Annotated in this window: 66 protein-coding genes (2 of these 66 cut by a window edge); 38 read left to right on the top strand and 28 right to left on the bottom strand. The window is 54.4% G+C overall.

Annotated elements, in window-relative coordinates; genetic code table 11:
• Window positions 1-225, bottom strand: the start of a protein-coding gene (locus GAH_RS10130) for a thiolase family protein (RefSeq protein ID WP_048096901.1). The gene continues 957 nt to the left of window position 1, outside the view; only the first 225 of its 1182 coding nucleotides appear in the window; its start codon is at window positions 223-225; its stop codon lies beyond the left edge, outside the window.
• Between the two features lie 134 nt (window positions 226-359).
• Here GAH_RS10130 and GAH_RS10125 point away from each other — a divergent pair, with 134 nt between their 5' ends.
• The 4 genes from GAH_RS10125 to cobQ all read left to right on the top strand — a co-directional run bounded on the left by GAH_RS10125 (window position 360) and on the right by cobQ (window position 4172).
• Window positions 360-1343 carry a CaiB/BaiF CoA transferase family protein gene (locus tag GAH_RS10125; RefSeq protein ID WP_048096553.1) on the top strand — a complete coding sequence of 328 codons (984 nt, stop codon included), beginning with the start codon at window positions 360-362 and terminating at the stop codon, window positions 1341-1343.
• A gap of 32 nt (window positions 1344-1375) precedes the next feature.
• Window positions 1376-1918, top strand: a complete 543-nt coding sequence (locus tag GAH_RS10120; RefSeq protein ID WP_048096900.1) for a tRNA (cytidine(56)-2'-O)-methyltransferase — start codon at window positions 1376-1378, stop codon at window positions 1916-1918.
• 89 nt (window positions 1919-2007) lie between these two features.
• Window positions 2008-2685 (top strand): hypothetical protein, encoded by a 678-nt coding sequence (locus tag GAH_RS10115; RefSeq protein WP_048096551.1) that lies wholly within the window; start codon window positions 2008-2010, stop codon window positions 2683-2685.
• A 71-nt stretch (window positions 2686-2756) separates the two neighbouring features.
• Window positions 2757-4172, top strand: a complete 1416-nt coding sequence (gene cobQ / locus GAH_RS10110; protein WP_048096549.1) for a cobyric acid synthase CobQ — start codon at window positions 2757-2759, stop codon at window positions 4170-4172.
• On the opposite strand, the gene GAH_RS10105 is transcribed toward cobQ, so the two are convergent.
• From GAH_RS10105 to GAH_RS10050, 12 genes are all read right to left on the bottom strand, one after another.
• On the bottom strand, window positions 4138-4584 hold the full coding sequence (locus tag GAH_RS10105) for a hydrogenase maturation protease (RefSeq protein WP_048096547.1): 447 nt from the start codon (window positions 4582-4584) through the stop codon (window positions 4138-4140). The two genes, cobQ and GAH_RS10105, sit on opposite strands and share 35 nt — an antisense overlap.
• 20 nt (window positions 4585-4604) lie before the next feature.
• The gene (locus tag GAH_RS10100; protein WP_245604118.1) at window positions 4605-5234 is read right to left on the bottom strand and encodes a cytochrome b/b6 domain-containing protein; all 630 of its coding nucleotides are present in this window, start codon (window positions 5232-5234) and stop codon (window positions 4605-4607) included.
• 2 nt (window positions 5235-5236) lie between these two features.
• Window positions 5237-6841 (bottom strand): nickel-dependent hydrogenase large subunit, encoded by a 1605-nt coding sequence (locus GAH_RS10095; RefSeq protein WP_048096544.1) that lies wholly within the window; start codon window positions 6839-6841, stop codon window positions 5237-5239.
• Window positions 6842-6854: 13 nt separating this feature from the next.
• Window positions 6855-7952, bottom strand: coding sequence for a hydrogenase small subunit (locus GAH_RS10090; RefSeq protein ID WP_052747853.1), 1098 nt, complete (start codon window positions 7950-7952; stop codon window positions 6855-6857).
• A 126-nt stretch (window positions 7953-8078) separates the two neighbouring features.
• The gene (locus tag GAH_RS10085) at window positions 8079-8369 is read right to left on the bottom strand and encodes a helix-turn-helix domain-containing protein (protein WP_048096542.1); all 291 of its coding nucleotides are present in this window, start codon (window positions 8367-8369) and stop codon (window positions 8079-8081) included.
• A gap of 6 nt (window positions 8370-8375) precedes the next feature.
• Window positions 8376-8795: a hydrogenase maturation protease gene (locus tag GAH_RS10080; RefSeq protein WP_048096541.1), complete on the bottom strand. Its 420-nt coding sequence runs from the start codon at window positions 8793-8795 to the stop codon at window positions 8376-8378.
• On the bottom strand, window positions 8792-10126 hold the full coding sequence (locus GAH_RS10075) for a Ni/Fe hydrogenase subunit alpha (protein ID WP_048096538.1): 1335 nt from the start codon (window positions 10124-10126) through the stop codon (window positions 8792-8794). Before GAH_RS10075 ends, GAH_RS10080 begins: the two co-directional genes overlap by 4 nt.
• A gap of 4 nt (window positions 10127-10130) precedes the next feature.
• The gene (locus GAH_RS10070; RefSeq protein ID WP_156967460.1) at window positions 10131-11036 is read right to left on the bottom strand and encodes an NADH-quinone oxidoreductase subunit B family protein; all 906 of its coding nucleotides are present in this window, start codon (window positions 11034-11036) and stop codon (window positions 10131-10133) included.
• Window positions 11033-11422 (bottom strand): hydrogenase iron-sulfur subunit, encoded by a 390-nt coding sequence (locus GAH_RS10065; protein WP_048096536.1) that lies wholly within the window; start codon window positions 11420-11422, stop codon window positions 11033-11035. Before GAH_RS10065 ends, GAH_RS10070 begins: the two co-directional genes overlap by 4 nt.
• Window positions 11419-12210: a CoB--CoM heterodisulfide reductase iron-sulfur subunit B family protein gene (locus GAH_RS10060; RefSeq protein WP_048096535.1), complete on the bottom strand. Its 792-nt coding sequence runs from the start codon at window positions 12208-12210 to the stop codon at window positions 11419-11421. Before GAH_RS10060 ends, GAH_RS10065 begins: the two co-directional genes overlap by 4 nt.
• Window positions 12207-12788: a 4Fe-4S dicluster domain-containing protein gene (locus GAH_RS10055; RefSeq protein WP_169745358.1), complete on the bottom strand. Its 582-nt coding sequence runs from the start codon at window positions 12786-12788 to the stop codon at window positions 12207-12209. The genes GAH_RS10060 and GAH_RS10055 overlap by 4 nt, the downstream gene beginning before the upstream one ends.
• A complete protein-coding gene (locus tag GAH_RS10050; protein ID WP_048096533.1) occupies window positions 12701-14662 on the bottom strand; it encodes a CoB--CoM heterodisulfide reductase iron-sulfur subunit A family protein in 1962 nt (653 codons plus the stop codon). The genes GAH_RS10055 and GAH_RS10050 overlap by 88 nt, the downstream gene beginning before the upstream one ends.
• 91 nt (window positions 14663-14753) lie before the next feature.
• Here GAH_RS10050 and GAH_RS10495 point away from each other — a divergent pair, with 91 nt between their 5' ends.
• Window positions 14754-15428 carry a hypothetical protein gene (locus GAH_RS10495; RefSeq protein WP_052747850.1) on the top strand — a complete coding sequence of 225 codons (675 nt, stop codon included), beginning with the start codon at window positions 14754-14756 and terminating at the stop codon, window positions 15426-15428.
• Here GAH_RS10495 and GAH_RS10040 read toward each other — a convergent pair.
• From GAH_RS10040 to GAH_RS10020, 5 genes are read right to left on the bottom strand one after another with little or no spacing between them, the layout of a single operon-like run.
• Window positions 15425-16084: a DUF5612 domain-containing protein gene (locus tag GAH_RS10040; RefSeq protein WP_048096531.1), complete on the bottom strand. Its 660-nt coding sequence runs from the start codon at window positions 16082-16084 to the stop codon at window positions 15425-15427. The genes GAH_RS10495 and GAH_RS10040 overlap by 4 nt on opposite strands.
• A gap of 1 nt (window position 16085) precedes the next feature.
• Entirely contained in the window at window positions 16086-16319 is a 234-nt protein-coding gene (locus GAH_RS10035) for an Lrp/AsnC ligand binding domain-containing protein (protein ID WP_048096529.1), read from the bottom strand.
• 25 nt (window positions 16320-16344) lie between these two features.
• Entirely contained in the window at window positions 16345-16980 is a 636-nt protein-coding gene (locus tag GAH_RS10030; RefSeq protein WP_048096527.1) for a PrsW family intramembrane metalloprotease, read from the bottom strand.
• Window positions 16981-17018: 38 nt separating this feature from the next.
• Window positions 17019-18905: a DUF460 domain-containing protein gene (locus GAH_RS10025; RefSeq protein WP_048096525.1), complete on the bottom strand. Its 1887-nt coding sequence runs from the start codon at window positions 18903-18905 to the stop codon at window positions 17019-17021.
• Complete coding sequence (locus tag GAH_RS10020) at window positions 18902-19759, bottom strand: serine/threonine-protein kinase RIO2 (protein ID WP_084632390.1); 858 nt, start codon at window positions 19757-19759, stop codon at window positions 18902-18904. The genes GAH_RS10025 and GAH_RS10020 overlap by 4 nt, the downstream gene beginning before the upstream one ends.
• A gap of 36 nt (window positions 19760-19795) precedes the next feature.
• Here GAH_RS10020 and GAH_RS10015 point away from each other — a divergent pair, with 36 nt between their 5' ends.
• Window positions 19796-20743 carry a TIGR00269 family protein gene (locus tag GAH_RS10015; RefSeq protein WP_048096523.1) on the top strand — a complete coding sequence of 316 codons (948 nt, stop codon included), beginning with the start codon at window positions 19796-19798 and terminating at the stop codon, window positions 20741-20743.
• Here the strand turns inward: GAH_RS10015 and GAH_RS10010 are convergent.
• Entirely contained in the window at window positions 20690-21769 is a 1080-nt protein-coding gene (locus tag GAH_RS10010; protein ID WP_048096522.1) for a DUF373 family protein, read from the bottom strand. The genes GAH_RS10015 and GAH_RS10010 overlap by 54 nt on opposite strands.
• Window positions 21770-21887: 118 nt before the next feature.
• Between GAH_RS10010 and GAH_RS10005 the strand changes: the two genes are divergently transcribed.
• The 9 genes from GAH_RS10005 to GAH_RS09965 all read left to right on the top strand — a co-directional run bounded on the left by GAH_RS10005 (window position 21888) and on the right by GAH_RS09965 (window position 28633).
• Window positions 21888-22382: a 2-oxoacid:acceptor oxidoreductase family protein gene (locus tag GAH_RS10005; RefSeq protein ID WP_048096520.1), complete on the top strand. Its 495-nt coding sequence runs from the start codon at window positions 21888-21890 to the stop codon at window positions 22380-22382.
• Window positions 22379-22627 carry a 4Fe-4S binding protein gene (locus tag GAH_RS10000; protein WP_048096518.1) on the top strand — a complete coding sequence of 83 codons (249 nt, stop codon included), beginning with the start codon at window positions 22379-22381 and terminating at the stop codon, window positions 22625-22627. Before GAH_RS10005 ends, GAH_RS10000 begins: the two co-directional genes overlap by 4 nt.
• Window positions 22576-23700 (top strand): pyruvate ferredoxin oxidoreductase, encoded by a 1125-nt coding sequence (locus GAH_RS09995; protein ID WP_048096516.1) that lies wholly within the window; start codon window positions 22576-22578, stop codon window positions 23698-23700. The genes GAH_RS10000 and GAH_RS09995 overlap by 52 nt, the downstream gene beginning before the upstream one ends.
• A complete protein-coding gene (locus GAH_RS09990; RefSeq protein WP_048096514.1) occupies window positions 23697-24542 on the top strand; it encodes a thiamine pyrophosphate-dependent enzyme in 846 nt (281 codons plus the stop codon). The genes GAH_RS09995 and GAH_RS09990 overlap by 4 nt, the downstream gene beginning before the upstream one ends.
• Window positions 24543-24584: 42 nt before the next feature.
• The gene (locus GAH_RS09985; protein WP_084632388.1) at window positions 24585-24893 is read left to right on the top strand and encodes a twin-arginine translocase TatA/TatE family subunit; all 309 of its coding nucleotides are present in this window, start codon (window positions 24585-24587) and stop codon (window positions 24891-24893) included.
• Window positions 24890-25216, top strand: a complete 327-nt coding sequence (locus GAH_RS11070; protein ID WP_048096512.1) for a twin-arginine translocase TatA/TatE family subunit — start codon at window positions 24890-24892, stop codon at window positions 25214-25216. Before GAH_RS09985 ends, GAH_RS11070 begins: the two co-directional genes overlap by 4 nt.
• Before the next feature lie 140 nt (window positions 25217-25356).
• Window positions 25357-26799 carry an RtcB family protein gene (locus GAH_RS09975; protein ID WP_048096510.1) on the top strand — a complete coding sequence of 481 codons (1443 nt, stop codon included), beginning with the start codon at window positions 25357-25359 and terminating at the stop codon, window positions 26797-26799.
• Window positions 26796-27689 (top strand): deoxyhypusine synthase, encoded by an 894-nt coding sequence (locus GAH_RS09970; RefSeq protein ID WP_048096509.1) that lies wholly within the window; start codon window positions 26796-26798, stop codon window positions 27687-27689. Before GAH_RS09975 ends, GAH_RS09970 begins: the two co-directional genes overlap by 4 nt.
• Before the next feature lie 14 nt (window positions 27690-27703).
• Window positions 27704-28633: a polyprenyl synthetase family protein gene (locus GAH_RS09965; RefSeq protein ID WP_245604026.1), complete on the top strand. Its 930-nt coding sequence runs from the start codon at window positions 27704-27706 to the stop codon at window positions 28631-28633.
• Here the strand turns inward: GAH_RS09965 and GAH_RS09960 are convergent.
• On the bottom strand, window positions 28607-29245 hold the full coding sequence (locus GAH_RS09960) for a histidinol phosphate phosphatase domain-containing protein (RefSeq protein ID WP_048096507.1): 639 nt from the start codon (window positions 29243-29245) through the stop codon (window positions 28607-28609). The genes GAH_RS09965 and GAH_RS09960 overlap by 27 nt on opposite strands.
• Window positions 29246-29282: 37 nt before the next feature.
• Here GAH_RS09960 and GAH_RS09955 point away from each other — a divergent pair, with 37 nt between their 5' ends.
• The 3 genes from GAH_RS09955 to GAH_RS09945 all read left to right on the top strand — a co-directional run bounded on the left by GAH_RS09955 (window position 29283) and on the right by GAH_RS09945 (window position 31985).
• Window positions 29283-29573, top strand: coding sequence for a DUF211 domain-containing protein (locus GAH_RS09955; protein ID WP_048096505.1), 291 nt, complete (start codon window positions 29283-29285; stop codon window positions 29571-29573).
• A 64-nt stretch (window positions 29574-29637) separates the two neighbouring features.
• Window positions 29638-31227: a 2-oxoacid:acceptor oxidoreductase subunit alpha gene (locus GAH_RS09950; protein WP_048096504.1), complete on the top strand. Its 1590-nt coding sequence runs from the start codon at window positions 29638-29640 to the stop codon at window positions 31225-31227.
• A complete protein-coding gene (locus tag GAH_RS09945; protein ID WP_048096503.1) occupies window positions 31224-31985 on the top strand; it encodes a thiamine pyrophosphate-dependent enzyme in 762 nt (253 codons plus the stop codon). Before GAH_RS09950 ends, GAH_RS09945 begins: the two co-directional genes overlap by 4 nt.
• A gap of 14 nt (window positions 31986-31999) precedes the next feature.
• Here the strand turns inward: GAH_RS09945 and GAH_RS10750 are convergent, their stop codons facing one another.
• Window positions 32000-32146 carry a hypothetical protein gene (locus GAH_RS10750; RefSeq protein ID WP_156967459.1) on the bottom strand — a complete coding sequence of 49 codons (147 nt, stop codon included), beginning with the start codon at window positions 32144-32146 and terminating at the stop codon, window positions 32000-32002.
• A gap of 226 nt (window positions 32147-32372) precedes the next feature.
• On the opposite strand from GAH_RS10750, the gene GAH_RS09940 reads away from it, so the two are divergent.
• On the top strand, window positions 32373-33545 hold the full coding sequence (locus GAH_RS09940; protein ID WP_048096892.1) for a tubulin/FtsZ family protein: 1173 nt from the start codon (window positions 32373-32375) through the stop codon (window positions 33543-33545).
• Here the strand turns inward: GAH_RS09940 and GAH_RS09935 are convergent.
• A complete protein-coding gene (locus GAH_RS09935) occupies window positions 33537-34940 on the bottom strand; it encodes a bifunctional ADP-dependent NAD(P)H-hydrate dehydratase/NAD(P)H-hydrate epimerase (protein WP_048096502.1) in 1404 nt (467 codons plus the stop codon). The genes GAH_RS09940 and GAH_RS09935 overlap by 9 nt on opposite strands.
• A gap of 98 nt (window positions 34941-35038) precedes the next feature.
• Here GAH_RS09935 and GAH_RS09930 point away from each other — a divergent pair, with 98 nt between their 5' ends.
• Window positions 35039-35467: a ferritin-like domain-containing protein gene (locus GAH_RS09930; RefSeq protein WP_048096501.1), complete on the top strand. Its 429-nt coding sequence runs from the start codon at window positions 35039-35041 to the stop codon at window positions 35465-35467.
• 29 nt (window positions 35468-35496) lie between these two features.
• Window positions 35497-36552 (top strand): DUF763 domain-containing protein, encoded by a 1056-nt coding sequence (locus tag GAH_RS09925; RefSeq protein ID WP_048096500.1) that lies wholly within the window; start codon window positions 35497-35499, stop codon window positions 36550-36552.
• Here the strand turns inward: GAH_RS09925 and GAH_RS10490 are convergent.
• Both GAH_RS10490 and GAH_RS09915 read right to left on the bottom strand, forming a co-directional pair.
• Entirely contained in the window at window positions 36518-37129 is a 612-nt protein-coding gene (locus GAH_RS10490) for a metallophosphoesterase (RefSeq protein ID WP_052747849.1), read from the bottom strand. The genes GAH_RS09925 and GAH_RS10490 overlap by 35 nt on opposite strands.
• Window positions 37126-37584, bottom strand: a complete 459-nt coding sequence (locus tag GAH_RS09915; protein WP_048096498.1) for a DUF2240 family protein — start codon at window positions 37582-37584, stop codon at window positions 37126-37128. The genes GAH_RS10490 and GAH_RS09915 overlap by 4 nt, the downstream gene beginning before the upstream one ends.
• 71 nt (window positions 37585-37655) lie before the next feature.
• On the opposite strand from GAH_RS09915, the gene GAH_RS09910 reads away from it, so the two are divergent.
• On the top strand, window positions 37656-38354 hold the full coding sequence (locus GAH_RS09910) for a dihydroorotate dehydrogenase electron transfer subunit (RefSeq protein WP_048096497.1): 699 nt from the start codon (window positions 37656-37658) through the stop codon (window positions 38352-38354).
• Between the two features lie 3 nt (window positions 38355-38357).
• On the opposite strand, the gene GAH_RS09905 is transcribed toward GAH_RS09910, so the two are convergent.
• Window positions 38358-39170: a menaquinone biosynthesis family protein gene (locus GAH_RS09905; protein WP_048096495.1), complete on the bottom strand. Its 813-nt coding sequence runs from the start codon at window positions 39168-39170 to the stop codon at window positions 38358-38360.
• 31 nt (window positions 39171-39201) lie between these two features.
• Complete coding sequence (locus GAH_RS09900) at window positions 39202-39843, bottom strand: hypothetical protein (RefSeq protein WP_048096493.1); 642 nt, start codon at window positions 39841-39843, stop codon at window positions 39202-39204.
• A gap of 410 nt (window positions 39844-40253) precedes the next feature.
• On the opposite strand from GAH_RS09900, the gene GAH_RS09895 reads away from it, so the two are divergent.
• The 14 genes from GAH_RS09895 (at window position 40254) to GAH_RS09830 (ending at window position 51459) form a co-directional block, all read left to right on the top strand.
• Complete coding sequence (locus GAH_RS09895) at window positions 40254-40931, top strand: flagellin (protein ID WP_245604025.1); 678 nt, start codon at window positions 40254-40256, stop codon at window positions 40929-40931.
• Between the two features lie 88 nt (window positions 40932-41019).
• Window positions 41020-41472, top strand: coding sequence for a flagella accessory protein C (locus GAH_RS09890; RefSeq protein WP_169745357.1), 453 nt, complete (start codon window positions 41020-41022; stop codon window positions 41470-41472).
• Window positions 41465-42436, top strand: a complete 972-nt coding sequence (locus GAH_RS09885) for a FlaD/FlaE family flagellar protein (protein WP_048096488.1) — start codon at window positions 41465-41467, stop codon at window positions 42434-42436. Before GAH_RS09890 ends, GAH_RS09885 begins: the two co-directional genes overlap by 8 nt.
• Window positions 42426-42863 (top strand): hypothetical protein, encoded by a 438-nt coding sequence (locus GAH_RS09880; RefSeq protein ID WP_048096485.1) that lies wholly within the window; start codon window positions 42426-42428, stop codon window positions 42861-42863. The genes GAH_RS09885 and GAH_RS09880 overlap by 11 nt, the downstream gene beginning before the upstream one ends.
• 1 nt (window position 42864) lies before the next feature.
• Complete coding sequence (locus tag GAH_RS09875) at window positions 42865-43302, top strand: hypothetical protein (RefSeq protein ID WP_048096484.1); 438 nt, start codon at window positions 42865-42867, stop codon at window positions 43300-43302.
• A gap of 6 nt (window positions 43303-43308) precedes the next feature.
• Window positions 43309-44004 carry an ATPase domain-containing protein gene (locus GAH_RS09870; RefSeq protein WP_048096481.1) on the top strand — a complete coding sequence of 232 codons (696 nt, stop codon included), beginning with the start codon at window positions 43309-43311 and terminating at the stop codon, window positions 44002-44004.
• 1 nt (window position 44005) lies between these two features.
• Window positions 44006-45649 (top strand): type II/IV secretion system ATPase subunit, encoded by a 1644-nt coding sequence (locus GAH_RS09865; protein WP_048096479.1) that lies wholly within the window; start codon window positions 44006-44008, stop codon window positions 45647-45649.
• Window positions 45650-45654: 5 nt separating this feature from the next.
• Complete coding sequence (gene flaJ / locus GAH_RS09860) at window positions 45655-47328, top strand: archaellar assembly protein FlaJ (RefSeq protein ID WP_169745356.1); 1674 nt, start codon at window positions 45655-45657, stop codon at window positions 47326-47328.
• Between the two features lie 124 nt (window positions 47329-47452).
• Entirely contained in the window at window positions 47453-47782 is a 330-nt protein-coding gene (locus tag GAH_RS09855; RefSeq protein ID WP_048096475.1) for a helix-turn-helix domain-containing protein, read from the top strand.
• Window positions 47783-48670, top strand: coding sequence for a methyltransferase domain-containing protein (locus tag GAH_RS10485; RefSeq protein WP_052747847.1), 888 nt, complete (start codon window positions 47783-47785; stop codon window positions 48668-48670).
• Between the two features lie 57 nt (window positions 48671-48727).
• Window positions 48728-49003: a DNA-binding protein Alba gene (albA, locus tag GAH_RS09845; protein WP_048096889.1), complete on the top strand. Its 276-nt coding sequence runs from the start codon at window positions 48728-48730 to the stop codon at window positions 49001-49003.
• Between the two features lie 167 nt (window positions 49004-49170).
• On the top strand, window positions 49171-50052 hold the full coding sequence (locus GAH_RS09840) for an energy-coupling factor ABC transporter permease (protein ID WP_048096473.1): 882 nt from the start codon (window positions 49171-49173) through the stop codon (window positions 50050-50052).
• Window positions 50036-50767, top strand: coding sequence for a cobalt ECF transporter T component CbiQ (cbiQ, locus tag GAH_RS09835; protein WP_048096470.1), 732 nt, complete (start codon window positions 50036-50038; stop codon window positions 50765-50767). Before GAH_RS09840 ends, cbiQ begins: the two co-directional genes overlap by 17 nt.
• Window positions 50749-51459 carry an energy-coupling factor ABC transporter ATP-binding protein gene (locus GAH_RS09830; RefSeq protein WP_048096467.1) on the top strand — a complete coding sequence of 237 codons (711 nt, stop codon included), beginning with the start codon at window positions 50749-50751 and terminating at the stop codon, window positions 51457-51459. The genes cbiQ and GAH_RS09830 overlap by 19 nt, the downstream gene beginning before the upstream one ends.
• On the opposite strand, the gene truD is transcribed toward GAH_RS09830, so the two are convergent.
• On the bottom strand, window positions 51430-52722 hold the full coding sequence (gene truD, locus GAH_RS09825) for a tRNA pseudouridine(13) synthase TruD (RefSeq protein WP_245604024.1): 1293 nt from the start codon (window positions 52720-52722) through the stop codon (window positions 51430-51432). The genes GAH_RS09830 and truD overlap by 30 nt on opposite strands.
• Window positions 52709-54187 carry a replication factor C large subunit gene (locus tag GAH_RS09820; RefSeq protein WP_048096462.1) on the bottom strand — a complete coding sequence of 493 codons (1479 nt, stop codon included), beginning with the start codon at window positions 54185-54187 and terminating at the stop codon, window positions 52709-52711. Before GAH_RS09820 ends, truD begins: the two co-directional genes overlap by 14 nt.
• An 82-nt stretch (window positions 54188-54269) precedes the next feature.
• On the opposite strand from GAH_RS09820, the gene GAH_RS09815 reads away from it, so the two are divergent.
• Together GAH_RS09815 and GAH_RS09810 are read left to right on the top strand one after the other, a co-directional pair.
• Complete coding sequence (locus tag GAH_RS09815; RefSeq protein WP_048096460.1) at window positions 54270-54632, top strand: ArsR/SmtB family transcription factor; 363 nt, start codon at window positions 54270-54272, stop codon at window positions 54630-54632.
• Window positions 54629-54796: the beginning of a heavy metal translocating P-type ATPase gene (locus tag GAH_RS09810; protein ID WP_048096457.1), read on the top strand. The gene runs 1884 nt beyond the window's last position; 168 of the gene's 2052 nt are visible here — the first part of the coding sequence; its start codon is at window positions 54629-54631; its stop codon lies off the right edge, out of view. Before GAH_RS09815 ends, GAH_RS09810 begins: the two co-directional genes overlap by 4 nt.

The raw sequence follows: 54796 nt of genomic DNA, 5'->3' as shown, positions 1-54796 counted from the left end.
CAGGCCCGCCTTGAGTGCCGCGTGCCTTGCCGTGTTCTGTCCGCATCCTGCCGTGACCACGTGCCCCATTATAACTTCATCAACATCTTCGGGCTTTATTCCGGCCCTGTTGATCGCCTCCTTTATCACGATGCTTCCAAGCTCGACCGCAGAAACGTCTTTTAGGCCACCACCAAACCTTCCTATCGGGGTCCTAACTCCGCTGACGATAACGGTTTTCGTCATGACAATCACCTGAAAATTAACGCATTCGGTAACTTAATAACCTTTTCTGTTTTCGGGCAGAATTTTTCATTACGGATCTCCATTTGACAGAAAAAATCATGAGGTTTTTATACTCGAAAATCAAAGACTCCTGCATGCTCGAAGGAATGCTTGTTGTCGAACTGGCCTACTACTACCCCGGCCCGTACTGCTGCAGAATTCTCAGGGATCTTGGGGCAGACGTTGTTAAGGTTGAGCCGCCTGCAGGAGACCCCATGAGGTACAGGCCCGAGATTTTCGCAGCCCTCAACAGAGGGAAGAGAATCGTGAAGCTGAACCTGAAGGAGGATGGAGACAGGGAGGAGTTCTACAGGCTTGCGGAGAAGGCTGACGTGATCGTCGAGGGCTTCAGGCCGGGAGTGGCCAGAAGGCTCGGAGTGGACTACGAGAGAATCTCGAAGATCAATGAGGGCATAATCTACTGCTCCATAACCGGGTTCGGGCAGAACTCGAGGTTCACGAGACCTGTTCACGACATAAACGTGCTCGCAATGGCCGGTGTGTGTGAGGTTGCCGGAATGGCTGGTGGAGAACCCTCAGACCCGAACGTTCAGCTTTCAGATTTCTCGTCTGCTGTTTTTGCAGCTATAACCATTCTGTCAGCTTACGTCAGAAAGCTCAGGACCGGGAAGGGCGCGTACATAGACCTGAGTATGTTCGACTCTGCTCTCGCGTCCATGCCCCTCCACACGTCAGCTATCCTGAACTCCGGAGAATACATGCGGGACTTCAGCGAGAACCCGGGATACAGGATTTACCGGGCGAAGGACTGCTACGTTTCTCTCGGAATACTGGACGAGCCCCAGTTCTGGGACGAGATGTGCAGAGCTCTCGGATTGGACTTCACTGGCATGAGCTTCGAGGAAAGGCTGAAAAGGAGCGGCGAGATTGAAGCTGCGATAGCAGCGAAGCTTGCTGAGATGGACAGGGAGGACATAGAGAGGGCGTTTGGCGAGAGGATACCATACGGAATAGTCGAGAGTCTCGGAGATGTGGCAGAAAAATCGTGGATGCTCGAGGAGTTCGAGTTTGAAGGGAAGAGGTTCAGGGGGCTCAGATTTCCCGCGAGGATGAGGTAAACATTTATCATCTCCAAGCCGAAGTGCAGATCGTGGAGGTCTACGTTCTGAGGCTCGGACACAGGCCGGAGAGGGACAAGCGAATCTCAACCCACGTTGCCCTGACCGCGAGGGCGTTCGGGGCGAGAGGAATCTACTTCGACGTTCTTGACGAGAAGGTCTTTGAGAGCGTCAGGGACGTCGTGGAGAGGTGGGGTGGAGATTTCTTCATCGAGCACGTGAAGTCGTGGAAGAGGCTTGTGAAGGAGTTCGACGGCGTGGTCGTCCACCTGACGATGTACGGCATTCCGCTGCTGGAGAGGGTTGGTGATATAAAAAGTGCCGAGAGGGTTCTCGTCATCGTAGGTGCCGAGAAGGTCCCGCCTGAGGTGTACGAGCTTTCCGACTACAACATCTCCATAGGCAACCAGCCCCACAGCGAGGTGGCTGCTCTCGCGGTTTTCCTCGACAGGGTGCTTGAGGGCAGGGTGTTCAGCCTCGAGTTCGAAAACGCCAAGGTGAGGGTGATCCCGTCCGAGAGGGGCAAGCGTGTCACCGATACAGGTTATTCCGATTTTGGGAAAAATCGAAATTAACGCGGTCGATGGACTGAAAGGAGAATGATCCTACTTTTCTGGCCCGGAATCAAAAACTATTTATTTTTTACCGCTGGTAGAGAGTAGGGATGAACGAAATGGGTTACCTCGTTCAGGGTACATCCCTTGTCGCCCTCTCCCTTATCAGTCTGGGTTATGTTCTCTCTGAGGATGCCAAGAGCGTCCTCAACTCGAGCGTCTTTCAGGCTCACGTCCTCTCAATTGCTCTCGTCCTCTCCCTCGTGTTCACGTGGGTTTCGGGCTTTTACTACTTTGTGACGCTCTCAGCCACCGGTAAAACGCTCATGGAGGTATCCTCAGTCCTGTTCTGGATGTTCATGGTCGCGTCCAACCTTCTGATCCTGAAGACCCTCGTTCTCAACGGGGGAGTGAAGTTCGGAGTGTCCAAGAACTACTTCGACGTGATCCTCTACTTCGGCGTTCTCTGGCTCTTCTCCTACCATCTCCCCTACATCTCGTACCACGTCCTTGCCCTCCTCTCCACGCTTGCCTGCGTGCTCGGAATATACTTTGCCTACCTTCTCGGCAAGTACTACAGGTACAGGGAGTTCTTCATAGTCCCGCTCGAGATCTCCAACTTCTATCTCTCCATAGTCCTGACGTCCTTTGCTCTCGGAGCGCTGTTCTTCGCGAGGGTCTACAGCTACAAGTCCTACCTCCTCTTTGCGATCCTGATCTACCTGATACTGATCTACGGCATCACCACCCTCGCAAGGGAGATGAAGATGCTCGTCTCCAAGCTTTAGATTTTCAAGTTACCCTGACTCCGTGTTAAGTTTCGTGAAATTTTTTAAAGAGCGGGACACTCCTGTCACAGATGCCCTCCATCATGATCGCCGGAACAACGAGCAGCGCCGGAAAGTCGGTTGTTGTGGCTGCGCTGTGCAGGATACTCTCGAAAATGGGTTATGAAGTAGCTCCTTTCAAGGCCCAGAACATGAGCCTGAACTCCTACATCACCCGGGACGGTCATGAAATTGCCTATGCTCAGGCGTTTCAGGCCCTCGCTGCCGGAAAGGAGCCGGATGTGAGGATGAACCCCGTGCTTCTGAAGCCGAAGGGCAACCTCAGGTCTCAGCTGGTGGTGATGGGGAGACCGGTGAAGGATGTCAGCACCCTTGAGTACTACCGGGAAGTTCCCGGGCTGCTGAGGGTTGTTGAGGAAGCATACAGAACCCTTGAGGAGGAGAACGACTTCGTGGTGATAGAGGGTGCCGGAGGAATGGCCGAGATAAACCTATATGACAGAGATATGGCCAACATAGGGATCGCGAGGATAGCAAGGCCGGACGTGTACATCGTGACGGACATAGACCGCGGAGGAAGCTTCGCCTCGTTGTACGGCACCTACTCTCTGCTACCGGAAGACGTCAGGAGCCTCGTCTCTGGCTTCATAGTGAACAGGTTCAGGGGTTACGAGCCCCTGCTATACCCGGGCTTCGAGAAGCTTGAGAAGCTCACGGGTGTCAGGGTTGTGGGGGTCATACCCTACTTCGAGGGTGATCTCCCGTCTGAGGACTCGCTGAGCATCGAGGACTGGGAGAGGGGTGGGGAGGTGGGCGTTATAAGGCTCCCGAGGATCTCGAACTTCACCGACTTCGAGCCGATCAGAGGGCTTGTCGAGTTCGTTGACCTGAAGGGCAGCGTCGATGACTACGAGCTGCTCATACTCCCCGGAACGAAGGAGACGGTCAGGGATCTCGCCGAGCTGAAGAGGTGGGGAATGGACGAGAAGATCAGGAGGTTCGCGAGGGACAGGCCGGTTGTGGGCATATGCGGCGGGTTCCAGATGCTTGGAAAGGCAATAGTGGATCACGGGGTTGAAGCGGGAAACGTCAGGGTGAAAGGCATCGGCCTCATCGATGCCGATACTGAGTTCAGGAGGTACGAGAAGGTGACCAGACAGGTGACCAAGCGCGTCACGGAAGAGGTGTCTGTGATCGAGCGCCTGAGAGGTGAGGAAGTTTCGGGTTACGAGATACACATGGGCCTCACGAGGGCGAGGTGGCCGGTGTTCGAGGATGATGGCGGGAAAAGCGAGGACGGGCTGGTTTGGGGCACGTACCTTCACGGTCTCCTCTTCAACGAAAACGTTGCGAGGGAGTTTTACAGGTACGTGGGCAGGAGGTTTGAGGGGCTCGATGATCTGGTGGATAGGTTCGCGAGGGTTGTGGAGGAGAAGCTTGACGTGGAGCACATCATAGACCGAGCTCTCTCTTCACGATCTCTATGACCTCGTCCACATGTCTCTCGCACTCCTCGCTGAGCTCCATGCTCAGCTCAACCCTCCTCGGCCTCACACCCACGATCACTATCTCCTCCGGCAGCCTGTAAACCCCTCTCGCCATCGCAATGACGTCCTTGAAGTGCAGGTCGTGCATGCTGAGCATAACATCAGAGGGAAAGTCCTCAACGTTTGGATTGAACCTGAAGACCCCAACTCCCTCCTGACCGATGTCCATTGCATCGACTATGATGGCCTTGTCCTCTCCATCCATCGCCTCGAGCAGGAAAGCGGAGTTGGTCATCGCGTCTACGATCTTGATCCCCCTGAACTCGTCCATCTCTTTCATTTTCTCAATTACGTGAATGCCAAAACCGTCATCCCCGAGAATCAGGTTGCCGACGCCAATGACAACTACCATAGAGGAACAAAAAATAGGAATTATTCAACGATTACGGTGTCCTCTCCCTCGTCCCATCCGGTGATCATCGACTTGAGCACGCCCCTATTGACCGGCTGGAGCGCGAGGTATCCGTGTGGTATCATGACCAGAACGAAGTAGATGAACGCTATGAAGTGCAGCAGCCTGATCGTGCCCATGTCGAGGTAGTTCAGAAGGAACGCCAGCGGGTGTCCGGCCGGGTAGTACATTGCAAATCCTGTGAAGGCTATGACCAGAACGAAGAACAGGTCGCCCCAGATCATGAACTTGAGCACCGGGTGCCACTTGGTGATGTACTCACCCCTGCTCTTGCTGTAGACGTGGTAAGCCGGGTACTTGTCTGTCAGGCCCATGAAGTTGAGGGCGATTATTATCCACCTCTTTATGTCCTTGGGCGTCGGGATCGACAGGAGAACCTCCCTCGGATGGAGGATCCAATTGAGCACCTCCATGACCAGTGCTGCGAGCAGTATCCAGCCGAGGAGCACGTGGAATGGAACTGTGAACGAGTCCATGAATCCGAGCCCGGTGAATATCTGTAGGCCCGTGATTATCAGCAATATCATGGCAAAGGTGTGACTCCAGTGCGAGGCCCTTGTCACCGCATCGTACCTGTAGATCTTTCCCATCCTCACCACCTCAAAAAATTGATGGAGCAGGCGTCGAGGGTTATGCTCGTCTTCTTGCCCTCCTTTGTGAACACGTGCACCGTGCATGCGAGGCAGAGGTCGAAGCTGTGGATGACCCTCACAACCTCCCACGGGTTGCTCGGGTCGCTGACGGGTGTGCCGATCAGTGCGCTCTCGAGCGGACCGTGCTGACCCTTACTATCCTTCGGCGAGACGTTCCATGTCGTGGGGACGACGGCCTGATACCTCTTTATCTTGCCCCTCTCGGCTACAACCCAGTGGCCGAGGGCACCACGTGGGGCCTCTCTAAGGCCAACCCCCTCTCCGGTAACGTCCTTCGGGAACTCTATCGCGGTCTTCTTTCCTGCGTAGTCCTTGAGCTGGAGCAGGAGGTTCTCGAGGTAGTCTATCATTATGAGCTCCTCCTGTATCCTCGCGATCATTCTGCTCAGAGCGGTTGAGGCAGTTGGACTTCCACAGAACGTCTTCCTCAGACCAAGCGGGTCTCCGAGCTCCTTGCTCTTCTTGAAGTACATCGCGACAAGCCTTGGGAGCGGGCCAACCTCAGCGGGCCACCCGTCGTACCTCGGCGCCTTGCCCCATGTGTAGGCGTTGGGCTTGCCGTAGTAGGGCTCCGGTGGGAGGTCTGTTCCAACGTAGCCCGTCTGGGTCTCGTCCTTGTACCATGCGTACGTGGTGTCCTCGGAGATCCTCCTGTAGTCGAACCTCTCGAGCTCCCTTCCGTTGAAGAACCCCGGCGGGAAGTAGAGCTCGCCCGTGTCTGGGTCGGGGAGGAACCCGTAGGCGAGCATCTTGGAGTCTTCCCAGACTCCCTGCTCGTTGAGCCCCATGTCGTGGGCGACCGCAATCATCGCGACCATGTCGAAGAGTGCGTTGCCCATTCCCTCCTTTGGCTCGAACTCCTTCCTCTTTCCTGCCTTTATCTCTTCGAGCTGCCTGAGCACCTCGTCGAGAACGTACTCCGCGTTAGTTGCTGAGGGCTGGCCTATGCCGACACCAACGGCCCACTTCTTGACGTCTGAGATTATTCCAACGAGCTGGGCGATTATCTTCTCGTCAATCTCGAGCGTCATTCCTCCCGGAGCGGGAGTCATCATGTGGGGCACCTTTCCACCGATGAGCGCCATGGCCTTGTGGAGCTCCCTCTGGGCCCAGACAGCCTCCCTGACACCCTTGCCGAGAATCGGGTTGAGCCTCGTCAGCCCTGTGCCGTGCGGAGAGTCGCTGAAGTCCGGGCCGGCGAGAACGTAAACCCAGACCGGGTGGTCGTACACGTACTGCAGGGCAGCGACCAGATTTCTGAAGGCTATTGCTGCGGGCGGAAGGCCAACGTTCCACTCGTCGGCAATTCCTGCCGCGTTCTCAATGGCCATGAGGCTTGCGAGCCTGTGGTCGTTGTGACAGACTCCGCAGATCCTCTGGGTTATTATCGGGGCATCCCTTATGTCCCTGCCAACGAGAAGCCTCTCAAAACCCCTGAACATCAGGGCAAGGGCCTTCGCATCGGTAATAACGCCACCATCGACGTTAATCTTCACACCGTGGTGACCCTCGAGCCTTGTAACTGGATCAATCGTGATTTCCACTCAAACCACCTCCTCACTCCTTCTTCTCAATCTCATCATCCTTAATCTCCGGGTGCTTCGTGCCTCTCCTTATCGCGTGGGCAGCAACTCCGAGAACGGCCGCACCGACAGCAATCTCTCCGAGAGTCGTCGGGTTGAGGCCGAGCATTATCTCTGTGCTCTCCTTCGCCTCGTAGAACGGAGACATCTTGTCCGGGAACCCGGGATCCATGCAGCCTATGCACGGCGCTCCGGCGTTCATGCACACGTTCACGCCACCGTTCCACCTCGTCTCAGCGCAGGCAGCGTACGTGAACGGAGCCTTGCACCCGACCTTGTAAAGGCACGTCTCGTACTTCGAGTCAGTCTCCTCCAGCGAGTACGCGAACTGTCCCTTTCCGTAGTAGCCTCTCCTCGGGCAGTGGTCGTGGATGATTCTTGAGAACATCGCCTTGGGCCTGTAGTACTCGTCAACCTCCGGAACCACGCCAAGCAGTATGCTCGCAAGCGTGATCATCAGCCAGTCCGGATGGCCAGGACAGCCCGGCAGGAGGATCAGCTTAGCCGACGGCATGCCGTGCATCTTGACGAAGTCGTAGAGGCCCACTGCTCCGGTAACGCTGCCGTTGTCGTATGCTGAACCAACTCCGTCCTTTCCGGCTGGAATTCCGCCGTAAGTGGAGCAGCTTCCGAACCCAACCACCGCAACCTTTGTTTTGGCCATGAGCTCCTTGACCCACTCCTCGAAAACCACCGGCTTGCCGTTCCTCTCACCGAGAAGGCATGCCTCCTTCAGTCCAACGGGTATTGCTCCCTCAACCACAAGCACATCAGGCTCGATTTCCTCCAGAATCTCGATCGCCTGCTCTCCGAATGGCTGCATTATTGTCTGGTGGAACGCTATGTTGACCTTCAGCTCCTCTATTGCATCGTAGAGCTCTGGATCACTTGCCTGAAGGAGCGAAACGGTGCACGCTGAGCAGCTCTGGCCCTGAAGCCAGACGAGTTTCACCCCGTTCATCTTTGCCTGCTCGAAAGCGCTGACGATCTCTGCCTTGTTGGCAGCGATAAAAGCGCTTACACCTGTAAGTGCTGCAGCCTTCAAAAAGTCTCTTCTGCTAACCCCGCTCACAATTATCGCCTTCTACGTTTGTCTGGGCAATTAACGATCACCTTTATTAAAAGATTTTTCATAATTTTTTGTGTATAATTTTCTATGCAATTTTAAAAATGTATGAAATTAAATATATGTTACTTACTACCTTAAAAGCTCAAGAATGTGCTGTATCGCGTCGCACAGCTCGTGGCCCTTGTCGGTGAGGTGGATGAGCCTCGTTCTTCCGGCGCTCGAGGTCTCGACTATCCCCATCTGCTCGAGCTTTTTCACCACAAGCCAGACGTAGCTGTGGGGGCTGTTAATCTTCCCGGCAATGTACTGGATGTACACTTCCTCGCCGCTTCTCTCGCCTTCGTAAATCGTCATCAGAATCTGCACGACTCTTTCCTTGAAAATAAGCTTCCCCCGTTCTACTGCATCATTTGCCAGCATCTGTCATCACCGCTCACGGTAACCTTCAACAATCGCTATTATTTTTTTTGCGATTTTATTTACATCTAATGTCATCTGATGCCCTCTGACCCCGACGCCCACCACCACGACATCCGGGAACTCCTCACCGTACACTGCTTTTCCCACCTTGAGCGACTCGAGAAGCCCGAGTGAGTGGGAGAACCTCTGGGCTTTGGCAGCTGGCTCAGACACAATCACAACCTCACCCATCTCGAGCCCGATTACCGTGTCGATGACAACAGCCCTGTCGAAGGGGAGGAGGATGTCAACGACCTCGAGACCCGTGGTGTTGGACAGGACGAGCTCCCAGCCCGTCACCTCTGCAACCCTTTCTGCCACGGCTATTCCCACAGAGTCCCTCTCGCTCAGGGGGTTTCCCACACCGAGAACAGCCGTTCTGCTCATCTCTTCCGCACGATCTCGAATTCCACCATCGTCTTTCCGTCAAGCGAGTGGGTTGAGCAGGCCATGCACGGGTCGAAGGTTCTTATCAGGTTCTCAGCATAGCTCATTGCCTCTGCATTCGCCCCCCTCCCCTTAAGTCCTTCGTTCAGAAGCGCGTTCATCGCTGGGATGTTGAACTGCGTCGGGGTGATTATCCTCGCCTTGACCACATTCCCTGAGCCATCGGTTCTGTAGTGGTGTATCAGCGTGCCCCTCGGAGCCTCAACTATGCCGATACCCTCCCTCGTTATTCGGTAGTCTTTGTTGACTAACGGTCCGGTAAAGTCGGTGTTCTCTGCAATGTCCACCATCGCCTCGGCGCAGTAAACAACCTCGAGTGCTCTGAGCAGGTAGTTCCTCACGGGGCTGATTACCTGCGGTTTTATTATCTCGGACAGTCCTCTGTAGAGCTCGGAGCTCAGATCGTACCTCTCGAAGCCCGCATGAAACCTCGCGGCAACCCCGGTGATCACTTCAAAATCCTGCCCGCCAGCGTTCACAACTGCGTTTTTGGCATAGGAGTGCTCCTCAACCCTCTCCCTGACGAAGGCGTCGTAGTCCCTCTCCGAGAAGGAGAGCACCTCCTCACCATCCCCGTTCATGACCTTCTGAACACCGTCGTAGAACTCTGCACCTTTTCCGGAGGTGGCGAGGTAGTGGAGCGATTTAACGTCAAACTCCTGCACCTCCCCTATCAGGGAGTGCACGAGGTCGAACAGCTCCATGCCGAGCTGAACGAGCTCCTTGGAGTACTTCCTTATCAGCTCAACCTCCTTTCTCTCCGGCCTCTTGCTCCACCCTCCCGGGACAGCAGAGACCGGATGGAGGAACCTGCCAGCGAGCATCTCGATTGTCTTGACAGCGTAGCTCCTCTTCTTCAGCAAATTCTTCGCAACATCCACCCCGATTCTGTTGAAGGAGGAGAAAACGTCCCTCTCCCCAACAAGGTCCGGAAGGGCGAGAATAAGCAGGCTTGCCGCGTGATCCTCTATGACGTTCGCATAGAGGACGAGCCTCCTTATTTTCTCCGCATCCTCTGGAGGGGTAACTCCAAAGACGCTGTCGAGCGCCTTCAGGGCGGCGGTGAAGTGTACTGCTCTACATATTCCGCATATCGTCGAGACGACCCTCGGAACCTCCTCAGCAGGGAGCCCGAGAACGAGCTTCTCGTAACCCCTCAGCTCGGTCGTCTGGAAGAAGACTCTCTCCACCCTGTCCCTCTCGTCGGCGAATATCGTAACCCTCGCGTGCCCCTCAATCCTCGAAACCGGGTTGATCTCGATTCTCCTCATGGAATCACTCCCTAAGAGCTGATGGCCTGTAAAGGTACAGGAGCTTGGAAAGCTCCGGGTACTCGGAGATAAGCTGCTCCGTGCTCTCGTCGTTCAGAAGGGGTGTCAGGGCGTCTATCACCTTCCCGCCCACGTCTTCAACGTTCGGCAGCGGGCCGTAGCACCCCCTGCACGGAACCGACGCCTTTGGGCAGTCTGCATCGCAGTCTCCTGCTGTAACGAAGCCGAAGCACAGGTAGCCGTGCTCGAGGAAGCACCCCTCAGCATCCACCGCATCTCCGGAGAACCTCCTAACGCTCTCGATCTTCCTGAACCCCCTCCCCTCTCTGGCCGGGGATCTCGGGCAGCGGGTGCAAACGGAATCGCCAGAGATCAGCCACTCGTCCTTAAGGCTGTCGAGGCTGGATATCAGCCTCTCTATTGCTTCAACCTTCGGCGGGCACCCCGGCAGGTAGTGATCCACCTTCACAGCCGAGGAAACAGCCCTTTGTGGTGTAATCTCCGGAAGCGTGAGGCTGTACTTCCCCTCGACAACAACCTGCCTTGAGGGGTGCCTCTCTCCATAGACCTCGTCGAAGATTTCTGCAACGCTGTGGAACGAGGAGAGGGATGGGATACCTCCGTGTACAGCACAAGTCCCGAGGGCGATGATCTTCTTGCTCTTCTTCCTCAGAAGCCTCACGACCCTCTCGTTTTCCTCGCTGTTGATCCCCCCCTCAACAATCGCCACGTCTATGTATTTGTCAGGCAGGGACTCGAGGTCAGAGTACTTTGATGTTGTGAACAGGGGTGCGCTCCACACGATCTCGTGCTGGCTAAGCTCGACGTAAACCTCCGCAAGCCCGTCCACGATGGCCATCTCGCACCCCATGCACCCGGAGGATAGGTAGAACGCCAGCCTGATGGTCACCACCTCTTCCCGAGCTTTTCTATCCTTTCGTGAAACATTCTCGCGAACCTCACAAATCCGGGGGCGTCGGAGGAGGAGATTCCCACGAACTCGAGCCTTGTGGGCTCTATATTCATGCTGTGGAGCATGGACTTCAGGATTTTGACCCTCCTCTCCGCGTACACGTTCCCACACCTGTAGTGGCACTCGTTTTCGGGACATCCAGCGACGAAGACCCCGTCAAATCCTTCTTTGAATGCTGAGAGTATGAGCTCCGCGTCAACCCTCCCGGAGCACGGCACCCTGACGATTCTTATCGAGTCGGGGTAGGTCAGCTTTAGCTGGCCCGCGAGGTCTATGGCCTTGTAGGCACACCACTGGCACGCGAAGCCGAGAATCCTCGTCATTCTCCACCCTCCAGCGACATCATTACCACCTGCGAGATGTGGTAAACAGGGATTATTTTTTCGATCCTGTCCTCCTCGAAGAGCCTTTTCTGCCCGCTTTCGAGTCTCTCCCTGCACCCCGGACACGGGGTGACGATGAACTCTGCCTCAGTCTCAGCGGCAACGCTCCTGACTATCACCTCCACGAACTCCAGCGACGTCTTCGGGTCGAGCAGCCTGAGAGAGCCTTTCCCGCAGAAGTAGTCCATCCTGCTGTATTCCTGCACCTCCACGCCCAGCCTCTTCAGAATGCCTTCGAGCATCTCCTGGTAGCCCTCGCTCACGAACCTTCCCGGCCACGTGAGGTGGCACCCGGTGTGGATTGCCGCCTTCGAGCCAAGCTTCCTGAGCCTGCTCCTCTTCAGCACCCTGTCGTAGACGTCGAGGACGTGGAAGACCTTGGCCCTCCTTCTGTATACCTTTCCGAACCTCACGAGGGTTCTGTTCACCTCTCCGAGGAGCTCGTCGTCTTCAAGCTTCCACATCGCGTACCTGAACACCGAGTAGCACTCGCAGCATGGGGTCAGGAGGTCGAGCCCCTTCTCTTCAGCTATCGCGAGATTTCTTGCGGTAATTGTCAGGGAGGTGAGCAGGTCGAAGGACATCACCGTGTCGTAGGCGGGGCAGCAGGAAAAGCTGCTGAAGTCCACGAGCTCAACTCCAAGGGACTCCAGACTGCCCCTCACCGCAACCTCAACTTCCGGGTACTCGAACGCCACCCTGCAGCCGGGGAAGAACGCGAACCTCATCTCACAACACCCAGATCCCTCAGCTTCCCGGAGGTCAGTATCTCCCTCACCTCCTCGAGCGACTCCTCGTCCATCTTCAGCTCATTCAGACCGAGAGTCCTTCTCCTCTCGCTGTCAGTGGACTCAACGCAGAACCCGTGGGCGTGGATCCTCCTGACCAGATCCTCGAAGACCTTGGGGTGCCTGAAGTACTTCGACTGCAGCCGTCTCAGGGCGAAGTAGATCGAGTGGGGGTTGACATCCCTCGGACACACATCCACGCACCTGTGGCAGGAGACGCATATCCACGGAGACTTGTGCTCCAGAACTTCTTCACCCATCTCGAGGATTATGAGCTTGAACAGGCGCTTGTTGGGGAACTCAAAGCCTGAAATCGCAACCGGACATATGCTCATGCAGGCTCCACACTGTATGCACCTCTTTATGTCACCTCCCTCCTTTCCGAGCTCGTCAATCAGCTCGACGTCCTTGTTTCCGAGGTTCAGAACCCTCAGGATACCAGACCCCCAACCTCCCTTGCAAGCGCCCTGCCGTGTATCGCCATCTCTATCGCACCTGCGGGGCAGGACGCGTAGCATATTCCGCAGTTCCTGCATGAGAGGGGGGAGATTCTGACCTCCCCACCCTCTATGGTTATGGCCTCATATGGACATGATGTAACACACACACCGCAGAGGGTGCACCTCTCCTCCCTAATCTCAACCTCGATCTCCATCTGAATCCTGCCCTTGCCGAGGAAGTTCGCTATCGCCATCGCAGCGGATTTGGCCTGCAGGACAGTTTCCGTCACATCCTTTGGCCCCTGAACGCAGCCAGCGAGGTATATCCCGTCGTGTTCAGTCTCTACAGTCCTGAGCTTGGGGTGATCCTCCTTTATGAAGCCCGACGAGTCTATGTCGAGCCCCATCCTCCTCGCCATCTTCCTCACGCCCTCGTCAATCTCTATAGCTGTTGCGAGCACGACGAGGTCTGCCTCGTACTCAACAGGGTCTCCGGTGTCAGAGTCGAAGCCGATGATCCTCAGCCTCCCGTCTCTTAGAGACTCTATGGCCCCAACCCTCCCCCTCACTATCTTTATTCCGTGTTCCCTCGATATCGTGTAGTACTCCTCAAGATCCTTTCCGGGAGCCCTTATGTCTATGTAGTGGATGTAAACGTCTATTTCCGGGTTCCTCTCCTTGATGAGCCTCGCCTGCTTGAGCATGTACATGCAGCAAACCTTCGAGCAGTGGGTGTAGTACCTCTCGTCCCTGCTTCCAACGCAGGAGATGAAGGCGATGGTTGAGGGCTTCTCCCAGCTTGATGGAACCACAATCCTGCCCCCGCTTGGTCCGGTGGGCGAGAGTATCCTCTCCATCTGGAGGGCAGTTATGACGTTAGCAGCTTTTGGCTGAAATTCCGGAAAGCTGTGCTTGTCCATCACCCTGTAGCCTGTGGCGAGCAGTATCGCCCCAACCTCGAGCTCAAACACCTCCCCCTCCGGGTTCCACTTTTTGCTCCTGTCTATCGCGCCTGTTGGACATGCCCTCTCACAGGGAGTCAGGTACTCCTTCCCGTTCCTGAGCAGCCTCCTCGTCCCGATCTTCTTCTTCCCGCAGTTAACGCAGATCTCCGGGTCGTGCACGGCCTTTTTCGGGTACGCGAATGGGGAGGCGATGTACATCGCGCTCCTCATGGTCAGCCCCTCGTTGAACTCGTCGGGCCTTCTTGCTCTTTCAGGGCAGGCCTCGGTGCACTTCCCGCACCCTATGCATTTCTCCCAGTCAACGTACGTCTGCTTTCTTCTGACTTTCAGCCTGTACCTCCCGGGGCCACCGGAAACGCCCTCCACCTCTGAGTACACGTGCACGTCAATCATCTCGTTCGACGACACCTCTGAGATGAGGGAGGAGATTATGCAGGACGCGCAGTCGTTGAGGGGGAAGATCTTGTCGAACTTCAGGAGCTTCCCTCCGATTGAGGGTGTCTTCTCGACTATGTGCACCCTGTATCCGGCCTTCGCGAGCTCGAGGGCTGCGGTGATGCCTGCGATCCCACCGCCGATTATCGCAACGCTCCTCTCGACCTCGTAGTCCACAGTTTTTGGGGGACTTATTCCCTCCACCTTCTCGATTCCGGCGAGTATGAGGGACTCGGCCTTTTTTGTTGCCCTCTCAACATCATCATGAACCCACGAGCACTGCTCCCTCAGGTTGACTATGACGAAGGGCTTCGAAATGAATCCGGAGAAGTAGGCCTCGTGATTCTCGGGAGAGCATGAAGCGAGAACGAGCATGTCTGCTTTGTTTTCCATCTCCCTTATCAGCTCCTTGGCGTCCTGAGAGCAGAGGAACAGGTGGTCGAGGACGAAATCAACATCATCGAGCTCGGCGATTTTCTCCTTCAGGTAGTTTATGTCCACGTTCTCAGCTATGTTGTTCCCGCAGTGGCAGATGAAGACACCCTTACCCATTGAGTGTAATTCTGGCTGGATTCTATATTAAAATTGTTGAAATGGCCGGCAAGTGCAGATAGTGATATATACTTCACGAACTACGATTTTTGTGGGTCTGCTGGATCTCATCGGGAAGCTTGTGAAGGTGACCGTGTTTCTCATAGCCATTGTCCTTGCCGGCCTGTTCGGCTACTACTACGCAAGCGGAGTGGCGTACCTGCCACAGGACTACTATCTGGCTGCAAAAAACATATCGCCGAACGTAAGCGTCCACGACATCAGCACTCTCGCGGCCGTTCTGAGCAACGTCAGCGTTAGCTGCGGGGAGGACGGGTTGAATGGCGGTGAGGTTGCTGCATATCTCGAGTGGTACCTTGAGGGAGCAGGGTTCGACACATACATCGCGAGGTCTGAGGTTCTGAACCGGATGTGGCTGATTGTCGAGCTCGACAGCGGAGACAGGGTTGCGGTAGAGCCGGAGATGCTGTGCAAGGGTAGCTACATCCCGCCCGGCATAATAGACCGGCCGGACGGTGCTTACAGGAACTACTCGTCAACGCTGAGGATATACGCTGAGGAGAATCCGGAGATCAGCTACGAGAAGTTCATCGCGAACTACTCCTACTACTACAGGCCTCCGAGACTCTACGAGAACCCCGGGCAGATGATAAGCTTCGTCAACTACCTGAAGTACCCCGGATGGAAAAAAGTTGGAATTGATGAGGTGGACTGGTGGAACTCGAAACCATTCAGCGAGATCGAGCCGTTCAGCAGGTGGAGTTAAATCCTCCTCCCCTTCACCTTCTCTATCTCGAACTTCGCCTTTTCCGAGGCGTGCATCACTGCGAGGGTTCCGGCCATAACGGGGTCGCTGACGACAAGGTCGCTGACCTTGGGCACGGAGCCAAACATGTTCAGGCTTATCACCGGGATCCCGGCTCTCCTCAGCTTCTTCACCTCCTCCGTCACCTTGCCTCCCATCAGCCCGCCTGCCAGTATCAGCACCTCCGCCCTGTGCAGCCTCGCAACTGCCCTGACAGCGTCTGCCAGCTCGTCCTCTCCGACGAGGGGCATTGTGTCCACGCTTATCCGCTCACCTCTCAGGTTGTGCCTGTCGGCCTCGGTTATTGCACCGAGCGCAACCTGTGAGACCAGTGCCCCTCCTCCAAAAATCAGGATCCGCTTGCCAAAGACCCTTTCGAACGGCTTCTCCTCGCACACCTCGAGGACTGTGGGGAACTCCCTTATTTCCTCCAGCATTTTCTCGAAGTCTCCGCCCTCGATCTCCATGTAGATCAGCGCGTTTCCCTTGTTCTCCCCATGCTCTATGATGAAGCTCTGGGCGTACGTGATATTTCCGCCATGCTCCGCTATCTTGGAGGTTATGTCCCTCAGAACTCCGACCTGATTCCTCGCGATTATCTGCAGGCCCCTTATCATCTCAGAACTTCGCCCCGGTCAGGGTTTTCGTCTCTATAACTCCATCTATCGACCTTATCTTCTTCACAACGACCTCGCTCAGCTCTTCGAAGTCCTTAACACTTATCTTGGCTATCAGGTCGTACTCACCGAAAAGCGGGTAGAGTTCCTCCACCTCGTCAAGCTTGAGAAGCTTCTCGTACACTTCCCTCTCCTTGCGTGGCATCACCTTTATGAGGACGAATCCGAGCGCCATCGTTCACAGATAGCCTCCAAACGTATTAAATCTTTCGTCTCATTATGTAGTACTCTATTTTCTGCACGTCCTCCCTCATTCCAAGCCTTATGAGCGAGTAAAGCACGGCCAGATTCGCCGCGAACATGGCGAGCGTCATGAAGCTCATCACAGCGGACACGTTCCACCAGAGGTGGAACATCATGGCCATCGCGAGGTAGGGCTTCACGGACAGGGTCTTCCCCTCGGCTTTAAGCCCAAGACCGACTCCAGAGAGTGCGGTGAACGTGGAGTGGGCTATGGGGGTCAGAAATGCCCTGATCATCGCGACCTCAGACCCGTAGCTGATCCCGTACATCAGGTTCTCGAATGCCGCGAAGCCGAGGCCTGCTGCCACGCCATACACAACGCCGTCCATTATCCCGTCCATCTGTCTCCTTCTGTAGGGGAAGTAGACCGCAAGGAGCTTGGCGGGTTCCTCGATAAAGGGTGCAACGAATGCAGCAAGTTCCTGCGGGAATGGGGCCTCGAAGATCATGGCGATCAGGGGTGAAACTGTAGAAGCTATCAGAAACGTCGCAACCACATACCTCTTCGGCTCCGGCTCTATCCTGTCCTTGTGGTAGACGTACCACATTATGAAGAGCGCTGGTGCATAGGCGAGGATCAGGTACTCTATCATCAGCTCATGGGCGTGGGAGGGAGTATTTAACAATTCCGTCAGAACTCTCCCATCCTCCTGCTCCTGTACTCGAAGATAAGCTCCTCAATCTTCTCGAGGCTCCTCTTCTCCATCTCCTTCCTGTACCTCTCTATGCACTCCTCGAGCACGTCTGACTCTACGAGCGCGAACTCGTCGTACAGCTTAGCCTTAACCTCCTCCGCGGGTATCACCGGAATCCTGCTGCTCTCGAAGACCTCTTTCGCGTAGTGAGACATCTCCCCGCTTGCAACTATCGCCCTCACGCCCCTGCTCACCAGCGTTTCCGCGCTGCTCTTCCCACCACCAGCAACCTCTGAGATGTAAACAACATCCCCCTCCTCTATCCCGACCGTGTTCAGAACCCTCTCTATCTCGTCCTTCGTGAACTTCCTCAAAACCTTGATGGCCTTCCAGCCCCTGAACTCGAGGTACTTGACCTTCCTGAGCTCGTCAAGCTTCGACTCGAGCTCCTCTATCTTCTTGTCCTTCTCGGAGATGGCCCTCCTGAGATCCCTGATCTCGGACTGAAGTGACTTGACGACGTTCTTCTCCCTTATCTTCCTGTGCTCCTCGCTGGATATGGTGTATATCCTCTCCTTGAGCCTCTCTATTTCTTTCTTCAGCCTTCTGACCTCTTCCTCCAGCCTCCTGTTCTCCTCTCTGAGCTCAGCGATTATCCTGTCCCTCTTTCGCACCTCCTCGACGGCAACGGCCTCCTTCTCCCTCTCCTCTCCCTCTCTGCTCTCCGATGTCTTCCTCTCGAGCATCGACTTCAGGGACAGCCCCCTTATTATTCCGGCCTTGATCTCGTCGAAGTCGTAACCCTCCGGGATCCTCTTCTCCACGTTCCTCAGCTTGTTCCTGTAGGTGTTGTACGCGTCAAGGGCTGAGGCGAGCGCGTCCCTTTCGTGGTCGTTGGCTATACTCTTTCCAGCCGTGAGAGCCTTCTTCCTTTCCACAGGAATATCCTCCTTCGGGCAGTGGAGAATGCAGTTGAAGGAGGCCCGCATCTTGGATATGTACTCGGGAGCAGACTTCTTGTCGGTTGCAATAACCACGGGCTTTCCGTGGGAGAGTATGAACTCCACGACCTCTGAGTAGCTCCATCCCTTCTTGCTCCTCACTGCGAGAACGTTTCCGTTCAGGTCGAGGATCGCCACACCCACGGTCGCTCCGGGATCGATCCCGACGATCGTGTAGGTCGTCTGCCTCTTCATGGGTATTAGCTCTATCTTCTCCTTCTCCACGGCCTCAACCGTGACCTGAACGTCCCTCATCCTGAAGGAGTTTATCGGAACTCTCTCCCTCGGCTCGTTGACAAGCAGCACACCCCTGCTTATTCCCCCGTACCCCTCTCTGACATCCTCCACGTATTCCAGACCATGCTCGTCAAGTATGCTCTTTATCTCCCTGTAAACTGCCCTGACAGAGTTGTGAACCTTCCTCCTGTACTTGTTCTGCCTCCATCCGCCCTTCCCGAGGCTCCTGTTCCTGCTGACCTTTATGATCGTCCTGTCTGCAAAAACCGAGACTACCTCTCCGACCCCATACTTCACGAGCAGCGCAGAGGCCCTCGCCTCGTCAAAGGGGTTCTTCGGGTCGACGTGGATGCCGTACCTCCTCGCGAGCTTTGGCAGTGAAGTGTGACCTGCGGTCTGAACGAACCTCGTCTCAGGTGGGATACTCTTCAGAAAGGAAATCAGCTCCCTCTTGTCCCTGAAGAGCTCGAATATGTTGTCCGTGGCAACGAAGTCCGGCCTGTAGTCACGGATGTACCTGAAAAACCTGCTTCTGGACACCTCCCTGCTCCACTCCTCCTCTCCGTCTATCACGTAGAGAGCATATCTCGGAATGGATTTTGAGCGGGAGGAGCCCCTGAGTATATCAACCCCGAATATCCTCATGCCTCTCCTTTTACGTATCTCAGAACCTCATTTAAATCTTTTTTCACCCCGTAAGCTCTCTCGAAGTAGGTTATGACATTGGAGACGTCCCTCTCAAGATACTCCTCCGCCACCTCGTCCCCGACATCCACAGACTGGGGGAAGTCTATGATCCACAGCCCCTCCTCGCTGACGAGTATGTTGAACTGGCTCAGGTCTCCGTGCACAACCCCCCTCTCATACATCTTCCTGATCTCCTCGATTATCAGCTCGAGCACATGCTCCGGCTCCTCGAGTCTCACCTTGTTCAGCTCCCTCGCATCAACAAGCTCCGTCACAACAGCGTTGCCCTCCCACGCAATTGGCCTCGGAACGCTCGCATATCCATACAGCCTCTTCAGGGCCTGGAACTCCCTCTTGGCGGATCTGATGGTCAGGACTGTGTAGTGCAACGTCCCGTAGTCCCTCTTCTCCTTGACCTTCTTGAAGCTCGGGTAGCCCACTCTGTGGAACTTCACAACGACCTCCCCATGCCTTTCCGAGAGGGCGTTGAACACCACACTCTCCTTCCCCTCGCCCATGATCTTTCCCAGCATGTCTATTACGTTCCTTCTCACGAGCCTCTTCAGCGAGAAAACCGAGAGCCCCTTGAACGTGAAGCTCGCACCCAGATACTCGGTGTACTTGTTCTCCACGAGCCTCAGCCCTGCAAGCCTCCTGAGCAGTCCCTCGACCTTCTCCTCAGACATCCCACACTCCCTTATGAACACGTGCACCGGCACGTACTCGAAGTCCCACATGTTCTCGAAAATCGCGTTCATTATGCACTCATCCTTCCTGCTGAGTGCGCTGTAAACCTCGACGATGTCCTGCACATACTATATAAACAAGCACCTGTTTAAACAGGTTTCGTGAAGTGCTCCCGCTGCAGCAGAGAGGCCGTGTATTTCCAGCGGCACTCCGGAAGACACCTTTGCAGGAAACACTTCGTAGAGGACTTCATCAGGAGGGTTAAGAGGAACATCAGGAAGTACAGGATGATAACGAGGAATGAGAGGATAGCCATAGCCATGAGCGGAGGCAAGGACAGCGTTGTTCTCGCCCACGTTCTGAAGAGCCTTTACGGCGACAGGAGGGACATCGAGCTTGTGGCAATAACAGTGGACGAGGGGATAGCCAACTACCGTCCTCCGACGGTTGAGACCGCTAAGGAGGTCTGCAGGGAGCTTGACATAGAGCATCACATCGTCTCTTTCAGGGACGAGATCGGGCTCGAGCTGGACGAGATGGTTGAAAAGGGAGAAAGAAACGCCTGCGCTTACTGCGGGGTGTTCAGGAAGTACCTGCTGAACAGGACTGCGAGGGAGCTCGGGGCCAACAAGCTCGCCACCGGCCACAACCTCGACGATGAGACCCAGACGATCCTCCTGAACTTTCTGCAGTCGGACGTAGAGCGGCTTGCGAGGCTCATACCATCGAGGGTTCAGGAGGGGCTTGTGCTGAGGATAAAACCCCTCAGGGAGATCTACGAGAAGGAGGTGGTTCTTTACGCCCTCCTCCACAACCTCCCGGTCTCCCTCGACGAGTGCCCTTACAGCAGAACACCTGTCAGGGCTGTTGTCAGGGACTTCCTCTACGACTTCGAGAACAGGTACCCGGGAAGAAAGTTCTCTGTTCTCAGGAGCTTCGAGACCCTGATCCCCTGTCTGAGGGAGATGTATCCGCAGATAGACCTCAGAAGGTGTGAGGTGTGCGGTGAGCCAACCCCAAAGCGGGTGTGTCAGGCGTGCGAGCTGAAGGCCGAGTTAGGCCTCCTTGGGCCTGAGGTATCTGAGGGGAACGACACCGATCAGGCCTGAAAGGAAGCCTCCGAACATGGCCATCAGGAAGTAGTACATCGCGTCCTCCCTCAGGTGGGAGTAGACCTCTGTTGAGGAGATTATGTAGACCGAGCCACCCCATATTATCAGGCCCGCGGCTATGAGCAGGAAGATCATTGAAACATATCTTGCCATCGGCTTCCGCTCTATGAACGCGTCGAGTATCTTCCCTATTATTATGCTGATCCCGCCAGAGATGAACCACCACAGGCTCCCGTAAACGAAGGACGTGATGAGGAAGATGGCTCCAACCGCCACTGGCTGGTTCAGGAGCTTCCAGAAGCTGTTTATCCCCTGAATTATCCCGACTATGACGAGTATGAGGGAGATTATGTAGGTTATGAACGAGAACCTGCCCTCGAGGAGCGACTTCTTTATGCTTGAGAAGTACTCCTCAATCGCATCGTCCATGCCATAGGCCTTCAGGAGGAGGTAGACTCCGGCGAACAGGATTACCGTTCCGTATCCGACCTCAGTAAGCCCGAGGAGCATGAATATGGAGAATATCAGGAGTATTGTGCCAGCAGGCACGAGAGTGGACTTGGCTATCTTCGGATCCTCGAACATCTTCTTGAATAAGTAGTAGGTGCTCTCGATTGTCTTGCTCTGCTTGACTATTATCCTGTTTATTCCGTCTATCCTGAACCTTGACGAGATGATCGGGATGACGAACTCGTCCTCACTCCCGTCAGTGACGAGAACTACGCTCTCAGCATTTGTCGTCCTTTTCAGAAAGTCCATCTGCTCCGCGATCTTGGAGTCGGAGATAACGCCAACGTTCTCGTCTCCAGCAACTATGACGATCTCAACATCCTCTCCCTTCTCCCTGAGCTCGTCGTATATCCTGATGGCCCCGAATATCGTGTTCAGGTCGCTGTCCTCCGGATCTGCGATTCCAAGCCTGTTTGCAGCTTTCAGACACTCCTCCCTACCTATAACAGGGGACTGAACGCCAGCCTTCCTCCCGAGGTCGTCATCTCTGTCGATAACAACGATCAGCTTCATTATTCCGTGTGAAAGTATATTGTGCAGGTTTAAAATAATTTTGATCCAATTAATCAGGCCTTGACAGTGTGTGGTTAATTAGCATATTTTATATACCCATTGCCGAACTTGCGGATGAATGAGGGAGGTAGTCATATACTGCAGGGGCGGTCAGGGCGGGATAACCTCGGCGAGGATTCTCGCCAGAGCGGCCTTGGCCGAGGGGTACTACTCGCAGGCCATGCCCCAGTTCGGGGCGGAGAGGAGAGGGGCGAGCGTTCAGGCGTACCTCAGGATCTCAGAGACTCCAATCAGAAAGAGGTCGAGGATAACCTCTCCGGACACAATCGCGATATTCGACAGGAGCCTGAGGGTTGAGTCAGATGCGTTCAAGATAATCAACTCTGAAAACGGCGAGCCAAACTCAATCGCGGTTGATGCAAGCGCCATAGCCGTGAGGCTCGGACTCATAGTCTCAGGGTGGCCTGTGGTCAACACGGCCATGAGCGGGGCGATGGCAAGGCACCTTGGCATATCCCTCTCAAGCCTGGAGGACGCCATATCTCAGGAGGTCGGCGTGAAGGTTGAGGAGAACATTGAAGCTGCAAGAATCGCGTACAGGATGGTAAGATGAGGCTCGATGTTCTGTTCTCAAATCCAACCAAGGGATCTGCCGGAAAGACGGGAGAGTGGAGGGTGTTCAGGCCTGTGGTTGATCAGTCCCTCTGCGTGCTGTGCATGAGCTGTTACGACTACTGCCCGGAGAACGTTGTTGAGGTTGGAGATGAGGTTGTAATCGATTATGATTACTGCAAGGGTTGTGGAATATGCAGCAGAGTGTGCGTGACAGGGGCAATAAGGATGGAGAGGGAGAGGTGAAGCTCCTAACTGGCAACTACGCGGTTGCCGAGGCTGTGAAGATCGCGAAGCCCGAAATAATCGCAGCCTATCCCATAACCCCCCAGACCCCTGTGGTGGAGAAGCTGTCAGAGATGATAGAGCGAGGGGAGCTGAATGCAAAAATGATCAACGTCGAGTCGGAGCACTCGGCGATGGCAGTCGTCTTCGGGGCAATAGCGGGCGGTTCGAGGGCTTTCACGGCAACATCAAGCCACGGTCTTGCCTACATGTACGAGATGTGCTGGTGGGTAGCGGGATCAAGGCTGCCCCTCGTCATGGCGGTTCCGACGAGATCCATAGGCGCGCCGTGGAACATTCACGCAGACCACTCAGACGTCATGCTTCTGAGAGATGCGGGCTGGATAATCGCGATGGCCGAGAACGCGCAGGAGGCATTCGACCTCACCCTGCAGGGGTTCATGGTTAGCGAGGAGGTTAACATCCCCTACGCGATCGGATATGACGCGTTTCAGGTCAGCCACGCGGTCGAGCCGGTTGTTGTCAGGGACGTTGAGATCCCGGAGAGGAGGCAGGCATACTCCGTGACTCCCGACACCGTGATCGGCCTGAACGCTGTCACGACAACGGCGAGGCATTACGCGAGGAAGGATCTGATGGTGGATCTGGAGAACTCGAGGAAGGTGATAGAGAGGGTGGGCAGGGAGTATCCGGAGGAGTACGGGTTCTACGAGGAGTACCGGACTGACGGGGCCGACTACGTGGTTGTACTCACGGGCGCTTGGGCAGGGGATGCGAAGGAGGCAGTGGATCAGCTCAGGAGCGAGGGAGTTAGGGTGGGGCTCGTGAAGCTTAGGTACATCCGCCCCTTCCCGTACGAGGATCTCAGGAAGATGGATGGAGAGTTCATGGTGATCGACAGGGCGTCGAGCGGAAACAGGGGAATTCTGGGAATCGAGGTGTCGAGCGTGAGGGATGTTGCGGCAAACGTCATCGCCGGGCTTGGGGGGATAGAGCTGACGCAGGACGACTTCTACGGGCTCATAAAGAGGTTTGCTGAAGGCAGGCTATCAGGGGTGGTGTGGTATCCATGATCCTTCCCGGCAATGCGGCATGTCATGGCTGTCCAATCTCCCTCGCTTTCAGGGCGGTTGAGGAGATCGAGAACCCCGTCCTCGTGATCCCGGCAGGCTGCTCCACGGTGATAGCGGGAATGCATCCAAACCACGCACTCAGGTGTCCGGTGGTTCACGTTCCGTTCGCATCCACCACCGCAGTCGCATGCGGACTGAGCGAGTCGTACAGGAGGAGAGGGATCAGGGGCAACGTGGTCGCGTGGATGGGGGATGGTGCGGCCGACATAGGCTTCTCGACCCTCAGCGCGTCAGCTGCGAGGAACGACGACATCATGGTTGTTGTGGTGGATAATGAGGCGTACATGAACACCGGAACCCAGTCGAGCCTCTCAACTCCTGCTGGAGCGTACACGACAACAACCCCTGCCGGAAAGGACACTGGGAGGAGAGATCTGGCTCTGTTGATGCTGATGCACCACGCTCCTTACGTTGCCACGGCGAGCGTTGGATACATCAGAGACCTCAGGAGGAAGTTCAGGAGGGCGAGCGGGATTGAGGGCTTCAGGTTCATTCACGTCCACTCTCCATGCCCGCCGGGCTGGAGGTTCGACAGCAGCCTTACAGTCGATGTTGCAAGAATGGCCGTTGAGAGCCTTGCGTGGGTTCTGTGGGAGTACGATGGGGTGCTGAGGATATCGGACATAAGCAGGAGAAGCTCGGTCAGCAGGAGGAGCCTGAGGGAGTACCTGCTCGTGCAGGGAAGGTTCAGCGGGGTCGATGATGCAATGATCGAGAGGCTTGAAAGGGAAGTTCTCGAGAACTGGAAGCTTCTCCAAAGCCTCGAAACTGTTCTGCGCTGATCGGTGAAAGGTTTATATTTCCTCTCCCCCAACCTTCAGCGAATGTTTGGCTGGGGGGAGTTCGGGCTCGTGCTGCTGCTCGCCCTGATACTGCTGGGCCCGGACAACATGGTGGATATGGCGAGGAAGCTCGGTAGGCTCTATGGAGAGTACAAGGTGGCGAAGAGGAGGCTTGAGCTCGAGATAATGTACGGTATAAACCCCCCCGACGAGGACATTCTGAAGAGGGTTGAGGAGATCAGGGAAAAGTCCATTATTGAATCTGCTAAAAAGGGCGTTGGGTTGGAGGAGCCTAAAGGTATAAATAATCAGGCCAACAACATTGTTAAAAACAGAGAGGTGGAAGGATGATAGGGAGTTTGGGACCGAACGAGCTGTTGCTCATCCTTCTGATTGCCGTACTGCTGTTTGGAGCCAACAAGCTGCCAGAACTTGCGAGGAGCATGGGCAGAGCCACGGGAGAGTTCAGGAAGGCTCAGAGGGAGGCGGAGCTTGAGCTCAGGGAGTTCGAGAAGAACCTGAAGGAGGGCAAGTACGAGAACAGGGAGGAGGAGAAGAGGAAGAAGCTCGAGGAGATGGCGAGAGCCCTCAACATAGACCCTGAGGGCAAGAGCGACGACGAGCTGCTCGAGGAGATAAGGAAGGCCATACCCAAGGAGAAGGCTGAGCCCTGATTTTCAAGTTATTTTATCTCAGTTTGGCCGTTTTTGATTTAGCACTGCCATTTATTCTGAAGTTCGTGCAGCCTGTCATCTCAGCGAACTCCGAAGTCTGCAGCATAAGAAATTAATACAGCCTGCTGGCTATTCAGTCCATGGAGAATGTTCTCAGGAAGATTACGGACTACAAGTGGGAACTGCCTAAGTCTTACAAGGCTGGCATGAGGGTGCCGGCGTACTTCTACATCAACAGGAAGCTGATGGGAATACTCGAGAGGGACGCGGTCGAGCAGGCGGCCAACGTTGCAACCATGCCGGGGATTCAGAAGGCCTCGCTCGTCATGCCAGACGTTCACGTTGGCTACGGTTTTCCGATTGGAGGAGTTGCAGGTTTTGATGCTGAGGAAGGTGTCGTCAGCCCGGGTGGTGTGGGGTTCGACATAAACTGCGGCGTCAGGCTCCTCACAACAAGCCTCAGGGTTGATGATGTCAAGCCAAAGATAAAGCAGCTCATAGACTCCCTTTTCGTTGCTGTTCCATCGGGAGTTGGGAGCGAGGGGAGGCTGAGGGTTTCCGACAGGGAGCTGGACGAGATATTCGTGAACGGAGTGAGGTGGGCGATAGAGAACGGCTATGGATACGAAGAAGATGCGGACAGGTGCGAGGAGAACGGAGCGCTTGAGGGGGCTAAGCCAGAGGTCGTGAGCAGGAAGGCGAGGGACAGGGGAAGGGGTCAGCTCGGAACGCTCGGCAGCGGCAACCACTTCCTCGAGGTTCAGTACGTGGACAAGATCTACGACGAGGAGACTGCGAAGGTCTTCGGGCTTGAGGAGGGAATGGTGACCGTGATGATCCACACAGGAAGCAGGGGGCTCGGCCATCAGGTCTGCACCGACTTCCTGAGCGTTCTTGACAAGGCTGTCAGGAAGTACAGGATAAAGCTCCCGGACAGGCAGCTCGCCTGTGCGCCGATTAACAGCAAGGAGGGTCAGGACTACTTCGGCGGAATGGCCGCATCGGCCAACTTCGCATGGACAAACAGGCAGATCATCACCCACTGGGTGAGGGAAACGTTCCAGAAGGTCTTTGGGATGAGTGAAGAGGATCTGGAGATGAATCTGGTTTACGACGTCGCCCACAACATCGCAAAGTTTGAGACTCACGAGGTTGACGGAGAGAAGATCAGGGTGGTCGTCCACAGAAAGGGAGCGACAAGGGCATTCGGGCCGGGGAGCAGGGAGATACCTCAGAGGTACAGGGATGTCGGACAGCCGGTCATAATCCCGGGGAGCATGGGGACTCCGAGCTACGTGCTTGTTGGCACGGAAAAGGCGATGGAGGAGACCTTCGGCTCCACGTGCCACGGAAGCGGAAGGGTGATGAGCAGAGCAGCGGCAAAGAGAAGGCTCAGGGGAGACAGGGTCAAGGCAGAGCTCATGAGGGACGGAATATACGTCAGGGCAACACATGGCGCGCTGCTTGCCGAAGAGGCTCCTCAGGCGTACAAGAGAAGTGACGATGTCGTTGATGTTGTGGACAAGGCCGGAATTTCCAGAATAGTTGCGAGGCTCAGGCCCTTAGGAGTTGCCAAGGGATGATAAGGGAAGTTGATATATTCAGAGGAATCAAAGCCTCGGATCTCGTGTCCCAGCTCAAAGACTCAGCGTTCAACGCGAGGAGGCTCGGAGAGGCCGCTGAGATCTACAGGGAGATGGTTGACAGCGGTGCCTTCATTTTCTTTACATTTGCCGGGGCGATGGTTCCTGCCGGGATGAGGGGGATCGTCAGGGGGATCCTCGATAACGGCTTCGCGAACGTTCTTGTTACTACCGGGGCCAACGTCACCCACGAGATCGCCGAGGCTCTCGGCTTCCACCACAAGCGTGGCAGTGAAGAGGTGGATGACGTGGAGCTGAGCAGGCAGAACGTGAACAGGATCTACGACGTCTTCATCGAGAACTCCGCATTCGAGGGTGTTGAGGAGTTCGTCTCGGAGATCTTCCAGTCAATGGACGGCGAGTTCACGAGCTACGAGATCCTGTGGGAGATAGGCAGCCACCTTCCCGAGAGCTCGTTTCTCAGGGTCGCATATGAGAAGGAGATCCCGGTTTTCTGCCCGACCCTGCACGACTCGATTCTTGGGCTGCACCTCTACATCTACGGAAGAAAGATCAGGTACAACCCCATAAAGGACGTGGAGAGGATGGTGGACCTCTGCTTTCAGGATAAAAGCATGGGCGTCGTGATCGTTGGGGGTGGAGTTCCCAAGAACTTCACCCTCCAGTCCATGTTGCTCGCAAACGGATTCGATTACGCGATTCAGATAACCACGGACTCACCGCAGTGGGGTGGGCTGAGCGGGGCAACCCTTGACGAGGCAAAAAGCTGGTGCAAGCTCAAGGAGGGAGCAAAAGCCGTGACGGTTTACAGCGACGCGACCATCGCACTGCCCTTGATCTATGCATACCTGCTCGACACCTCCGGTTGAGAAATTTATTTAAAATGAAGTTAGAGAGGTATGGAGAGATGATTGAGAACTGGGAGGAATACAGGATTGTTAACGACTCTCTCCAGAGGCTTGTGAGTAATGCTGATACTCTTCCCAAGGTGAAGAAGGCTCTTCAGCACCTGATTAAGGCCGGGGGAAAGAGAACCCGCCCCATAATCGTTCTTCTGAGCGGAAAACTTGCCGGTGGAGATTACGAAACTGTGCTCGACATGGCAATGGCCGTTGAGCTCATCCACACCGCGAGTCTCGCTCATGATGACATCATCGATAGGGGTGTGGTCAGGAGGAATGTTGAGACGCTCAACGTGAAGTATGACCCCTCTCTGGCCATGCTCGTTGGAGACTGGCTCATCTCGAAGTCTGTTGAGCTCACGTCCAAGTACGGGCCGGAAGTGGTGAGAAACTTCGCGAGAACAGGAATGATGATGAGTGAGGGGGAGATTCTGGACGTTTACAGCATAACCGACGACTTTGGCGAGGAGGAGTACTTCAGGTGCATAGAGCTCAAGACAGCCTCGCTCTTCGCGTATTCTGCAAGAAACGCGTACAAGTTCATATCCGGAGACAACTCGAAGTCCGAGAAGATGTACCAGTACGGGTTCAATCTGGGAATCGCATACCAGCTCGTCGACGACCTTCTCGAGTACCTCGAGATATTCGAGGACAAGAAGAGCGAGTTCGAGTCCCTCACGCTACCTCTCCTGCTGGAGAGGACGTTCGGGTTCAAGGAGTCCGTCCACAGGGTTCTCGAGCTTATAAAGAAGTTCACTGAGAAGAGCAAGAGGGCTCTTGAGTCGTTCCCGAGCTCGGAGGCCAAGGAGAAGCTCCTCTACCTTGTTGACTACATGACCGTGAACATGATAAAGAACTACGTGAGCAAGAACAGGGAAGTGATATCAATCCTTGAGGCGCACTATCCTTGATGAGTTTTTGAACACTCTTTCCACATCCCCTACTCCAGCCCCTCTGAGCACTTTCTCCGCATCCTCCCTTGTTATGAAGTCTGACGGCGAGTGCGAGTCCGTGTTTACCACCAGCTCGACTCCGAACTTCTCAGCAATCCTTGCCACATGGCCGTTGGTGAGCGAGTGCCCCTTTCGGGATGTTATCTCGAAGTATACTCCATTGTCTGCGGCAAGCTGGGCAGTCACCTCGTCCACAAGGCCGGGATGGGCGAGGATATCTATCTCCTCATTCACGGCGCTGAGGTTCGTCCCCTCCCTGACGGGCTCGACTATCGTCTCCCCGTGAACGACCACAATTTCCGCGCCAAGCTTCCTTGCGAATCTCACAGCCTTTCCGATCAGCTTCGGGGGGACATGAGTGATCTCCACGCCCACGAGCATCTTAAGCTCGTAATCATCCATCACGTCCCTCATTTTCATGAGCGAGCCTACCACATGCTCCATGTTTGTGAAATCGACGTGATCGGTAATCGCAAACGCCGTATAGTTAATGCTTGCAAGCCTTCTCGCAATTTCTGATGGTATGAGCTCTCCGTCGCTGAAGACAGAGTGAATGTGCAGGTCAATCATACAAAAGAGTTAAATAAGGTGGGTATTAATGTTTTTTGTGGCGGGAATCAGAAGGCTGGTTCTGGATGTTCTGAAGCCCCACGAGCCGAGCAATCTGCTGCTGGCGAAGATACTCAGCGAGCTGGAGTTCGTGGACGGTGTTAACCTGAGCCTGTACGAGATAGACCAGAACACGGAGAACGTGAAGATAACGATTGTTGGGGATGAGATGGACTTCGAGGAGATAAAGAGGACGATCGAGAGCCTTGGAGGTGTAATCCACAGCGTTGATGAGGTCGTTGCTGGAAAGAGGATAGTGGAGAACGTGCTCACGGAGCAGGACAGGTGACTTTTTCAATCATTCAGGTTCAGAATGGAAAACCATATATTTTAGAATTTTTACTGACCGAGTGATGGACATTAACATCTGCATAACCGGTGCCGCCGGCGACGGTGTCAAGGAGGCAGGAGAGCTGTGCGCGAAGCTGTTTTCCGAGCTCGGCTATTACGCTTTCGTCTATCAGGAGTACCAGTCTCGCATACGGGGTGGGCACAACGCGAGCATCGTCAGGGTCTCTGACAAGCCCGTTCACTCCCATAGGAAGTATTACGACCTCCTCGTCTGCCTTGAGGATTACGTCTACAGGATTCACGAGCCGTACGTGAGGGGCGACATTATCTACGATACCAAGTTCTCCTGCGAGAAGGGTGGAATCGGCATCCCGATGACGGAGATAGTCAAGGAGGCAAATGAGCCGATGATCTTCAGGAACGCAGCATCTCTCGGCGCAATAGCGGCCTACTACTCCATAGACTTCGGAGTCCTTGAGGACGTCTTCGTCAGAACCTTCGGAGAGAAGGCGAAGGACGATGTTGTCATCTCTAAAGCAGCCTACGACCACTTCCTCGAGCACCATCAGGCCAAGATGTCCGTTGAAAGGGTGGGAGAGAGGAGGGAGGTTGTTGCTGGTAGCAAAGCAATTGCTGAGGGGCTGATCGCTGCAGGTCTCGAGTACTACTATGCCTATCCCATGACCCCCGCGTCTCCAATCCTGCACTACATCATCAAGAAGAGGAGGGACATAATCGCGTACCAGCCAGAGAGCGAGATTGCCGCCGTAAACATGGCCATAGGAAGCGCGTTTGCCGGGAAGAGGAGTGCAACCGGGACGAGCGGTGGAGGGTTCGCGCTGATGAGCGAGTCCATTGGCATGGCAGGGATGGCAGAGGTTCCGCTGCTCATCATCGAGGCTCAGAGGGTTGGCCCGTCAACCGGAATGGCGACCTACCACGCTCAGGACGACCTGAACTTCGTTCTCTACCCATCTCACGGGGAGTTCCCGCTTGTCGTCGCGAGCCCCTACACGATCGAGGACGCCTACAAGCTCTCGGCTGAGCTGATGAACCTTGCGTGGAAGTACCAAACCCCTGCCATTCTCCTCACCGACAAGCACCTCGTGGAGAGTCTGCAAACAGCGGAGCTTCATGGTGCAGAAATCGAGGAGACGGAGATTGTCCGTAGCAGCGACGGAGTTATGAAGAGGTACGAGCTCACTGAGAGTGGAGTATCAAGGTATGCGGTTCCGCCTGCGATAGCGAAGTTCAACTCGAACGAGCACACCGAGTACGGGATAACCACCGACAGCGCTGAGGTCAGGAAAGCCATGCACGACAAGAGGGTCAGGAAAGAAAAGCTCATCCTCGAAGATGTCAGAGGGAAGGGCTATGTCGAGTACTTCAAGGGGAAGGAGGCTGTGGTGACGTGGGGCTCCACTTTCGGCGCGCTTTATGAAGTGGTGGAGGAGCTCGGCTACAGGCTCATCGTCATCAGGTACCTCAGACCGCTCGTGCTTCCCGAGCTCGAGAAGGCCAAGGTTGTCGAGTGCAACCGCACCGGACAGCTCGCCGGACTGCTTGAGAGCAGGGGTGTGAGGGTTGAGAGGGTCCTGAAGTGGGATGGCAGGCCATTCACCCCCGAGGAGCTGAGGGAGGTGCTCGGATGAGCTCGATTTTGAAGGAGATTGAGTGGTGCCCGGGGTGCGGGAACTTCGGGATATTTAAGGCCTTCAGAAACGCAGTGAAAAGGCTTGGGAAGGATGGGATAGAGAAGGGGAGAATCGTGGTCGTTGCAGGCATCGGATGCCACGGCAAGCTTCCGGACTACATTGACCAGCCGAGCTTCCACACGATTCACGGCAGAGTTCTTCCGATGCTGACGGGCATAAAGCTCGCAAATCCAGACCTTCTCCCCGTTGGTTTCTCCGGGGATGGGGATGCACTCAACGAGGGCATGGAGCACTTCATCCACGCCGCGAAGAGGAACACTGACGTCGCTCTCTTCCTACACAACAACGAGGTATTCGGCCTGACAACGGGCCAGTTCACCGCCACAACGCCTAAAGGAAGGAGGACGAGAACGACTCCGTTCGGAAACCCTGAAGACCCGGTGAATCCCTGCCTTCTGGCCTTAATTTCCGGAGCAACCTTCGTCGCGAGAGGATACGCGGGAAACATCAAGCAGCTCGAGGAGCTCATGTATCGGGCAATCCTCCACAGAGGGTTTTCATTCCTCGAGATACTGCAGCCCTGCGTGAGCTTCAACAACACATGGGATCTGCTGAGGGAAAACGTTCACGAAGTCTCTCCGGCTGAGAGCTTTGATGACGCCCTCAGACTGGTGATGGATAGGTTCGCAACAGGCGTGCTCTTTAAGACAGAAAAGGAAACGTTTGAGGAAATTCTCCACAAAAATAGGGTGTAAAATTTCTGAAGCACTTAGGCCCCGCTCTCGCTGACCATGGGGCTCTTATCTTTTCTGGTTCTGAAAAGGTTTGATACTGCTTTGATGATGCCGCCGATGGAGACCACTGCCAGTATGATCGCAGAGATCAACCCACCCGCAAACAGGATTTCCGCTATCATATTCATCCCCAATATTATCTCTGTTTTTTCTATTATAAATATTTTGCCACAAATTTATTTTATTCATGCTTAAATAAATACCACGTGCTATACAATTTTTAACGTATTTTTTATAAAATGCATGAAGAACAATACACAACCTCACAATGAGGCAACAGAAAAGTATTATATTGCCCGCGCTCATTTTTTCAAGAGGAAGAATAAAAAGAGGAAAGGTGTGCTCACCATGAGGTTCTTCGCAATAGGTTTCGGTCAGGCGGGAGGAAAGATACTCGATCTGTTCATGGAGAACGAGAAGCTCAGAGGGTCAAACACCCTGAAGGCTCTTGCCGTAAACACGGCGAGGACAGATCTGATGGGGCTGAAGCACATACCGCCCAAGAACAGGATACTGATAGGCCAGACGATCGTCAAGGGGCATGGAGTCGGGACGGACAACAAGCTCGGAGCAAAGATCGCTCAGGAGGAGATAGAGACGGTGCTGAACGCCATAGATGAGATGGGAACTCACGAGATAGATGCGTTCCTCATCATTGCTGGGCTCGGTGGCGGAACCGGAAGTGGTGGCTCTCCTGTTCTCGCCAAGTATCTCTCTGAGATGTATTCCGAGCCCGTTTACGCTGTTGGCGTCCTCCCCGCACCGGAGGAGGGCAAGCTTTACTCTCTGAATGCTGCAAGGAGCATGATCACCCTCCTCAAGTACGTAGACAACCTCATACTGGTGGACAACGGAGCCTGGAAGTTTGAGGGCATGAGCCTGAGGGAGAGCTACGCGAAGATAAACGAGGAGATCGTGAGGAGGCTGGCAATTCTTGCGAGGGCTGGCGAGCCCGTTGAGGAGGGGCTGGTAGGAGAGATGGTGGTCGACAGCTCTGAGGTTATAAACACCCTCAGGGGAGGGGGGATCTCGTCTATCGGCTACGCCACTCTGCCAATTCAGGAAAAGAAGAAGGGTGGAGGTCTGTTCGGGTTCCTGAAGAAGAAGGAGGAGCAGGTTGTCACCGCAGAGGAGGACAGGTCGACGAGGATCTCAAGCCTCGTCAGAAAGGCCGCGCTTGGAAGGCTGACGATCCCCTGCAACATTGGGAGTGCGGAGAGGGCCCTCGTTCTCGTCGCCGGGCCGCCGGAGTATCTGGACAGGAAGGGCCTTGAGAAGGCCAAGCTGTGGCTTGAGGAGCAGATAGCCGGAGTCGAGGTGAGGGCCGGAGACTACCCGACGAGGAGGACGAAGCACATAGCGGCGCTTGTGGTTCTCGCCAACGTCACCGACATTCCGAGGGTCAAGCAGCTGCAGAAGCTTGCCGCCGAGGCGAAGGAGGAGGTCGAGATTGCCGAAAAAGAGAGGATAGAAAAGACGATCTCTCTCTTCGAGGAGGAGGATCTGGAGCCGCTATTTTAGCTCCATAACCTTTTTTACCGCGTAGGGTATCTTTTCCGCGACGTCAAGTGCTGTAAAGTTGTACCCCTTCTCCTCCAAGCACATGTCCCCTGCGAGTCCTGTTATGAACGCCGCTGCGCATGCCGCATGGAACGGATCGTCGCATATGGCGAAGAGCGCTCCGGCAACCCCTGCGAGCACGTCTCCCGTCCCTCCAACCGTCATTCCTGCATTGCCCGTGTCGTTGTACTTCACCCTCCTGCCGTCGCTCACGATGTCTCTCTTGCCCTTCAGCAGCACGGCACCATCAATGCTATTCGCAGCCACAAGCACGCTCTCCTCGCTCGCCTCATAGCCAAACACCCTTTCGAACTCCTGCCTGTGCGGTGTCAGGATCGATCTGCAGTGTGGGGTGGCTGTCAGACCACCCGCATCAAGAACGATCTTCTCAACACCCTTTGAGATCTCCTCCGCCACATCGCCCTTATCAACCGTTCCCATGCCGAATACAACAACGTCGTGCTTTCTGGCGAGCTCTGTAATCTCTTCAACGTTCTTCTCGGTGATCTCATCCCCTCTGAGCTTTCTCGGGATGATCTCTGGTGAGAAGGAGCTAACCTGCGGATAAACGCTCTCAGGAACCGCCAGCGTGACAATGTCTGCCCCTGCCTTGTATGTCGAGTAGGCTGCCAGGAATGGTGCGCCAACGTACGGGTACCCCCCAACAACCAGCACTTTCCCGTGGCTCCCCTTGTGACCGTCCTCGAACCTTCTGTAGGCGAGCCTGAAGTCCCCGGGGCCTGCAAGTTTCTCGAACTCCTCCGGGATGCCTATGTCCGCAACAACAACCTCTCCAGCAATTTCCGGGCTTCTGCTGAGGCCCGGCTTGGGGCGGTGGAATGTCACAGTCAGATCTGCCTTAACGGCCTCCCTGTACTCCCCGCTGTCCGCGTTCATCCCACTGGGCACATCTATGGAAACCACAAACGATTCGGATTCGTTGATTGCCCTGACTATGTCGCTGTAGGGTCTCCTCAGCTCTCCACGAAAGCCTGTTCCGAGGAGGCCGTCTATTACTATGTCAGCATAATCGAAATCGTAGTCTTGCCACGGGAACACGCTGAAGCCCGCTTTTACGAGAATGTCGAGGTTCCTCCTTGCAAGCTCGCTTTTCACGTCTCTGGCGAGCACCACATCCACGTCAAATCCCTTGAGGAACCTCACAGCGACGAAACCGTCTCCAGCGTTGTTTCCCGAGCCTGCGAACAGGACGACCTTTCCACCGGAGAACCTCTTCAGAATCTCGTCAGCAACAGCTTTTCCAGCGTTCTCCATCAGCTGGAGCCTTGAGAGGCCGAAGTACTCGCAGTTGAGATCCAGCGCACCCATTTCTCTGGACGTTATCGGCTCCCTCATCGCTGAAAATTCGCGTGGTCTCTATTTATCTTTTTGCATTTGCATGCTACGAATATTCCACCGAAATGTTTAAATATCGAACTGAATAAGTTAGAAACATGGTGGAGTTTGGTGACAACCAGAACAGGATTGGAGTCGCAAAGGGAACCGAGTTTGAGGAGTACAACGAGAGGGAGTTCATGGGCGAGTGCATGGAGGTCGGCCTTTACCTCGCCATGGCCAGACAGGCCGAGAGGGAGGGGTATCCGGAGATAGCCAACGTCCTCGTCAGAATTGCTATGGACGAGGCCTATCACGCCTCAAGGTTTGCCGAGCTGAACGGGAAGATCAAGGAGACCCTCAAGGAGAGCCTCCAGTACATGCTTGAGGGAGAGATGAAGGCGAACGTCCACAAGAGGAAGGTTGCTGTGGAGGCGAAGGAGAAGGGGCTCGACGAGGTCCACGACATCTGGGACGAGGCTTCGAGAGACGAGTACAGACACGCTATGGCCCTCAAGGGGCTGCTGGACAGGTATTTCAAGGAATAGATTTTTAACCATCTCATTTAACTTTTTTTGTGGACTCGATATACCTCCCCCTTCACCACGGCAAGGCTCCCTACTGGCTTCTGAACAAGATGAAGAGGCTTGCAAGGCCCATAGTTCACATTATCATTCAGGAGTTTGGAGAGAGGGAGTTTCTGCGGAGGATGGCAGATCCCATCTTCTTTCAGAGCTTTTCCAACGTCCTCGGATTCGACTGGAACTCCTCTGGATCAACAACAGTCCTGACCGGGGTTCTCAAGAGCGTTCTCAACACGGAGGAGTTCGACATAAGGGTTGCAGGTGGGAAGGGGGAGAACGCGATAAAAACCGTGGAGGACATAGAGCGGTTCTGCGATGAGCTTGGGATTGGTGAGAGGAGGAAAGAGGAGCTGATAAGGGTCAGCAGGCTCTCGGCTAAGATCGACAACGTGGCACTTCAGGACGGATACTCGCTCTACCACCACGCGGTGATCTTCAGCAAAAGGGGCTGGGTGGTGGTCCAGCAGGGAATGAACGAGAGTCTGAGGCTCGCAAGGAGGTACCACCACCTCGGAGAGCTCAGGGTGGAGGAGCCACACTCCGGAATAATCACCCAGAGGTTTGAGAGCAGCGTTATGGACCTGACGTCGAGGCACAGCAGGGAGGCGAGGAGGGCGATGCTTGATGTGGTCAACGACGGCACGTACAGGTTCGACTACTCAAGGCTGCTGTCCATGGTTCCACACCGAGAGAGCGTCGTGCCCAAGAGGGTTGACTGGAAGGCCCTCGAGAAGGCCTACAACCTCCAGCCGTCCAGCTTCGAGGACTTGCTGCTGGTCAGGGGGCTCGGCAGGGCTGCGGTGAGGGCGCTGGCTCTGATTGCCGAGCTGATTTACGATGCGGAGTACAGCAAGAAGGACCCTGCGAAGTTCTCGTTCGCTCTCGGGGGAAAGGACGGCGTGCCGTTCCCCGTGAACCCGAGGGTTTACGAGCAGGTCATAGAGTTCATGGAGGCTGCTATAAGGCAGGCCGAGCTTAGCGACTTCGAAAGGAAGGCAATGCTCGAGAGGCTCGCTAAAACCTCACCCTCCCGTAGTAGTAGCCAGTGACCGTGAACACCTCGAACTCCCAAAGCCTGTCGAAGACGAAGCCCGGAGGCTTTTCGAGGTTCACAGCTGTGGAGGAGCACATCTCATTGAAGGCTGGCATCACTATGCACCTGAACCCCTCACCCTCGTGCACCATCCACGCCCTCTCCTTGATCCCTCCGACAACGTCCGGGATCAGGACTGCTGGATGCGCGTGCGCGACAACGAGCACTTTACTACCCCACACGTCGCAGTACTCCCTGTGGCCGTGGAGAATTGTAACCTTCCCCTCAGAAAAGCAGTCCATGACCTCGTGAACCTCATCCAGAAGACCATCGTGATTCCCCCTCACAAGCACAAGCTCGGAAACCTGATCCTCGATCTCCTCAATAAACCTCTCGACAGACTTCAGCTCGCTCCTCCCGAGCCTGTGCTTCAGGTCTCCGTTTATAACAAGCCTCTCCGCACCGCTTTTGAAGTACGCGTCGAGTATCCTGTCGAGCAGCGAGAAGTCCGGGAATCCCAGTATTCCGAGGTGGATGTCCGAGATTATGAGCGTCCTGCCAATTTTTAGAGCCCCAGTCTCGGAGAACCTCATCTTCCCAGAATTTCCCTCTCGACCTCTGGAATGTACTCCTTCAGGTCCACACCCATCTCGAGGCCGTACAGAAGAGCCACAACCTCCACATCCAGCACGTTTCCGAGCTCCATCTGCTTTCGGTTCACCTCTCTTATGATCTCGGCCTTCTCCTTCCCCGTGGTCTCGGAAATCTCGTCAACGATCCTGTCGAAAATCGTCTCGTCATGAAAGATTCTGTTAACGTCGGGCTTGAAGTCTGGTGGGATCGTGACCTCACCAATGTCGAATGCCGGCTCTAGCTCCCCGTTCCTCTCCCTGAGCAGACCCCTCTTCTCCGCGAGCTCGACCACCTTCTTGCTGGTCTCGTGGGAGAAGTACTTCAGGTCGAAGGATAGGGTGTAGGTTATCTCCTTCCTGTCCATCGTCTTCTTGCCCTTCGCCCTGAACGCAGACGCTATGGTTTCCTTCAGCATTGCACAAACCTCGGCTCTGTGGAAAATAACAGTTACGATGGCTTTATAAATAACGCCGGAAACTCTGGAACATGTTCACACTCAGGGTTGAGAGAGTCGTCCGCCACAGCGAGAGAATCTCGACCTTGTACTTCTCAAAGCCGATCCTCGCATACCCCGGTCAGTTCATCATGCTGAACGTGTTCGGCTACGAGGAGATTCCGCTGAGCCTCTCCTCTCCGAGGTCCGTGACTGTAAAGGCAGTTGGAGAGACCACCGAAAAGATCGTCAGCTTCGAGGGTGGAGAGGTCGTTGGTGTCAGGGGGCCGTTCGGCAACCCGTTCTCCCCAACTTCTGGAAGGGCGCTCATAATTGCGGGTGGAATTGGCGTAGCCCCGCTTGCCTTTCTGCACGACTTTCTTAAGAGGTGCGGTGCAGAGATCAGGGTGGTTTACGGGGTGAAAAACTCGGACGAGCTCGCTCTCGTTGAGAGGTTCGATAACGTGCAGATCGCAACCGAAGATGGGAGCGCCGGTGTCAGGGGCACGGTCTTGGATCTGCTGGAGGACATGGAATTAAACGAATACGACAAAATTTACGCCTGCGGACCTGAAGGGATGGTCAGAGCCCTTCTCGGATTTTTGAAAGAGAGAGGTGCGGTTGAAAGGGCAGAGCTCTCTCTCGAGCGGTACATGAGGTGCGGGATTGGTGTTTGCGGGTCATGCGTGATCGAGAACGGGCTGAGAGTGTGTGCTGACGGGCCAGTGTTTTCTGGAAAACAGCTCGTGTAAAAATCAGAAGAGGATGTCGAGGGGTGGCTTTTTCAGGATCCCTCTCTCCTCTGCCATCTCGAAGAGCCTGTTCATGGCCTCCACAACACTCTCCGGCATCCTGTATGTGTACTCGTTCACGTACATCATCGCAAACCTCTTGGTGGTTTCGAAGTCCATGCCCCTCGCATACCTCATCGCATACCTCGTTGCCTCATCTGGGTTTCTGATGGCGTAATCTATGCTCTCCCTCATGGCCCTCAGAAACTCAACCTGCACGTCCTCCGGCACGCTCCTCGAGATCACGTTCACGCCGAGAGGCATTGGAAGGCCAGTTCTCTCGTGCCACCACTCCCAGAGGTCGAGAACCTTCTCAAGCCCGTGCTCCCTGTATGTGAGCTGCCCCTCGTGTATCAGCAGACCCGCGTCCACATCTCCGTCCTTAACCGCCTGCATTATCCTGTCGAACCTCATCTCAACGAGCTCAAAACTGTCGAGGGCGAGCTTCAGGTAGAGCGCAGCAGAAGTGTACCTTCCCGGTATCGCGATCCTCTTTCCCTCAAGATCGATCTCTTCCCTCGCAACGACTATCGGCCCGTATCCATCCCCAACGCTCGCCCCTGCGGACAGAATTCTGTACCTGTCGCTGAGGTAGGCGTAAGCGTGAACGGAGAGAGCGGTGACCTCGAGATCGCCCTGAAAAGCGCGCCTGTTCAGGTTCTCTATGTCCTCAATTATGTGCTCAACCTCAAAGCCCAACTTGATTTTACCCTCCACCATCGCGTAGAACATGAAGGCATCGTCTGCATCCGGTGTGTGAGCCACCCTGAGCTTCATGGGGCGTAGGATGCATGGTGGCTTTATTAGGTTATCCGTTGTGCCTCCCTATGACCTTCATCTCCTCACTGACCTTGAAGTAGTCCATTCCCGGCTTTATCTCCGGAATTATGCTCTGGATTATGTGGAACTCGTAGATCTCCTCTCCAAACCCGAAGTACTCCTCCTGCTTTTTCAGCACTATAGCCACGTCGAAGAGGCTGGATATCATGGCAACCTCCCTTTCAGTGTAGCTTCTGTAATTCGTGAAGGCGTAGACCTGCGTTCCGTTGTTGAGGCTCTCGAGTATGTCGAACAGGATGGCTATGTACTCGTCCGACACGATCTTTAGGTGTGATCTTCCGAGTACGACGAGCGTCCCGCTGAGCTCGCTGACGTGGCTGTAGAGATCCTCGACCTGATCGTATCTGAAGATTACGTCGGCATCTCCCCGTCCGTCCCTGTTTATGAGGATGGTCTTTGCTGCTGACAGGTCAATGTCTGAGAGCTTCGACAGGAGCTTCAGCTGTCTGTACGAGTTGTTTGAGAACAGGAGGAGGTTAACGTTCTCCCTGCCCTCCATAATCTTTTTGAAGAATGCGATGGCTGGATATATGTTCTCGTAGAATATCACGGTTCTGCAGCCGTACTTCTCAATGTCCCTGATCATCTGAGACACTACGAGGTTGGCCATGTTTAATCAGTGGGTTTATGCTATTATAAATTTTATTCGCTGTTAATCCTGATTTTGTGTAAGGATTTTCGAACAATCTGACACCAAAACATTTATTTACATCGAACGCCATATAAAAACACGGGGGTGCCTCATTTAGTGCGTTTTGCATCGATCCCGCCGCCACCGATAGTTTTGTTGGCACCCCCCACTAAAAATTTGTTAGCGAATTGAACAGCTCTTATGGTTTGTTTCTGCCGTCTTTCTCTGCGTTGGATCCTCTTTTTCTCGTTTTTCGAACTCCATTCCCAGCCTATGCAGGTGCATATGTAGGTAGATTTGTACGTGTTATATCAAATACCAACCGACTTGCAAAAAATGGTTTTATTTGTTCCCGATAAACAATGGAGTGCCAAAGGAGGTGTTGTGCGGTGGTACGGAAGAAGGGGTTTAAAAAGGACGAGAAGGGTGCGATAGGAATTGAAATACTGATAGTCTTCATCGCCATCGTGCTGGTGGCGGCAGTGAGCGCTGCAGTGCTGATACAGACAGTCGGCTTCCTGCAGCAGAAGGCCATGGCCACCGGAAGGCAGACGACCCAAGAGGTTGCGAGCGGTATTAAGGTTGTGAAGGTGCTCGGACATGTGGACAGTCCGAGAAGCGCTAGCGGTACTGTCGACCTTCTCGCGATATATGTGGAGGTCAACACTGGTGGGCAGGAGATAGACCTCAACGCCACCAAGATTACACTCTACGACGGTAGCAAGACCGTTACGTTCAAGCAGAACACCGCGGCGTTCACAGATGGAACCTCTGGAATCTCAGACACGTTTGACACGACTCAGGCTGCATGGGCCAACCTTTCCGCATCCACAGACTTCGGTATAATCGTGCTGCAGGACGAGGACGGCTCGATCACCTCTGGTAGCTACCCGGTGATCAACGCGGGAGACAAGGTGATACTCACGATCAACGTCAGCTCTGCCTTCGGTGGATGGGCTCCGAGAACCTCCGTCTCTGGAGAGGTCAGGCCTGAGTTCGGTGCTCCGGGTATAATCGAGTTCACCACACCTGCAGCATACACTGAGTCGGTCGTTGAGCTCCAGTAATCGCAGCGCCCTTTCTCCAATATTTTTTGAGGTGATTTTTATGGGGTTTAATTTATTAAAAAAGCTAAAAAAGGAGAAAGAGGAGGAGGTGGTCGAAGAGCAGGTGGAAGAGGAAGAGGTTGTTGAAGAAGAGGTTAGCGAACCTCAGGCTCAGGAATCGCAGGACGACGACATGATAATGAAGATCAACGAGAGGCTGAGCGACATCGAGAACAGACTGCCGAGAATGGACATCTCGATGAGCAACCTGAAGAAGGAGATAGATGGGCTGAGAGATGAGATGAAGAAGATCGAGGAGTCAATGAAGGATATGATGGCTCTGTACGAGGTCGTCTCAGCCCAGATCAATCCGTTCGTTGGAAGCTCAAAAGCGACAAAGCTCAGCTTTGAGAGGATAGATGAGCTCGAGAAAAAGATCGAGGAGTTCGAGGAGCTGATCCTCGACCTCCAGATGGACATCAGGATGATCTACAGGAGCGCTGTGAACCTGAAGGAGGTTGTGAATGAGGTCCTGTATGAGGGGGTGATCAGCTTTGAGTGATGACATCAGGAAGGTCATCTATCTTGACGAGATCCAGGGTGGAGGTGGAGGCGAAGAGGAGAGCGACCAGCAGGAGCAGAGGAAGGAGGAAAAGAGCAAGTACCTCAGCGAGTCAGAGCTCAAGAACAAGCTCGAAAGCTACAAGGGGAGGATACCCGCAGTCGTTATCAGGGATCTCTACGAGCTTCTGAAGGGCAGGAGGGTCACGGAGGAGCAGGTCGAGAAGATCGTGCAGAACGTCGAAAAGAAGCTACGCGACAGGATCGACATTGATGTGGCAGACCTGTACAGCAAGATAGACCGGCTGGAGAAGCTTCTGGAAAAGTTGTCCAAATCTGGGCCTGTGCCGTCACACCAGGAAGCTCAGGTTCCGGACGTGTCACCAGCGCCTGAGGTCGAGGAGGTTGGCGGAGAGGTTCAGAGCGCTGATGTTGCCAAGGTTGAGGCTGAGGAGAGGGGGTTTGAAGACCTTGTAAGATCTGGTGGAGGCGAAAGTGTGGAGCAGGAAGAGAGAGGTAGGGGTTTCGGGTTTGGAGTGCCTGACATAAGACCACCGGCTCAGGCTCTCTCGCTGTCGAGGGAGCGGGCTCAGGCAGATCAGGTTTATCTCGACAGAATTCCGTCCAACACGAGGTCGATGATGTTTCTGCTGAAGTGGATCGAGTACATGATTGAGAGGGTCGGCTACAGCGGGCTTGAGGATGTGCTGGACTACTACGTGGACATAGGGTGGATTTCCGAGAGCATGATGTTCGACATTCTGAGGTATGCGAAGGGCATAAGGCTCTACCACGAGAGTTCGGACTGGAGGCCTGTGGGGTACATGAACGTTCAGGATCACATAATGTCCCTGCTCTTCATAGAGGCGCTGAAGACGGGCAGGATGAACAAGGAGATACTGCACGAGGTCGAGAGGCAGATATACAGGATAAAGAAGGGGGTAAGTGAGATAAATGGGCTTTAGCACCACCGCTGCATTCACAATAATTTTTGTGTTCAGTCTGGCGGTGTTCGGCCTCGTGTACAGCATAGCGAGCGACACGGCGAAAACCTACGTGAGCGAGCTCAGGGAGAAGAAGGACAGGATCGAAGCATCCTCCAACACCCGCATGGAGTTTCTGAGCGTGAGTGCGACAAATGCGACAGCGACGAGCCACAACCTCACCGTGGTTCTGAAGAACACGGGCACAACAACCCTGAACCTCGAGAACTTCGACCTGATAGTTGACGGGATAAAGTACGGCTTTGACTACAACAGGAGCAAGCTGTACCCCGAGACTGCGGTCGAGATAAACGCTTACTTCCTTCCCGGTGGAAATGGGACATCTCACAGGCTGAAGGTTGTGGCGGACAATGGATACGCGCTGTATACAACCTACGTGGTGACCTGAGATGGGATTCGGTGAGGTTGCCACACACCTGATCATCTTCATAACAGCGGTGATCATCGCCTCATCAGCATCAGCGGTGATGTTCATCACAGTCCAGAAGATCGCAATAGAGGCGAACGAGCAGGGGGAGAACCTCAAGAAGCTCGTGGGCACCGACTTCGAGATAATAAACGACCCTGTTAATGTTGTGTACAACTCAACGCTTGGAGCGTACATAATCTACCTGAAAAACACGGGGACTGAGGAGCTTTACACAACCAACAAGACCCTCACAGTCATGCTGAACGGAACAGTTGTGGACTTCACCTCGGACAAGGTCTCGATAAAGCCCGGAGAGACCGCGACGCTGTACGTCTACACCCCCCAGCTCAGCGGAGATGTGAGGCTCAGTGTGATATCGGATGTTGGTGTGAAGAAGACGTTCGAGTTCCAGGGGTGATCGGCAGTGGTATCCTTCTACTCAGTCCAGATCCAGAACGATGAGTTCCACAAGAAAATCGGAGGGGGGATCCCGAAGGGAACCCTTGGAGTCATAATCGGAGAGAGCGGGAGCGGAAAGAGCATAGTGTGTCAGAGGATGGTCTACGGCCTGCTCAAGAACGATGTTACCGTAACGTACCTCTCCACCCAGTTCACGACCGTCGATTTTGTGAAGCAGATGTCCAGTGTTGGTTATTCTGTGGAGAAGGAAATTATAGCTGGAAAGCTGAAGTTTTTTCCCGTTTATCCGCTGATAAGCCTGCCCAGAAAGAGGCAGGATTACGTTAACAGGCTGATCTCCGCAAAACACGTTTTTGATGCGGAGGTAATAATCATCGATTCACTCTCATCCCTTGTAAAATTCGACATCAACCCCGAATCGGCCATAGATCTTGTCGCATTTCTCAAGAGGATTTCCGCCACCGGAAGGTCGGTTATAGCCACCGCAGTTCCTGGGGAGATCGACGAAAGCGCCATGTTGGAGCTCGAAACCGCTTCAACATTCCTTGCCGAGTGCTCCCTGAAGAAGTTTGGCTCGGACGTGAAGAACATGATGACCATCAAGAAGTACAACCTCGCTCCGGGGCAGTACCAGAAGCAGATAGCCTTCAGGGTGGAGCCGAAGATAGGGCTTGTGGTCGAGATAGCAGCGGTGGCGTGATATGAAGGCAATAGTCAGCGACAGGCTGGACGTTGCCCTGAAGAGGAACCCTCACCTGAAGAGGTATCTGGACAGTTTCAGAAAGAGGGAGGGCACGATTCCCAACTTCGTCGTCCAGCTCTCGAGGGAGATGAAGTCCCTCCCGAGGCCGAACATAATCTACCCTGTAGGCGATCCCGTTTTCATTCACATCTACACCGACAGAGAGGGGAAGAAGCACTACATAGCAATAGAGCCGAGGCTGAGGAGGGAAGAGGAAGACAAGTTCAATGCGGTTCTCGACGCGATGCTCGAGCTCGCGCCATATGAGCCACCACCTGAGAGCGACGAGGAGATGGAGAGGCTGATAGACAAGCTCTTCGATCAGGTGGTGGAGGTTACCAGCGTGCGGAAGGACTACAAGAAGAGGAGCCGCTTCTCGCTGTCTTTCTCAAAAATCCCTCTCACGAGGGAGGAGGCCTACAACTTTCGCTACCTGATAAAGAGGGAGGTCGTTGGAACCGGGCCTTTGGAGCCACTAATCAGGGATCCGTACATCGAGGACATTCACGTAATTGGCCCGAAAAACACCCACATCGTCCACAAGATCTTCGACATGATGCCAACGAACATAGACTTCGGCGACGATCTGAAGATGGCGGAGTTCCTGAAGAACCTCGGAGAGAGGATGGGCAGGCCGGTCAGCGAGAAGGAGCCGATTGTCGATGGCTCCCTGCCAGACGGGAGCAGAATCAACATAATCTACTCCACAGACGTCAGCCTCAAGGGTCCGTCATTCACAATCAGGAAGTTCACAGCAGTGCCGATAAGCATCACCCAGCTCATCAACTGGGGAACCCTGAGCGCCGAGGTTGCAGCCTACCTCTGGCTCTGCCTGGAGTACGGGATGAGCATATGGGTCAGCGGTGAGACTGCGAGCGGAAAAACAACCACACTCAACGCCATGATCCCCTTCATCAAGCCCGACTCGAAGATTTACACTGCCGAGGACACTCCGGAGGTTCAGGTACCCCACGCGGTCTGGCAGCAGCTCAACACGAGGGAGAGGGGCGAGGCAGGAAAGGTGGATCTGTTCGACCTGCTGAGGGCTGCGCTGAGAAGCAGGCCCAACTACATCATAGTCGGAGAGATCAGAGGAAAGGAGGGTTCCATCGCGTTTCAGGCCATGCAGACCGGTCACCCTGTCCTCGCAACATTCCACGCTGGGAGTGTCAAGAAGCTCATACAGAGGCTGACGGGAGACCCGATCAACGTGCCGATAACCTTCATCGACAACCTCAACGTCGCACTCATCCAGCAGGCAGTGTACAGGAAGGGGCAGTTCCTGAGAAGGTGCCTCGTCGTTGAGGAGATTGAGGGGTACTATGAGGAGATCGGAGGGGTTGTGACGAGGTCGGTCTTTGAATGGGACAGCGTGAATGACGAGCATATCTTCAGGGGGCTTTACAACAGCTACATTCTGGAGAACAAGATCGCCCAGACTGCCGGCTATGAGGATCCAAGGGAGATCTACAACGAGCTCGAGCTGAGGGCGAGGATACTGAGCAGGATGGTTGAGGAGAAGATATTCGATTACTACGAGGTTGTTAGGATAATCTGGAACTTCTACAAGAAGGGAATAGAGGGGTTGCCTTTCAGGCTGTGATGGGCATGAACGTCAGACACCTTGGCATAAACGTGGAGAGGTACCTGAAGTTCATTCTGCTTCCATCCCTACTCGGTGCTCTCGTCCTGTTCTTCCTCATCTACTTCGTCCTCTACTCATCCCTCGAGTTTCTTGGAATGTTCAGGCTTCTCGTGCTGTTCGTTCCGCTCTTCCTCCTGCTCCCAGCCCTGCTCTACATCAAGATGGTCGAGGTGAGGATGAAGAACGAGATCGACAGCAACATACACTTCTACATAACCCACATGGGCGCCCTCTCCACTTCAGAAATCGACAGGAAGGAGCTCATGAAGATTCTCTCTGAGAGGAAGGAGTACAAGGCTCTGGCCGAGGAAACGAGAAAAATATTCCTGCTGATGGATAAGTGGAGGAGAAATCTCGCTCAGGCGTGTAGGTTCATAGCCAAGAGAACCCCGAGCAAGATATTCTCGGACTTCCTCGACAGGATGGCTCACGAGCTTGACAGCGGTGAGGACTTCAAGGAGTTCATCAAGAGGGAGCAGAAGGTTGTCATGGAGGATTTCGTAACCCTCTACAACGGCAAGATGTACAGCATAGACATCTTCAAGGAGATATACGTCTCGATAATTCTCTCTCTGAGCTTCTTTGCGGCATTTGCGATAATAATGCCTTTCCTCACGGGGATAAGCATAAAGTTCACCCTATACCTCATCATGATATTCTTCTTCATCGCCGAGATAGGAGTCATGATCTATCTGAAAGCGGTGGTGCCCGAAGACCCGCTCTGGCAGACCTCTGGAGAGTACACGATCGTCGACAGGAGGCTTTACAGACTGTTTGCCGTATCCATGGTTCTGTTCCTGATTGTCTTCACCGCCCTGCTCTTCGCCAACTACGTTTACGGCCTGATAAACCTGCCATTCATGTTCATAGTCGCCATCTCCATACTTCCGCTGCTCATTCCCGGATACGCGGCCAAGAAGGAGGAGAAGCTGATAATGGAGAAGGACAGAAACGCGCCGTCCTTCATAATGAGCCTCGGCGCGTCAGCATCTGCGAGAGGTGGCAACATACTCGAGAGCCTGAAGTACCTCACTACTCACGACTTCGGGGCGCTTACCGAGGACATCAGGGCACTCTACAGGAGACTGAACTCGAGGATAAACAAGCGGAGGGCATGGGAGAAGTTTGCGATCTCAACCAACAGCAACCTGATATACCGCTTCACTGACATGTTCGTCGAGGCGATCTCCCTCGGTGCGGAGCCAATAGATGTGGCTGAGATAGTCGCCGAGAATTTCATAACGATCAACAACCTGAGGAAGAGGAGGGCCCAGACGACCGGCTCATTCATCGGAATTGCCTACGGAGTCATAATCGGGATATCCTTTGCCCTCTACATATCATTCGGTGTTGTACAGTCCATGAACTCTCTGTACTCCTCTCTTGACATCCCGACCGAGATGATAGGCAACATCCTTCACATAGTTCCTCAGGAGGATCTCCACTTCGTCTCCAACCTTATCACACTTCTGATGCTCCTCCACGCGATCCTCTCAACCTTTGCGATCAAGATAATGGATGGCGGCAGGTTCATGGCCGGTCTCGTCCACACGGTCGGAATGATGTGGGTTGCGGCAATAAGCGGGTACATCAGCCAGCTTGCCATCACGTCGCTGCTGAACATCGGCGGAATTTGAGTTACATGTAGTATATGTTCTATATTTCGTAAAAGATATTATTTTTTCTTTCCTGTTATTTGTCATAATAATTAGGATAAGATTTTTGTATTGTGACTATTATAGTGATGATGGAGGGGTGAAAATGATCTCGTCGCCGCACATTCTGACAATAGATCCTCACATTCTCAGAAGCATAAACAAGAGCGTACTGAGACGGAAGGTCCTCTTTTACCTCTACAACATATATCCCAACTACGATTACCTCGCGAACATTTCCCGCATGATTCGAAGCGACCCGTCCAACGTTCTGGGCTGCATAAGGGGGATGGGGAACAGGTACAACGGATCGAGTTCGTTAATAGAGCTCGGACTCGTGGAGGTGGTCGAGAAGGAAGGTTTTAAATACTATCGAATTACTGATTTAGGAAGGAAGGTCGTGGAGTACGTCAAGAAGGTTTACGGAGAGGTCTGAATGATACAGATCCAGAAGAACACGCTGGACAAGTTCATGGACTTCTTTTATGGTTACTTAATATTAAAATCGTACATATTCAAGCTCAGGCTTCTCGAGGAGTATCCCAACAGGGATTACCTCGAGAAGTGGGAGTCATACCTCTCCGATGTCGATTTTGGCACCCTCCTTGAGAACGCATGCAGCTACATGAAGGAGGAGGTGGACGGCAGGATACTTGACATAGCCGACGCTATGGAGAGAGCCTCCTACTACGCCCTGATCCACCCCCAGCACCCAAACATAACCCTTGGATTCGTCAAGGACGCAGATCTGTGGAACCTCTGGCTCGAGTACGGGATATACAGGTACGCAAGGGAGCTCATTCTCGAGGTGGCGGACATAGGTGCCGGTGACAAGGTGGTCGACCTCGGGTGTGGCAGCGCATCCCCGGCTTTTTACTCCGAGGCCGTGGGAAGCTCCGGGTACTACGTGGGAGTAGACTACTCAAAGCCACTGCTGAAAATTGCGGAGAAAAACTGCGAGGAGAGGGGGCTGAAGGACAGGGTGAGGCTCAATCAGGGTTATGCCGACTCGAAGATGGACTTCAGCAGGAAGTATGACGTCGTGATCCTTTCGAGCATTCTGGAGTACAGCGACCCGAAGTCCGTCCTCAGGAACGCCATCAACGCAGTCGGGTCGTCGGGGCGGATTGTGGTGTTCTCTGAGCTGTTCACAGACCTACAGCCAGAGAGGGTGAGGCTCTTCGACCTCTACTACTCCCTGATACCGAACTTCAGGGGCTTCCTGAGCGTCGGGGAGATCACGCTGGAACTCGACAGGCTCGGTGTCCTGTACACCGTCAAAGGGTACGGGAACCACGTGATGGTCATCGAGGTTGGGGAGTGACCGTTCTTTAAAAAAGTTTAAATACCGCCCTCCATCATGCGTTTTCAGGTGATAGCTATGGCAGAGGAGGCAGTAGTGTTTGTGGGTTCAAAGCCGGTTATGAACTACGTGCTCGCGACTCTGACCCAGCTGAACGAGGGTGCGAGCAAGGTCGTCATCAAGGCGAGGGGCAAGGCGATCAGCAGGGCTGTCGACGTGGCAGAGATCGTCAGGAACAGGTTCATGCCGAACGTCAAGGTTGAGAGCATAAAGATCGACACTGAGGAGCTCGAGAGCGAGCAGGGAAGGATCGTAAACGTCTCCACAATTGAGATTGAGCTCGTTAAGGAGTAATCCAATTATTTTCTCTCTTCTCTTCTGAAGGCCCAATCAGTTTTGAATCAATCTGGCTGTACATGTTGTCATTCTGTTTTTGAAAAAAGATATATCGCAACTTTTTTAAAGCGTGTTACTGATGTGCCTAATCGTTATTAAAAAATAACAAGGAGGTGTGGAAACACATGCACATTCCAGACGGGTACCTTGACATGAGCATCGCTGTGCTGATGTGGGTTCTAACTGCCGCCGTTCTCGGCTACTCCCTGGAAAGGCTGTCCCAGGAGAAGGTAAACACCGCAATGCTCGGTGTTGTTGCCGCAGCCATATTCGCCGCTCAGATGCTGAACTGGCCCATTCCCGGAGGCACATCGGCTCACTTCGTAGGCGGTGCGCTTGCCGGAATCCTTCTCGGCCCGTATGCTGGAAGCGTAGCGATGGCGTCAGTTCTTGTGGTTCAGGCCCTGATATATGGAGACGGAGGACTCATTGCACTTGGTGCGAACCTATGGAATATGGCTGTCGTTAACGTGTTTGTGGGCTGGTATGCCTACAAGGCTCTTGAGAGGGTCAACAGGTTCGCGGCCGCGTTTGTAGCAGGATGGCTCGGCATAACGCTTGCAGCAATGTTTGCAGGTCTTGAGATTGGACTCTCAACGGCGTTCAAGTACAACGCAGTAGTTGCAGTCTCAGCGATGGGCTTCTGGCACGGAATCCTCGGGCTGATTGAGGGACTCATCACTGCCGGAGTTGTCAGCTACGTCTACTCCCACAGACCTGAGCTTGAGGTCAGCGAGGTCAGCAAGAAGCCCCTTGTTGCGATAGCGCTGATGATCCTCCTCTCGCCGGTCTTCGCATATCTTGCGGAGCTTGTTCACTACGCAGAACCTCTCGAGAACGTGGCTGAGGAGATGGGGCTGCACGACACCCAGACGTACACGGGCATATTTCCAGACTACACGATTCCGGGCCTCAACGACTACCTCGGCACCCTGATCTCCGGGGCGATAGGGGTGGCAATCTTTTTGTCCGTAGCGATGATGAGAAGACATGCACCTACTAATTGAGAAGACCATCAAAGAGGCTACCGAGTACTTTCACAATTTTTTCATTCACGAGTACACAAAGAACACCTACCTGCACTCCGTCGATCCTGCGGTGAAGCTCATCGGCACGCTCGTGTTCATACTCCTCTCGATAACGACCTTCAATCCGGAGAGGGTTCTGCTCACCGTTCTTGCAGTCTACTTCCTCGCTTTCAACGTGGGGATCAGCCTCAGGCTGCTCGTGAAGAGGAGCTCCCTTTTTACCATATTCTCGTTCATAATCGTGCTCCCCGTCTCCATATACGAGAGAAATCTGGAGTACGCGCTCATATTCCCGCTCAGGGTTTTCTCGTCCATATCCGCGCTTCAGCTCTTCATACTGACCACCAAGTTCAACGAGGCGATGTACGCGCTGAAGAGACTGAGGGTGCCGAAGATAATGCTGGACATCGTATGGCTGACCTACAGGTACACAGTGGTGATGTTCAGAGACCTGCTGGACATAATGCTCGCGAGAGAGGCGAGGAGGATGAGGAAGGGCAGCCACCTCGAGATGTTCAGGGTTGGTGGGAAGTCGCTGGGCCTCTTCTTCCTGAGGAGCTTTGAGAAGGCAGAAATGATAGAGCTGGCCATGGCGTCGAGGGGAAGGGAGGTCGTGTATTCGGGTAGCTATGACAGGGGTTACTTTTATCTTGTCTACGTTCTGGCAATAACCGGATGGTGGGTGATGCTTTGATCTCCGGGAAGAACATCTCCTACACCTATCCAGACGGAACCCTCGGGTTCAGCACGCTCAGCTTGGAAATCAGCAGGGGAGAGAAGGTGGCCCTCCTCGGCCCCAATGGCTGCGGTAAATCAACGCTCATGCTCGTCCTCTCCGGGCTGCTGAAGCCAACAACTGGGACTGTTCTGATTGATGGGCAGAGAGTTGAGGACGTAATAGACACGATCCGCAGGAGGGTGGGGTTCGTCTTTCAGGATCCGGACATATTCCTGTTCAACCCCACGGTTGAGGATGAGCTGAAATACGCTCTCCTGCAGCTCGGGTATAGTCAGAGGGGGATCGAGGAGAGGGTCAGCAGGTATGCGAGAGAGTTTGGGCTTGAGAGCGTGCTGAAGAAGCCCCCCTTCAGGCTCAGCGGAGGGGAGAAGAAGAGGGTGGAGATCGCGAGCGTCCTGATCTACGAGCCCGAGATCCTCTTTCTCGACGAGCCAACAGCCAACGTGGATGGGAAGACGAGGAGGAAGGTGATAGAGATTCTGAGGGAGTATGAGGGGACGATGGTGCTCTCAACACACGAGATGGACATCGCCGAAAAGCTCGCCGACAGGGTTGTGGTAATGAGCCTCGAGAAGAAAATCGTCTATGACGGGGGCAAGGAGGTTCTCGAGGACAGGTCATTTCTGGAGGAAGTAGGGGTGCTCTGACTTCATGAACTCCCGCAGGAATGACGTGGCGAAGCACCCCTTGGGTAGGAAGAACTCGAAGACAACTCTGCTCTCCACAACATCGTGCCTGAACTCTTCAAAGCTGAACGGTATCTCAGCGGTTCTGTAGCTGCCCCTTGAGGAGAACTCAGGATAATCGCCCTTGAACATCTGAAGCTCCACGCCCTCCTGATCGAGAATCTCCTTCAGCACTTTTCCGCTCCACCCTGAGAGTTCGGTCTCGTATCCGGGGAGAGGCAGTGCGAGGTACGCATAGCCCTTCCCTGCCAGAAATCTGATTCGCCTGATGTTGAACTCGCTCACCTTTGAGAACTCCTCGGAGCTCACAACATGCTTGCCCTTCACAGCCCTGAAGTCGGAGTGGTCGTTTACGTCTATCTCCCTCAGAGTCCCGAACTCCTCGATTCTTCTGGACAGCAGGAGGTTGAAGAGGTAGGACTGGTAGGCGTGGATGAACATGAGCTTGAGAGTTTTTGGAAGCGATAGCAATGCCTGAAGCTCGGTTTTCCCCTCCCTCAGCTTCTGCAGGAGTGTCCTCTCGTATATGAGGTGCTTTGGAAGCTCTCTTAGTCCGAGGACTGGGTCTCTCTCGCTCCACAGCTCTTCCCTGATCTTCGAGACCTCCTCGTCCTCGAGCTCTGAGGGCTTTGCCACGTACGTCCAGAAAGCTTCGCTGTAGTCCTTCAGGACTATCAGCTTCCCCACCTCGTGAGTTATCAGCCTGAGCGTCCCGAACCTCTGGAGGCCGAAGAAGTTTGGAATGCCCTTCTCCCTGAGCTCGTCCGCGATTCCCTCAATCCTATCCGGGTGCTCCGCATCCTCCACCACCACGGTAAACCTGTTCCCGATCAGGTCTCCGAGGTCGATCCTCCTGTTTGTCCACCCGAGAACCTCGATCTCAGCGTCCTTCAGCCTGACCTCCTCAAGCCTCTTCAGAATCTTCTCATCAGCGTTCGAGATGGTGAAGTGCTGGATCGTCACGGCTCTCTTGTCCTTGGTTCCCGCAAAGCCGATCCTCTTCCTGCTTATCTCCAGCAGGTTGGACAGCACCCTCGCGAAATTGAGGGTGTCCCAGTTCCTCTTCCTGACCCTTATGACGAGGTTTCTGCCAGAATCAGAAAGCCTGATGTCCAGTACCTCCTCTACCCTGAAGTCCTCGTCCCTCTCCTTTATCCTTCCACCAATCCCGGGGGTTGAGGTTATGTACCTCCCTATGCCGACCTTTCTCTCAATCTCCGCCAAAGAAGGCGTCAAGCGTGAGATCTTTACCCTTTCTTGCATGCTTACCCTTCCTCTGCCTGTCCTCCTTATCCTCCCTCTTTTCGGGCTCTTCCTCTTCAGTCTCCTTTACCGCTTCCCCTTCTTTCTCCTCTTCAGTCCTCGGCTCTTCCGCCTCTTCAAACCCAGAGAGGAAGCTCTCATCCTCAATTCTGTGGAGCCTGTGCTTCTCTATGAAGTCGTGCAGCTCCTTGGCCCTCTCCTTTCCAACCAGAAACTCGAGCTCCTCTTGGGAGAGGGTGTAGAACGCGGCTATCTCAGCTGCCTTCTCTACCTCGAGAGAGGAGAGCAGGTTCTTCAGATAGGGGAGAAACTCTATGGCCTTCCTCGAGGACATGTGGGAGTACTTGCCCACCTTCTTCAGCACCCTCCTGTAGATCTCCCTCCTGCTCCTTGCATACGCGAGCTTCTGCCAGAGCGATGGGGGTCGGTATCTGGTGAACCCCCTGACGGGCTCGGACTTGACCTGCTGCACCCCGGTGGTCATGAGGTACGTGGCGTACTTCCAGAGCCTGTAGAACTGCCTCCTCCTGACTCTCCCGAGGAAAACGTCCGCGTCGGACAGAACTCTGTAGGCTGCATAGAGCGTCTCGTCCCTGTACTCGAGGGGCAGGTTCTCGTCCACCCACATTATCAGGTCGTCCGGGCTCTCGTCGAGGAGCATCGCGTCGCCGTGAGCGGGAATCTTGGTCTTGAAGATCTTCTGCATGACCTTGAAGACGTCCGTCTCCTGAGTCCTCTTGCCCACAACCACGTCCTCCGGCCTTATGACATCCTTGCCCTCAGCGATTGCCTGCAGGTCGTTTATCGCCGCCCTCAGATCTCCTCCAGCGTTCTCGGCTATCAGCTTTAGCACCTCTCTGTCGCACCTTATGCCCTCACTCTGGCAGATCCTCTCCAGAACCTTCACTATCTGGTTCTTGTTCAGCCTCTTGAAGGTGATCATGATTGTGTTCTTCCTGAGCTCCGATGACAGGTTGTACGGCTCGTTGGCTATCAGGATCATGGGCTGGGGAGGCTTTTTCTTGATTATCTTCAGAAGCGCAGACTCTCCGCCCACATCCTCCTTTTTGTGGATGTTGTCCACCTCATCGAGGATTATGAGCTTCAGCTTCCCCTCACGCGACGTGAGGAACTCCCCCTCGTCGCTTATCGTCTCGTTGAAGGCCCCTTCGCCGACGATTCTGTAGATGATGTTCCAGCTCCTCTGGTCGCTTGCATTCAGCTCCACAACCTCCCAGCCCATCGTGTTTGCCAGAGCTATCGCGAGGGACGTTTTGCCCACTCCTGGAGGGCCTGCGAGCAGCAACGGCTTCTGCCTCACCCCCTTCTTCCAGCCCTCCGCCCACGTCAGAACGTTCTGTATTATCGTCTTGTCGGCCACAACATCCTTGATCGTCTTCGGCCTGTACTTCTCGACCCACAGCATTCAGGCATTCCTTTCTCTTAGGGCATTATAAGGGTTTGTGCTCGACGAAAAGTATTTATTATGTTTGAGCAATTGTTCAAATATGGTAAAAAAGGCACCGGTCTGCGAGGGCGGGAAGACGGGAGAGTACATAGAGGACGTCATCTCATCCCTCCCGTCAGACGAGAGCATCGTTGAGCTCGCCGAGTTCCTCGAGGCCTTTGCCGATTCCACGAGAATCAAGATCCTGCTTGCCCTGTCAAGGCACGAGCTCTGCACGTGTGATCTTTCAGCAATAACTGGCATCTCCGTCTCGGCAGTCTCTCACCAGCTCAGGGTTCTCAGGGACAAGAAGCTGGTGAAGTACAGGAGGGAGGGCAGGAACGTGTACTACAGCCTCGACGATGAGCACGTGGCGGACATCCTCAGGACAGCGATCGAGCATGTGAGCGAGGTGAGGAAATGAGGAAGTACCGCCTCAAGAACCTCGACTGTGCGAGCTGTGCTGTGAAGATAGAGGAGGAGCTGAAGAAGCAGGACGGCGTGAGGTTTGCGATGGTGAACTTCGCCACATCAGAGCTGATTGTCGACGCAGAGAACAAGGAGAAGGTGGTTGAGGCAGTTAAGAGG

The organism is Geoglobus ahangari, from assembly GCF_001006045.1.
Classification (GTDB): domain Archaea; phylum Halobacteriota; class Archaeoglobi; order Archaeoglobales; family Archaeoglobaceae; genus Geoglobus; species Geoglobus ahangari.
This window is presented reverse-complemented; position numbering and strand designations above follow the sequence as displayed.

Excerpts from the sequence above, each read along its gene's own strand:
- GAH_RS09840 (WP_048096473.1), top strand. The coding sequence starts at position 49,171 with ATGCACATTCCAGACGGGTACCTTGACATGAGCATCGCTGTGCTGATG.
- GAH_RS09930 (WP_048096501.1), top strand. The coding sequence starts at position 35,039 with ATGGTGGAGTTTGGTGACAACCAGAACAGGATTGGAGTCGCAAAGGGA.
- GAH_RS11070 (WP_048096512.1), top strand. The coding sequence starts at position 24,890 with ATGATAGGGAGTTTGGGACCGAACGAGCTGTTGCTCATCCTTCTGATT.
- GAH_RS10100 (WP_245604118.1), bottom strand. The coding sequence starts at position 5,234 with ATGGGAAAGATCTACAGGTACGATGCGGTGACAAGGGCCTCGCACTGG.
- GAH_RS10125 (WP_048096553.1), top strand. The coding sequence starts at position 360 with ATGCTCGAAGGAATGCTTGTTGTCGAACTGGCCTACTACTACCCCGGC.
- GAH_RS09990 (WP_048096514.1), top strand. The coding sequence starts at position 23,697 with ATGATCCTTCCCGGCAATGCGGCATGTCATGGCTGTCCAATCTCCCTC.
- GAH_RS10485 (WP_052747847.1), top strand. The coding sequence starts at position 47,783 with ATGATACAGATCCAGAAGAACACGCTGGACAAGTTCATGGACTTCTTT.
- GAH_RS10105 (WP_048096547.1), bottom strand. The coding sequence starts at position 4,584 with ATGGTAGTTGTCATTGGCGTCGGCAACCTGATTCTCGGGGATGACGGT.
- GAH_RS09910 (WP_048096497.1), top strand. The coding sequence starts at position 37,656 with ATGTTCACACTCAGGGTTGAGAGAGTCGTCCGCCACAGCGAGAGAATC.
- GAH_RS10075 (WP_048096538.1), bottom strand. The coding sequence starts at position 10,126 with ATGAGGAGAATCGAGATCAACCCGGTTTCGAGGATTGAGGGGCACGCG.
- GAH_RS09820 (WP_048096462.1), bottom strand. The coding sequence starts at position 54,187 with ATGCTGTGGGTCGAGAAGTACAGGCCGAAGACGATCAAGGATGTTGTG.
- GAH_RS09965 (WP_245604026.1), top strand. The coding sequence starts at position 27,704 with ATGAAGTTAGAGAGGTATGGAGAGATGATTGAGAACTGGGAGGAATAC.
- GAH_RS09950 (WP_048096504.1), top strand. The coding sequence starts at position 29,638 with ATGGACATTAACATCTGCATAACCGGTGCCGCCGGCGACGGTGTCAAG.
- GAH_RS09855 (WP_048096475.1), top strand. The coding sequence starts at position 47,453 with ATGATCTCGTCGCCGCACATTCTGACAATAGATCCTCACATTCTCAGA.
- GAH_RS10050 (WP_048096533.1), bottom strand. The coding sequence starts at position 14,662 with ATGGGTAAGGGTGTCTTCATCTGCCACTGCGGGAACAACATAGCTGAG.
- GAH_RS10060 (WP_048096535.1), bottom strand. The coding sequence starts at position 12,210 with ATGAGGTTCGCGTTCTTCCCCGGCTGCAGGGTGGCGTTCGAGTACCCG.
- GAH_RS09830 (WP_048096467.1), top strand. The coding sequence starts at position 50,749 with ATGGTGGGTGATGCTTTGATCTCCGGGAAGAACATCTCCTACACCTAT.
- GAH_RS10030 (WP_048096527.1), bottom strand. The coding sequence starts at position 16,980 with ATGATAGAGTACCTGATCCTCGCCTATGCACCAGCGCTCTTCATAATG.
- albA (WP_048096889.1), top strand. The coding sequence starts at position 48,728 with ATGGCAGAGGAGGCAGTAGTGTTTGTGGGTTCAAAGCCGGTTATGAAC.
- GAH_RS10035 (WP_048096529.1), bottom strand. The coding sequence starts at position 16,319 with ATGGCGCTCGGATTCGTCCTCATAAAGGTGATGCCACGCAAGGAGAGG.
- GAH_RS10115 (WP_048096551.1), top strand. The coding sequence starts at position 2,008 with ATGAACGAAATGGGTTACCTCGTTCAGGGTACATCCCTTGTCGCCCTC.
- GAH_RS09970 (WP_048096509.1), top strand. The coding sequence starts at position 26,796 with ATGATAAGGGAAGTTGATATATTCAGAGGAATCAAAGCCTCGGATCTC.
- GAH_RS09960 (WP_048096507.1), bottom strand. The coding sequence starts at position 29,245 with ATGATTGACCTGCACATTCACTCTGTCTTCAGCGACGGAGAGCTCATA.
- GAH_RS09940 (WP_048096892.1), top strand. The coding sequence starts at position 32,373 with ATGAGGTTCTTCGCAATAGGTTTCGGTCAGGCGGGAGGAAAGATACTC.
- GAH_RS10040 (WP_048096531.1), bottom strand. The coding sequence starts at position 16,084 with ATGATAAGGGGCCTGCAGATAATCGCGAGGAATCAGGTCGGAGTTCTG.
- GAH_RS10000 (WP_048096518.1), top strand. The coding sequence starts at position 22,379 with ATGAGGCTCGATGTTCTGTTCTCAAATCCAACCAAGGGATCTGCCGGA.
- GAH_RS10085 (WP_048096542.1), bottom strand. The coding sequence starts at position 8,369 with ATGCTGGCAAATGATGCAGTAGAACGGGGGAAGCTTATTTTCAAGGAA.
- flaJ (WP_169745356.1), top strand. The coding sequence starts at position 45,655 with ATGAACGTCAGACACCTTGGCATAAACGTGGAGAGGTACCTGAAGTTC.
- GAH_RS09815 (WP_048096460.1), top strand. The coding sequence starts at position 54,270 with ATGGTAAAAAAGGCACCGGTCTGCGAGGGCGGGAAGACGGGAGAGTAC.
- GAH_RS09985 (WP_084632388.1), top strand. The coding sequence starts at position 24,585 with ATGTTTGGCTGGGGGGAGTTCGGGCTCGTGCTGCTGCTCGCCCTGATA.
- GAH_RS09880 (WP_048096485.1), top strand. The coding sequence starts at position 42,426 with ATGGGCTTTAGCACCACCGCTGCATTCACAATAATTTTTGTGTTCAGT.
- GAH_RS09945 (WP_048096503.1), top strand. The coding sequence starts at position 31,224 with ATGAGCTCGATTTTGAAGGAGATTGAGTGGTGCCCGGGGTGCGGGAAC.
- GAH_RS10490 (WP_052747849.1), bottom strand. The coding sequence starts at position 37,129 with ATGAGGTTCTCCGAGACTGGGGCTCTAAAAATTGGCAGGACGCTCATA.
- GAH_RS10750 (WP_156967459.1), bottom strand. The coding sequence starts at position 32,146 with ATGATAGCGGAAATCCTGTTTGCGGGTGGGTTGATCTCTGCGATCATA.
- cobQ (WP_048096549.1), top strand. The coding sequence starts at position 2,757 with ATGCCCTCCATCATGATCGCCGGAACAACGAGCAGCGCCGGAAAGTCG.
- GAH_RS10005 (WP_048096520.1), top strand. The coding sequence starts at position 21,888 with ATGAGGGAGGTAGTCATATACTGCAGGGGCGGTCAGGGCGGGATAACC.
- GAH_RS10025 (WP_048096525.1), bottom strand. The coding sequence starts at position 18,905 with ATGAGGATATTCGGGGTTGATATACTCAGGGGCTCCTCCCGCTCAAAA.
- GAH_RS09900 (WP_048096493.1), bottom strand. The coding sequence starts at position 39,843 with ATGGCCAACCTCGTAGTGTCTCAGATGATCAGGGACATTGAGAAGTAC.
- GAH_RS10010 (WP_048096522.1), bottom strand. The coding sequence starts at position 21,769 with ATGAAGCTGATCGTTGTTATCGACAGAGATGACGACCTCGGGAGGAAG.
- GAH_RS09875 (WP_048096484.1), top strand. The coding sequence starts at position 42,865 with ATGGGATTCGGTGAGGTTGCCACACACCTGATCATCTTCATAACAGCG.
- GAH_RS10065 (WP_048096536.1), bottom strand. The coding sequence starts at position 11,422 with ATGACGAGGATTCTCGGCTTCGCGTGCCAGTGGTGTGCCTACAAGGCC.
- GAH_RS09915 (WP_048096498.1), bottom strand. The coding sequence starts at position 37,584 with ATGCTGAAGGAAACCATAGCGTCTGCGTTCAGGGCGAAGGGCAAGAAG.
- GAH_RS09865 (WP_048096479.1), top strand. The coding sequence starts at position 44,006 with ATGAAGGCAATAGTCAGCGACAGGCTGGACGTTGCCCTGAAGAGGAAC.
- GAH_RS09975 (WP_048096510.1), top strand. The coding sequence starts at position 25,357 with ATGGAGAATGTTCTCAGGAAGATTACGGACTACAAGTGGGAACTGCCT.
- GAH_RS09995 (WP_048096516.1), top strand. The coding sequence starts at position 22,576 with ATGCAGCAGAGTGTGCGTGACAGGGGCAATAAGGATGGAGAGGGAGAG.
- GAH_RS09905 (WP_048096495.1), bottom strand. The coding sequence starts at position 39,170 with ATGAAGCTCAGGGTGGCTCACACACCGGATGCAGACGATGCCTTCATG.
- GAH_RS10055 (WP_169745358.1), bottom strand. The coding sequence starts at position 12,788 with ATGCTACGCGTCCTGCCCCGCAGGTGCGATAGAGATGGCGATACACGG.
- cbiQ (WP_048096470.1), top strand. The coding sequence starts at position 50,036 with ATGCACCTACTAATTGAGAAGACCATCAAAGAGGCTACCGAGTACTTT.
- GAH_RS10080 (WP_048096541.1), bottom strand. The coding sequence starts at position 8,795 with ATGAGCAGAACGGCTGTTCTCGGTGTGGGAAACCCCCTGAGCGAGAGG.
- GAH_RS09935 (WP_048096502.1), bottom strand. The coding sequence starts at position 34,940 with ATGAGGGAGCCGATAACGTCCAGAGAAATGGGTGCGCTGGATCTCAAC.